This is a genomic window from Serratia sp. LACPHL-BACT-2024-00286 (assembly GCF_043109535.1).
Classification (GTDB): Bacteria; Pseudomonadota; Gammaproteobacteria; order Enterobacterales; family Enterobacteriaceae; genus Serratia; species Serratia sarumanii.
The window spans coordinates 1-54122 of record NZ_JBICNA010000003.1; the positions used below are offsets into that span (position 1 = coordinate 1).

Consider the following 54122-nt stretch of genomic DNA (forward strand, 5'->3'; position numbering starts at 1 on the left):
AGGATTGTAATCACTCACCTGCTCGGCATAGCCTTTTTTGATCAGCTCGCGCCCGTGAAGCTCCTGCGTTTCGAACAACTCGCCGTCATTCACCACCCGGCTACCGAACAAGATCGGTACAAGTGCTTTAACTTTCATGGGTATCTCCTTGAAAGCGGCCCTAAGGCCGCTATGCGTTGCGGATAATTAACCGCCGGTTGGTGGGGTTGGCACGGTGAAGGCACCGGTAACAAACGCTTCAGGTCGTTTGACCGCCAGCGCCACACGCTCTTCGCAACGAATCGAGATCATGTTCTTCTCGAAGTCGTCGGCGTTCTCGGTACTGATCACCACGTTTGCCTCTTCACGGTCAAAGAGCTGTGCACCCGCGCTGAAGGCACCGGTCAGGAATTTACCCAGGAACGCCGCTGACTCCGTCGCGACAACAGGCAAGCCCCAGAGAGTCGGGCCGGTTAGCGCGGCTGGATTGGCGAGGATATAGCGGCCCAGCGAGTCCTTGATCAGCTCAATCTTGGCCCAGTCGATGAAGTGCAACACATGGCCGGTGGCAGGGAAACGTGCCAGTTGTGCCTGCAACATTGCTAAGCGCAGATCGTCAATGCCGTTTTGCATAGCGACTTCAAACGCCGCCTTATACTTCGACGCCTGCGGCATGATGCCTTCCAGGTGTGCGCCAGTGCCGTCACCGAACAGAATTTCCTGCTCTTCGACATACTTCAGGCCGTAACGCATTTCTGCATCAACGGTCGATTGCAGCTGCGAAAAGTCATCCAAAATCTGCTTGGAGGCTTTGAACAGATGCGCCAACGTGCGAACCGGCGTGATTTTTTCAGCAAACTGGATATCGCTGTACGGCTTAGGCGTGTTTTCAGGCACGGCAGCAGCCTTGTTGGTGAAGCCGGTTTGTTGCACCCAATAAATCGTGTTGGAGCCGGTGGTGCCTGGTGCGATCAGGTCACGAATAAACAGGCGTTGTTTCGGCGCGGTATCAATACCCGGCAGGCGTTGCGGGGCCACGATCTGCCCAGGAACATCGGTAGAGATCAGCGTCGCGTTAACCGGAATGCTCAGCCGCTGAGAGGCCTGAATACCGGAGGCAAAGTCTTTCAGCGCTTCTGCCGAAATCACCTGCTGCCCGACCGATTGAACCACTTCAGCCGCGCGGTTCAATGGCATTTGTGCCACGTGCTGCTCCAGATCCCCCAGCGCGGCCTTCAGCGTTTTCTCTGCTGCCTTCATGGCGTTCAGTTCGGTCGCCATTTTATCTACGGCGTCCTTAGTCTCTGCGGACAACTCGCCTGATTTTTTCGCCTCTTTCAGGGCGTCCTCGGCCTTGGCGTTAAATTTGCTGGTTGCATCTTCGATAGATGCGGTGACTTTTTTCAGAATCTCGTTAACTTCAGACATAATTTCTCCAAATAATTAGCACGCCGCGCACAGCCCGCTTAACGCGGCGTTCAGCTTGGCAAGGATTTCAGGGGATGGTTCGGTAGCGCTCGGCGTACCTGTCGGATCGGTAACAGCGCTCGGCGTGCTACCTGTTAAGGCTTTCAACAGTTTTCGGCGTTCTGACCGAGGGGTATTAGCCTTGGCCAGTATGGAATCCAGCTTGCGCAATGCTGCCGCCGGTGAGTCCTCATCACTGCTTACCGCATCGGATGACAACAGACTATCGGCCAGCCCTTTCTCGATGGCATCACTGCCGCCGATGTAGCTTTCGCCGTCCATCAACTGCTTGACGGTGTCGCTATCGAGACCGGAGCGGGCAGAGTAAATATCCGCCATTGCGTTATCGAAAGGTTCGAGGTACTCCACCATTGCAGCAAAGTCATGGCGATTACCGATCGCCACTACCCAGCAGTTATGGATCATCAGGAAAGCACCGCGGCCAATTTGAATCTCGTCACCGGCCATCGCAATGATTGAGGCTGCGCTTGCAGCCAGCCCCAACACTTTTACGGTTACTTTGCCCTGGTACTCTCGCAGCAGGTTGTAAATCGCCAGCCCCTCAAACATGTCCCCGCCCGGCGAGTTAATGTTTACGGTAACGTCAGCGCCATTCATTGAGCGCAGCGCACCGGCGATCCGTTTCGCTGTAACGCCTTCTCCCCAGTAATCCTGGCCGATAACGTCGAACACCGAGATAGAATTGTCGTCAGAGGCAGCGGCCTTTAGACCGCCATTCCATCTTTCTAGCGCCGAAGGCAGCGGCTCACAGGTAACGCCCGCGCAGGGACGCCCCGCCGGTGCGACCGGAAGTCGTTTTTTTGTCATGGGGGAATGCTCCTACGCCGCTTTTTTCAGCGGTGACTGGTCTTCAGGAATATCGGGGAAAAGATAATTGTGCAGCCGGGTGATAGTGACAGCCTGAGCGCCGAGGTTGTTCTGTTTCAAGTCCTCAAGCGGGGTCAGGTTAAGCTGCACGGTATAGATTTCACCGCCTGGAATTGGCGGCAGGTTTTCAAGTCGGCGAACATCGTTGCGACTCATCCAGCCATTCTGCAGAGCGGTGGTGTAGTACGCCGCGCGGCCAACACTGTCGGCACGCAACAAACCTTCCACCGAGAACTCTGCAAAGTAATCTTCATCGCTATCGAGCAGGCAACGTGAGATTTCTTGCTCGATGTTCACCAACAGTGGGCGTAGCGTGTTGGTCAGGAAAATCAGGTTCATCCCTTCAACACTCGATGCCCAGCTACTTTGCTTCGTCACATGCCCCACCATGAAAGGCGGCACCCGGAACCAGCGACAGATTTCCTCAATGCTAAATGCTCGGCTCTCCAGCATCTGCGCATCTTCAGGATTCATCGTGACATTCTGGTACGATAAATCCCCCTCCAGAACCATCATTTTACCGGCGTTTTTTGAACCGGCGAATGCAGCTAAGTATTGGCGCAGACGCTCTCGCTGCTCTTTATTCAGCGCAACTTTCGAACTGATGTATCCTGACGTTTGCAGACCGTTTTCAAAGATTTTTGCTGCCGACTCATCAACAGCCATCGCCGCCCCAAACACGTCACGGCCCGAACTCAGCGGCATCATGCCGCAGACACCATCCAGACCAAAGCCGCGAATGTGCATCATCCGGTCTACCGGTATCACACGCTTTTTGCCGTCCTCGGTGTAGGTGTACTGCAACTGCCCGGTATCCAGACGTTTAACCACCATGTTTTGAGGCAACAGCGGATTAAGCGCCACCAGCTTTCTGCCAATCATTTTTTTCTCAATGAAGGCATTTCCTCGCAAACAGATGCTGGCCACCACCATCAACATGAATCGGGACGGCGTCATTTCGAGGTTCGGACGGCGGCACAACACCTGGTATGCCGGGTGATCCTGCGCCAGCTTACGAGAACCATCCGCCTCACGACGATATACTTTCATTGGTAAAGTGGAAACCGATTCGCTGAGTAACCGAATGCACGCCCATACAGCAGAGAGCTGCATAGCCTTGTCGGCAGTGACCACCTTGCCGCTGCTGCTGGTGCCGAACCATTCTTGCCAGAATGTCCCGGTAGTGAGACTGATAGGAACACCCAGCCAATTTAAAAGGGCGCTTTTAACGCGCCCAGGTTGCTTGTTTTTGCCCATCAGATACCTACCATGATCGGATCATCGAAAAAGCCATCAATATCGCCGTCATCCTCAACAACGCCGTCAGCAGCACCGACGGCCATCGCCAGCCCTACTACGCCATCTATGCGGCCATTACTGCGCCGTTTGCTGAATACCCGGTTACCGCTTTTATCTTCTTCAATAACCGCGTTGGCCGCGTTCCAGCGCAGACAAGGATTAAACAGGATTGTGATTTCTTTCTCGGTGATGAGTTGCTCGAGCAGCTCGATTGAATGCGGCATCCACAAGCCCGACTCCGCCGATTTGCCGAAGCCTTGCCCATGAGGAACCAACGGAACGGTCACCCCTTCATCCAGCAATTCAGGCTCGAGATAATCCATGTGATAACGGTCGAAAGCGATCGACCGAATATCAAAGAGTGCCGCCAGCTCGGCGATTCGTTTAGAAACGAAGCCGTAATCGATAGCGCTGCCCTTTGGCGCGTGCAGGTACTTTTCACGCACCCAGGAATCATACGGAACGCGGTCATTTCTGGCCCTGTCGTGCAGCGTGTCGCGCGGCGTCCAAAACTCCACCAGCGCCGTCTTAATGCGCGGGAAATATAGCCCCAGCGCTGTCAGGTCGCGCTTGCCGGACAAGTCCAGACCGCCAAAACACTCTTCCCCTTTAAGGCTCTCGATATCGAAGGTTTTTTCACATGCCATCCAGATATCGCCACCGATCCACGGGTTTTCAGCATCTACCCATTCACAGAAGTTAAGGCGTCTGACCAGGCTTTCTTTCGAAGGCATGCCCCGCGCATCTTCCACCTGCTCGCGTAAATATTCAGGTTGGAACGTATGCCCCATTGAGGGGTTGGCTTTTGCCCAGCAGGACTCATCCTTGAAAGGATCGTCACCCTCATCCAAAGAGCAGATGAACGCAAAGAAGGCATCGTTAACTTTCTGACCGGCGGCGAGTTGTTTGCCGTACTGGTGGTACTCGTAGCAAACGCTGGTTTTATCGTGACCGCTGTTTGTGATCATGAAGATTAGCGCTTGCCTGCGGCCTTTTGTCCCGGCGCGCATCATCTCAACCACTTTGTTATCTTTGTGCTCATGCACCTCATCAATGAGGCAACAGTGAGGACGCGGCCCTGATTGCCCATCATCAGAACTGATCGGACGGAAGAAAGAACCCGTTTGCAAAAATGCCAGGTTCCATTCTTTACCGGCGCCGCCGGAGGGATCGATACGTTGGGCCAGCGCCGGAGACTGATTCACCATCGCCACCGCATCGCGAAACAAGATCATCGCCTGGTCTTTTTTCGTGGCTGCTGCATAAACTTCAGCACGCGGTTCTTTGTCCGCTACGAGGCAGTAGAGGCCAATCCCCGCGGATAATGGCGACTTGCCGGAACCTTTGCCTGATTCGATATATGCCGTTCTGAATCGACGCGTGCCGTTTGCTTTTTTCCAGCCAAACAGTGAACCAACAACAAATGCCTGCCATCCAAGAAGGACGAAAGGCGCACCTTCATGTTCGCCGCCGTTCAACTTCAGCACCTTGGCAAAGAAGTCAACCACGCGGCCAACAGCATCAACATCCCAATACAGCCCCCGGCTTTCACCTTCGGCTAAATCATTAAGGTGACGTTTGCAGGCGTTTCGGATATCAGGCCCGGCAATAATTCGCCCTTCGGTAACGTCCATCGCATATTGCGTGGCTGGATCAGGTGCCGAAGAATTCGGCGAGCGGGTCTTCTTCTTTCTCTCCACCATTTACTTTCACCTTTGATCTGGCGGCAGGCGTCAGACCAAACTCCACCAAATAACTTTTGAATCGGCGATCGGCGTCTGCCAGCATGGCAACCGCTGGGTTAGCCTTAATCAAAAAGCCCCCCTCCGTTTGGACTGTATAAGTTCGCCCCTCGTCGGCGATCGTGTTGCGCAGTTGCAATATGTCGGCGTAAATATCGCAGAGCCGCTCAAGCGCAAAAGTATCGGCAACGGTCAGAACGCCCATGCCGTCCAGCAGCACAGTCATTTTTCCCCAGGCCGTTTTCCCCCAGTCCGTCAGGTGCGAAGGTGGGCTGGGAATTTCTCTCGCCGGTTGCGGCTCTTTATCATTAAGTTTACGTTTGCCCGGATTGCCGGTGACCACCTTGAGGTGGGACGGTTTCGGGCGTCGTCCTGCCATCGGAACCTCCCAGAAAAAAACTTTTCATTTCGCGGTTGTGCGCACAAATGACTAGCGGCGGTCTTTAAGGGCGAGAGGGGTGAACTCTTACCCCGCCCCTCCCCCCGCCGGATGATAATCGTTATCATTTAAATACAAATGATTTCATTTGCAACTAAATCACATTCAAATAGGAATCAATATCATTTATTCCAGTGCGACGTAGGGTCAAGCGGCAGGCCGTCGGGCGAGCACCCTATTACCTTGCCGGTCTTCTCCATACGTTGCTTTGTGGAGTCGTGGTGTGGCTTACATAAGCCCTGCCAGTTCTTGCGGCTCCAGAAAAGGTGCTGAGCCTTCTTCATTTCCTCGGGCGTCTTCGCTTCTTTCATGCGGTGCGGCACGATGTGATCCACCACCGTTGCTGGTTCGATGCGCCCCATCTGCTGACACATGGCACACAGAGGATTCTCCCGCAGGAACACAAGCCGTTCGGCTTGCCACTTGCTGCCGTAGGGTTTCTTGTTACTCATGTTCATTCCCCAGATAAAAGGCCACCAGCCCGCTGAAGCTGGTTGATTGATTTCGGTGTAGTTCATCACGCAGAAGCCTCAAAAAGCTGCTCTGTGATGAAATTCCCATATATCTATTTCCACTATTGTTTTATTAATTAATAACCCCATATCCTATGGGCCAAGTACATTTAAAATCACACAAAAGGACATGATATGACCCCCACAGAAAAACTAACCTTGCTCATGATGTGCGACCTATTTGATCATTTAGAGGTGAATGGAGAGATTGATTCTTCCATAGTTCGTGAAGCTGTGATTAGTGGCAATGTCTGGGCTATTGAACGCAAATACCCCATGCTGTTGTCTGCAGAGGATGTATCAAAAGACGTTCAGAAAAGAGTTGATGCAGCATTATCTGCATATCGCAACTTAAGCAATTCACTTCGTAAACTTACATCTGACGAATCAAACGAGCTAAAAAACAAGCACAATATTAAAACTCATGAACACGCGATTCAGTTCCCAGGTTACGATGGTAACAATGAATCGGAATATTTAAGCGTGACCTCAATGCTTGGTACGCTAGGCTTATACGCTGAACAACAAGAGATCGATAAGAACTCGCATGAGGAAAATGCGGGCAAATACCTCAAGTTGACTTCTGCTCTTGAAGTTCTAAAAAAAGCCGGGCATGACGTAAATAAATTGGATAAGAGTCACCTGGATGAAATATTGTCCCTGTGCCCAACTTTTTATGAATAATATTAATAATAACTTTTAGTTAAAAAATTATTAATAACACTACAGGTGGCATTCACTGGATGCCACCTGTAATGCCGATGGTGTTAGCAATCTGCGTCAGGTCGGGCCACTGCACGGCAGGCCCACATGCAGGCTTCCTGCATCTTGGTGCGGGCGATAGCCAGACAGCGCATTGCCTCCATGCGACTGTCATTCTCCGGGGAGCCAGCCTCTACCGTCTCCAGCGAGAGATGTGTGCGTTCGAGATCGAGTTGCTCGCAAAAATTACGACTGATGTCTTTCAAGTCATTCATCTGCGAGATATCGTCGGCGGCCAACTTGCGGTATCCCTTCACGGTACTGCCATCTTGCGGTTTAGCTTCGCTCATATAGAACTTCCTGCTGGTTCGTTGGATATAATCCCGGCGATGTAGTTGAACACCACGCGAGAATTCAGTGCGTTAATTCTGTCAAAGGCACTAAATTAATGCCTTTTGCAGAATTTTATAAATTAGGCCAACTGCAGAACGCCGTGCTCTTCCGACTCCGAGTAGGCGATCAGGCCGCTGTACTCCGGCACGTGCTTACCATCATCCGCCTCGAACGCATCAATAAGTCCATGCGTAATGGTGTATGACGGCTGACCGTCTTCAGCTGCAAACCGGGCCAGCTCTTTGATTTGCTCTTGAGTCAGCACAATCTTGCTGACCTCCATCTCTTCCATGCGGCGGCGCTTCTCTTCGAGATAGCGCTTGCGGCGCTCGTAAAACTGCTTGCTCATTGCTCTCTCCCGGCGCTCTGCGCCCACTTGATTAACGCCTCCATGCGTGAGGCGCACACCTTCATTTCGCCTTGTTTGGCGTGCAGCGCTGTCACTGCATCACCGAACGTCGTGCCGGTGAACGGCGCGTCATCGCACTGTTGCAGCAGCACCGCTGGCGGCAGGACGTAAATCATCTGCGTGCTCTGCGGCTTTGGCCTGTCCGCGCAGGATGTTGAGAGCAGCACTAGGCAGAGGCTTGTTGCTACAGCCGCTCGCGTCCAGAGCCTCGCGCAACGCTTTGTTTTCTGCATCAGCCTTTCCCCTCAGTTTCCGCTCTTTTTCCAACTGCACGGCGCTCGCTTGCCTGTCAGCGTCGGAAGCCTGTTTCATCGCCACCAGCGCCGCGTCTTTGGTGTCCAGCTTTTCCACCAACGCGCCGTTATCCCTTTTGGACTTATCCAGGTCATCGCGCAGAGAAAGCGTGTAGAGCACCAGCACTGCGGCCAGAAGCGCCACCAGCAGAGGCCACGCCTTGATAATTACGTCCCACCGCCAGCTCATGATAGGAACATCCGACGTTCTGCCGCTCGCCGCGTGACAAGACCATCCAGCCGCTTGCCACCAGCATTAACCCATCGTCCGAATTCGTCAGCAGCCCCTTGCGTATCCCCGTTGTTCAACTTCCGAAGCAGCGTGGATGTACTCAGTGAACGAAGGCCGAGGTTGTAGGCAAAGCTCACCAGCGCGTCGAACTGCCCCTGAGTGATGCGCACCTTCACGAGCTGATTAACACCCTGCTCATACTGCACAACGCCGCATTTCAACAACCGGTCGGCAGTGGCCTGATCGATCTTCATGCCGGGCGCAATCTTTTTACCGTCTACCGCTTGCGTCCAGCCGTAGCCGATAGTCCAGACGCCTACAGAGTCTTGATACGCTTCCAGCTCCAAGCCCTCGAACCGTTTGATCAGCTCAATGCCGTTTTTACTTATATTCATTGCTATCGCCTGCTTTGTTGAGGAAACGACGCTCCAGCGCCTTAATCAACGATGCACCCGACCATCCCGCCATGCCTGCTACACCGCCCATAACTTCAGATGGCCATTCATAATGCAGAGCGATCAAAACCATCGTTAAGCCTGCGAAGATGGAGACGAAAAGCTGCAGTAATAGCGTTCGCCAGCTGAACACCTCGCCGTTCAGTACCTTGAATGAGTAGCTCGCAATGGCACCCAGCAGGGTCATGCCGAACGCAATCAGCATTGATAGGATGTTGGGTTCATTCTTCCAGGGCATCTTCATATCCTCCCCCTGTCGGGGCATTCCCCGATCATCGGGTGGTAGAAACAAAAAACCCCAGCAGATGCCGGGGTCGCTCAGTCGTCCGGGAATATCTCCCGTTGTGTTTGTTCGAACCGTTCAGACTCCAGCTCTACACCCAGACCGATACGGCCTAGCTTGATAGCTGCCTTGATAGTTGAGCCAGAACCCATGAAGAAATCGGCCACCACGTCACCGGGGCGGCTACTGGCGTTGATGATGTGTTCCATCATTACGGCGGGCTTTTCGCAGGGGTGCTTGCCAGGGTAGAAGGCAACCGGCGGATAGTGCCAAACGTCAGTGTAGGGAACTGCTGCTGTTACCGTGAAGGGACGGCGGAGCGATCGGTATTCCTGGCACAATTCCAAATATTCGCGGTTAAGCGTCCGGTATTCCCGCACCAGCTCATGATGGGGCCGATTCAATCCACCAGCCTGCTGCCGCTCTTTTGCGATGCGGTCAAATAACGCCTGAAGCGCCTGATACTGCTTTTCGCTTGGCAATTGCCATTGGCTCTCTGAGAACCAGTGGCTGCACATCTGCGTTTTTGTTGCCGCGTTGATTTCCTTCGCTGACACGCCGAGGGATTGCCGGGCCGTTCTGAAATAATCAATCAGCGGCTTAAAGACGTTTTGCTTCAGCTCTCCACACTTCGCGGCGAATCCGTCTACCTTCGGTTGTAGAGGCCCGGCATAGTGACCGGCGAAAATGATCCGCTCAGTCGATGGGAAAAAAGCCCGTAGCCCTTCTTTGTGCTGTCGCTTCCAAGCCCCTGAAGGTTTAGCCCACACGATATGGCTCAGTACGTCGAAACGTTGACGCACCAGCAGCTCAGTATCGGACGCCAACCGGCTACCGCAGAACATGTAAAGGCTACCGTTCGGTTTCAGCACCCGCCAGAATTCCACCAGCAACGCATCAAGCCAGGCGAGATACTCGGCCTCGTTCTTCCACTGGTTATCCCAATCGCAAGATTTAACCCGGAAGTAAGGCGGGTCGGTTGCAATCAGGTCTACGGAGTTGTCCGGCAGGGTTTTGATAAACGCTGTTGTGTCAGCGTTGATAAGACGTGTTTCTGAAATCATAAGCGCCCTTAGTTGATACGCTCGTCCTGCTGTTCGCAGCACGGGCAAAGGTTCGCTTGTGACCATTGACATGAGCACCTGGCGGACGGGGTGTTACCTCACCCTCTCCGCCGCCCACTTCACAAACATTAATCTGGAAATAAAAAAGCCCCGGAGGTTATCCGAGGCTTTGAAGTCGTCATCCGATAAGCTTTAAATCTGCTTTTCGGTGAGTCTTTTGGTCTTGGTAGAAGTTTTCATGTGGCCCTACGCTCAAGAGGTAAAGCTCAAGTTTGTCTTCTATCCAAGTGTAACCCAGAAGGGTTAGACGGTTATTCATCTGAAATTTATGGACTCGAAGAAATGACAAATCACCTTTCTTCTGTTCGCCGATTTCAGGGTTTGCAATTATTGCGTCGATTGCATCTTCAACGATTTCTTGCAACTTTTCAGGGAGTTTATCCAGAGCCTTTTCGAAACGGCGCGTCTGATAAACATCAACCTCTTTTTCGTTCTGTCCTTCTGACATAGCGGGTTACCTTGTGGTTCTTGACTTCGCTTTGTGCAAGCAAGGCTTCGCTAATGAAGCTGAATGGCAAGTCAGGGTTATCTTCGGCTATGCGGCCAATTCTCGCCCAGTGCTCAATCTGCTTCGGAATGCTTCGACTAGAAGCATCAGCATAAACCTTAACATCACTGACAAAATCGTCGTCGAGTCGGATGCTGGTTGCCATTGGTGCCTCTCACTAGATAGGGGTTGTATGTCGGTATCGCCATTATAATGCGACAAAATGTCGCGTAACGCAACCCTATGCAGCAAAAAAACATCCGCTATTGTCAGAACGACAAAAACCCGCTCGTAGGCGGGTCATTTTGTTGCATCGCTTGATGGTACAGCTTCGCGAAAGCATACCTGTATTATGCAGTTTCTTTGGCTATTTTCAAGTTATTTTTGCACTTTTCTTCATTTTCGATGCAGATAGCCGCACGAACGGCGACGAACACCGCAGAATTGAATATCTCAATGCACCAGCGCACCCGGTCATCAACCTGATCGCGGGTCAGCCAGGGCGCGTAATGATTTTGCATATAGCGCCCCAGCACCGAGACCGTATTGTTCCGGCCCGTGTAGAACAGCTTGCCGATGATGTAGACCGGGTTATCGTGCTTCATCGACGCCAGCACCGCTTTTTCCATGAAGTCACATTCCTCGCCAGCGTCAGCAGCCACCAGCATCGACTCAAGCGATCGGTGCGGCCAAAGAATTGTGGTCGCCTTCTTCAACTGCTCCTCCCCGCGATACCCAAGTTTGCGCAAGTCGCCCAGCACCTTCACAATTCGCGCCGCGCTTTCGTCATCCCACTGCTCAGGCATGATTTGCCCCCATACACCGCTGCCGCCGCTGCACTTCAACTTCCCATCGGTGTTACCGCCGTACATATCGCCCCAGGCGTTCAGCAGCGAAGTGATCCACAGTGTTTGCAGTCGGGTCAGGCTCTGGTACTTACCCAGGTATTTCTTGCGAGGAACACCGGCAACAGTCGCCCATGCGTTGTGTTTAATTTCTCGTTTCTGTTTTGGGGTCATCATGCTGCCTTCTCCTGCTTCAATGCTTTGCGTTTGGCTTTATACGTGTCGCGGATGCGCTCATAGTCACTGCGGCCCAGCTTGCCGACTTTCGGTGGTGGCCCCATTAACTGGTCAAAACGTGCCTGCCCGATTTTTGCTATCAGGTTAGGGCGGTACTCGCTCAGGTTCGCGGATTTGAAGTTGTTACAGACCGAGCACTGCTTGTGGCAGTTATCTTCATCAAAGCGCAGCTCCGGATGACTCCCGACGGTGCGGTAATGCCCGGCGTGGTATTGGCCGGTGTGGTAGCGTCCACAGCTGATGCATGGCTCGTCGGCGTCGCGCTCGCGGATGTAGGCGTTAAATTCGGTCTGCGCCTGGTTGATGAAGTAGCGCAGCGGCTTAACGGCCAGTTTGCGAATTTTCAGCTTGTCCTTGCGTTCCCTTTCCGCCTGGCGATTACGTGCGTCACGCTGGTATGCGATAGCGCAGAGCGGGCCACAGACCTTTTGCAGGTACTTCACCGGCGTGAACGTTTCACCGCATTGGGCGCACTTTTTCGCCTTGTACTGCTTCGGCTTAGTTGGTTTTTTCATTGTTTTCCTCGCGGTGGAATACCCACTCGTAGACCTCTGAGCCGTTAAGCAGCAGATCGTTAAAGTCGCCGGATTTCGGCCAGCGCACTGAGACTTGTTGCAGATCGTTCTTTGCCAGCAGATTGGCGCGGGCGCACTCAAACGCCGCAGCGTGGCCGGATGCGTTCTTGTCTGCGTCGGCAAAGATGATCAGGCGTTGCACTCCACGCGGTACGCGGAACTTCTTCATGAAGGTGGTGTTCAGCGTCGCCCAGGTGTTGCATTGCGTGATTTGATGGCAGGACAGCGCGGTTTCGATTCCCTCAGCGATGCCCAGCGTGGTGGACGGCGGGAACATACGGATAGCGACCGAGCTGGCATGCTCCAGATAGCTGTCCTCTTGCAGCTTCATCATTTTTTTCGGCGCGCCAGCTACGGTGGCTTTCTTATCGCCGTCAAGGAGGGTGCGGTGCAGATAGCACAGCTCGCCTTTGTCGTCGGTTGCCAGCGCATAGATGGATTGGTATTCGCCACCCGCTGCGCGCTGCCGGTCGCAGTAGCGCACGTTGTCTTGTGGCAGACTGGTGATGCCGCGCAGCTTCAGGTAACGGTCTGCGCCGGTGCCTTTCAGGCTGGTCAGCGAAGCAAACTTGCAGCTCACGCGCTGGCGTTGCGAGGCTATGCCAGATGAAGGGCCACCAGCTTGATAACCCTCTTCCGGCGAATAGACGCGGCCCAGCAGCTTATCGACCTCTGCGGCCAGCGTTTTAAAATCCTTGCCAGTTGAACCGGTCAGGAGCGCCCAGCCGTCACCTGCGCCGCATGCGCAAATGTAGGAGCCGGTGCCGTTCTTGTCGTCGCAACGATATTTGCCTTTCCGTCCACACAGCGGGCATTCCCCCTTAAAGTGACGCTTACCGGTTACCGGGGGTAGGCCGTAAAACTCGAATATTCTCGGCCAATGGCCGATAGCTGCCTGTCTGGTATTCATGCGGCTTTCCCTTCGTTTTGCTTAGATTTTGCGTAGGCGATCTGCGTTGATTTGATGAAATTGCTCACCACTGGTGTGATGGCCATCGGTGCGTGATACAGCCCTTGCGGCCATACCCCGAATTTTTTGCGGTAGACATGCGAGCACCAGCCGTCACTTACCGGTTTGCCCTGGGCGGCGCGCATGCGTTGGTAGTAGATGATTTGACTCCACCAGGCTTGTTTCACTTCTTTGGTGACAACCTCCTTGGCTTGCTTCACTTTTTTTAGGCCACGTGATTTGTCGGTTTCTACGTCCTCGCCAGCGATCGGCTTGAAGCCGCATTTCGGACAGATGTAGACGCCGACCGGCTTAACGTAGTGGCATTGGGTGCATTCTTTCGGCAGGCGCTCAGGCTGGTCAGTCTTAACCACGCGTGCGGGCGTTTTCTCCATCCCGTCAGAACTGGCGGGCAGGTAGTCATATTCGATATCGTCGGGATAACCGAGCTTATGCACGGTGCCTGTGTGATCGAAGATGAGGCAGTGATCTTTACCAGGCGCAGGTCGCAGGCCACGGCCAAGAATCTGAATCCAACGCATTTCCGATTTGGTCGGACGCGCGAAGATGATGCAGCGGACATCGCTATCAAAACCGGCCACCAGCACGCCGACGTTGATGATTATCTTCGTGATGCCCTGCTCAAACCGGCGGATCGTCATCTGGCGGTCTTCGTGTGGCGTCGCCGCCGTCATCACTTCAACAGTCACACCCGCTTTGCTAAATTCAACGGTCACGTAATTTGCGTGGGCCACATTGACGCAAAAACAGATCGTCGGGCGGTCTTCCCCGTTCTCCAGCCAGTTCTTAACGATGTCGCCCACTAGCGTGGGGTCGCTCATTACCTCTGCCGATTGCGTTTCGTTGTAGTCGCGGCCATAGCCTGCCTGCTCTGACGTCTTAACGTCGCTCAGGTCTGGGTGCGATGGGGCATAAAATTCGTATTTGCTCAGCGCGCCGATAGCGATCAGCTCTTTCATCGTCGTCGGCTTGATCAGCTTCTGGTAATACGTCCCCAGCCAGGCCGAAAACGGAGTACCGGACAACCCGATCACTTTCACGCCTTTAGCGGTCAGCTCGTCGATGAATTCCAGCATTTTTTTGCGCTTCAGGTGTGCTTCGTCGATGATCAGCAGATCGATGTTGTCGGGGAAGTCGCGGCGGATAAGCGTGTCGGCTGATGCGATTTGAATAAGGCGGCTTGGGTCATAGGCTGGATGGTCGCGCCAGATGTAGCCGATTTCCTCAGCTGGCAACCCGTACTCAATAAAACGCGTTGCGGTTTGGTCGAGCAGTACGGTATACGGGGCCACAAACATTATGCGCATGTTGCGGCTGATGAACCCGCTGGCGATCAGCGCCGCAATTGCGGTTTTGCCGAACCCGACCGGGGCGTACATCATGAACGAGGCGTATTGCTTCCACGCCGCGCGCAGCATGTTCAGTGCAACTATCTGTTTTTCGCGTGGCTGGATTGTAAGCGTCATCGTTATCTCCTCGTTTAATCGTCTAGCCGTCTAAATGTCCGTTTGGCGTTTTTAAACACTCGATCCCTTAAAGATCTTCTCTCTGGTAAAGCCCGTTCCTTCCCCCACACCCCAACCCGATCACCCCCCTTTCCCCCCTCTTACCCTTCCCCTCTCCCCCGTTTAAAAAAACACCGGCTAAAAAATTCATGCCGCTACCCTGCTTTGCCCCACCAGCGGTGGCGCGGTTGTCATGCCCTGGCCTGCCCGTGAATACCGCTCGACGTACAGCCGCAGGCGCGTATTAGCCGCTTTGCGGCCTGCGTTCTCCTGCCGGTAAGAAACCTCCTCGGCGTCAAACGCTGTGCGGTAAGCCTCCTCGTAGGCGTGCGCAATCTTCCCGCGCTGCCCGTGCGGTAACTTACCGAGCTGGTCTTGAATCCATGCGGCATCCTCGCGGCAATACACCGCAGGCATGGCGGTTCGAACAAACGATGCAGGCTGCATACGCTTACCCTCCGGTTGTGAAATACAGCAGTCCCTATGACATAGGAGCGCGCCACTTCGCTGTGTTGTGGGTTGGGGTGACTTCCGCCGGGCAGAACACGCTATAGAGCAACAGGATGTGCTCCTGGAATGTCGCGATCAGGCGGTAGGAATTGGCGTCCAGCGCGTTACGCTCGTCGGCGTCTATCTCGCCGTCTTCGGTAAATTTGCGGACAAGTTCGGAGTGCTTGCCGATGTACTCAATCGCTTCCATCAGCTTGGCGTTGATGTCGTCTCGATCGATGTCTTCAACTTCGGGCAGAGGCACATTCACGCTGCGAGACTGGCGGGATACAGCGTCGGCAAAGTGGGTATTGCCACCAGCCCGCTGTAAAACCATGAACCAGCCGATCGGGAAAATTTGGTTGCTGTTTGGGCGAAGACGGTTAAACAACGCGTCTTCCGTAACCCCCAGCCACTGTGCAGCCTCAGCGTAGCCACCAGGCAGACCAGTGATGATTTTGCGGGCGACACTGACCACCCATTCAGGCTGTTTTTCTGCCTGCCAGTCCGGCGCTTTTTGCTGTGACACAGTTGTAATCCTCGAGCTGTGGTTACTAAGGCTTTAAAATTGCGTGATACTTTCCCCATCAAATTGATGGGCTTGTTTCACGGTGGTTTGTTGGCGGGAAAACATCATCCAACCCAACAGGCTCGCCAAGCTTGTTAAAAATCGCCACGAAACTGCGGCAAGTTTGTATATCCATGCTCCGTCGTCCGGCCTCGTAATGGCCTATTGCACCCGGCGTGCATCCAGCAAGTTGAGCCAGCTCTGACTGCGTAATTCCCAGGCGCTTGCGAATCACTTGTATGTTGTTCATGGTGCCTCCTATTTCGACAAAGTATACATATCGTATTTATTGATCGCAAGTGAAGTATACAAATTGTCTCTCGATAGTGGCTATACAAACCGTATAATTCAGGAATGAATATGAAATGGTATGAAGCAGCCAAGGCCAAAATGAAGGAATCGCGCATTGGCCAAGAGCAACTCGCAGAGCACCTTGGGGTTACCAAAGGTGCCGTCAGTCACTGGCTAAACGGCAGAAGGGAGCCGGGGATAGAAATCATCGCCAACATAATGAATTTTATTGGTTTGAAAGATTTTGTTGTTAACCCTGGCAATTCTCAGCCAGCTTCGCACCACACCGAAACCTCAAACGTTAAATTTGCTGGGCCTTATAAAAAAGGCAGGGAGTATCCGCTGATCAGTTGGGTTCAAGCAGGAGCTTGGGCTGAGGCAATGGAGCCGTATACCGTCGATGAGATCGATGAATGGTTCGAGTCTGATGCAAAAGTTTTCGGTAAGGCGTTCTGGCTACGTGTCGATGGCGACTCTATGACAGCGCCAACAGGGATCAGTATCCCTGAAGGGACATTAGTCCTAATAGATACGGGTCGTGAGGCCGTCAATGGTAGCCTTGTTATAGCCAAGATGGTTGACGCCAATGAAGCCACATTCAAAAAACTCATCATCGACGGCGGGCAAAAATACCTTAAAGGTCTGAACCCTGCATGGCCGATGAAAGAGATCAACGGCAACTGCAAGATTATCGGAGTTGCAATCCAAACCATGATGCGTTTGGTTTAATCAACGCCCGGCACAATGCTGGGCTTTCTCTTAATTCCTGATTCCCTCCCTCAAAGAAACCCCTCTTCCTCCCTCTAGGGCGAATTCTGCACAAATAATTTTTCAATAAAAATCACTACGATACGTATACATCTGCATTTTGTGTATACATTTCGTATTGCAAGATAAAAATACAATTCGTATACTCCCCCTATCAACCCGGAACGCCACCAGCAAAACACCGCCGCAAACGTTACGGGAACGGCAGGAAGCCACACAGGCAACACGCCACGGGGTGAGCGATGCAATCACTCCCCGGCCCCGAGAGGGATCGACCGGTAACGTTCTTTAGGGAAGAAGTGGATTTACCCTGCCGCTGCCAGTGTGGGGCGGTAGGCATAAAACCACTACAGCAGAGGGTTACACGATGAACGCAGCACAACGCCGCAAGGCATATCGCAAACATCCAAAAGCCGGTGAAACCGTGATTCTTCGCGGCATCCCCCGCCTGGTACTGGGGCCATGCACATTCAATAGCTACACCGGTGAAGAGCGCGCCAAGCCGTCAGTAAGCCGTGTTCGCGTGCAAATGAGCGGCGGTTCAACGGCAGCGCCTCTGGTTCGCAAATTAACCTACTAAAACGGCGGGGGTTACACGATGCAACTCGAACAAAACGCGAATTGGCAGACTAAAGCACGCGGCGACAATGACAGCGAATATCAGATTTACCTTGCCTGCGCTGACGACGGTAAAGGAAATGAATTCATGACCGGAAAGCCGCTGAAAACCTATGACGAGTGGCTGGCCAGCTAACACCCACCGCGCCCTACGGGGCGCAATAGCAGGACTTTCTATGCGCAAAATTGTTTTGACTAACCGCATTCGCCGCCGAGCACGCCGGGAATTGCGCTCACAGCGTCGCCGAGCATTCAAAGCTTATGGCCATTGCAATAAAGCCAGCCTGCTGAATAGCTACGCCCGCTGGTATTTCTAACTCTATCGCGCCATTCGTGGCGCAACAGCAGGACTCGCCATGCAGATCATCTTAACAAAGCGTGAGCGCCGTAAAGCACGTCGGGAATTCCGATCCTTCCGCCGCGTTGCTATCCGAAAATTCGGTAATTGCGATGTTACCAGCTACCTGAACCGCCTGGCGCGCTGGTACTTCTGAAATAAATAGCCCCGGCTGCAGACGCCAATCTTTGCCGGGGCATGACCAGTAGAACGGAGATTCAACATGATCAACCACAATGCTAACACAATCGTTGTAGACGGTATGCGCGTTGTCCCATCCGTGCAGGCCGTTCGCCTCACCTTCTTTGCACGTCTGCGCAAAATCCTCTGCCAGAAAGGCCACCCGCTCTAAATCTTTGCTGTGTGTAGTCTTTGGCGGCCGCCGAGCTTCAACCAACCCAAAGGAGGATGAAGATAATGTTCGTAGGCGAGCCGCCCTTTTTCATAGAGAGAAGAATTCAGGCATCCATTTAACCGTGGAGGGCGTCACCCGGCCCGAGTTCTTCTCTGTATGTGACGAGGAGAAATAGTATGTCTGAAAGCAAATGTACTCCCTTTAGCCAGCAGCTGGCTTATATCAACAAAGGCACCTTAGACCAGGAGCTTACCGAAGCTCTGGCCGAGGTTATTAAAATGGTTCGCGAAACCGGCAAGAAAGGCGCTGTTACTTTGACGCTGAATTGCCAGATGTTGAACAGCCGCGACGAAAACACGATGAAAATCACCCCGAACGTCAAGAAATCCATTCCTGAACTGGATCGGGCTGACACAATTATGTTCTCAACCGCCGATGGCGATTTAATGCGTGATGATCCATCTCAAGTGCAAATGGATTTGCGTGTTATTGACACCTCGCCATCTGTTGCGCCGATTAAGTTGACGCAAAACGGCTAACCAATAATTAAACCTACTTATCCAGAAGGAAATAAAATGGAAATCACCAACAATAACGAGTCTGTAAAGCATATTGCCGAGTTGGCAGTAGCAAACAGCTTAATTAAAACCGATGTTCCCTATGCTGTTGTGCCTCGCGGCTACTCTTTGGAGTCGCTGGAAAACTTCATGGTCGATGAACAGCAGGTAAAACAGCATGTAGTCGTTATCTCGCCATCCTCGTTCATCGGGTATGTCTCTCGCTTCAAAGATGAGCGCAGTGTTATTTTTGCCGACACTGAAAACACCCGTTTCCGTGCATTTATTGACTACCACCTGGACAGTAAAACGCCCTTCAAAAACACTCATTATGTAACGTATGACTGCCCGCTTTCTGATGAATGGAAGGCATTCAGTAAATGCGATGCTGAAAAAATGGATCAGGTAACGTTTGCAGAGTTCATCGAGCAGTACATTAAATGTATTGCCCCTGCATCTGACTCTAACCCTACCTCTGGCACTGCCCTTCTGGAAATGGTGCTGGCATTCCAGGAAACGCGCACGTCTGAGTTTAAAGCAGTTACCCGTTTGACCGACGGCACATATCAGATGGCTTTCAGCAACGAAAAAACCGGCGGTGGCAACACGAAACTGCCTGAGAAGATTTCGCTGGCAATCTCACCGTTCCATAACGGCACCCCATATCAAATTGATGCTCGTATTCGCTACCGTCTCCGCGAAGGCAAGCTGATTCTTTGGTATGAACTGATTGACCCGAAAAAAATCATTGAGCATGCCTACAACGAAATCATGGTCGACCTGCAAAACCAACTGCCGGACGTGCCTGTATTTGAAGGCCGCATTTAACCATCAGTAATGTGCAGTCTTATGCGCCACCGTGTGTGGCGCATAGTGAAGCATTTTCACCCCCTCAGAATGGAAGATAATTATGGCAACTTTAAGTCAGCGTTATTCTGCAAAAGAAAGCATCGGTTCAGATATCACTACCCGCAAAACGTTTCTGGTTCCACTCAGTGAAATTTATGCTGAAGATGGCTATAACGTTCGCGAATTAAATCAGGCGCACGTTGAAGAGTTTAGGGATGCGTTTATTGCGGGGGAATATATACCACCGCTGGCAGTTGAAGTGACTGAGCAAGGCGTGAAGGTTATCGACGGTCACCACCGCTTCCACGGTGCGCTGTTGGCAAGTGAAGCCGGGCATGAGGTGGCGCGTCTTGAGTGTAAGGACTTTGTAGGTACTGAGGCCGATAAAATCGCCTTCATGGTCACCAGTTCGCAAGGTCTGGCACTTACCCCTATCGAACGTGGCGCGGCCTATCAACGGCTGGTAAATCAGGGCTGGACTAACGCGGAGATCGCAAAGAAAGTTAAACGCTCCGAGTCCGATATCCTCCAGCACCTGCAATTGCAGGAATGCAGCCCCTACATCAAGAGCCTGGTGCGCGCTGGTTCAATTAACTATGCCCTGGCTATTCAAATTAACCGCGAGCATGGCGTATATGCCGACCGTGAAGCCGCGCGGTTGATGAAAAAGGCCGAAGAGTCCGGCAAGAAAAAAATCACTAAGAGCGTCGCCCAGCCGCAATTCAACGCTACCCGCGCCCGCCGACTCTGTGAACTGCTCTATGATGCTGCGCCAATGGTTCGTGAAGAGGGTGACGTTCTACTGCTCCTTCCTGGAACCCGAGAAGAAATCAACACCATTCTCAACGAATACCGTCAGCAACACCCCCAGGTTGCGAGTGGTGAAGATCAATGAGCATCAACCTGAATAATGCGCCTTTGTGGATTACTGCGAAGGCGCTGGAAAAATTAAAACAGTTCCGTGCCGGTCGATTATTCCCCAAAAGAACCTATGGCAAAAAATACCTGACCTTTCGTGTAAATAAACGCTGGCGTTTAATTTCAAAAGACGACGGCCATAATTGGCTGTTACTTACCCACAATGATTACAACTGCGTAATAGATAAATAATCTTTTCAGGGGTGCCACATGTTCGGCCTATTTCTTCTCGTCTGCTACACCCATCAGCCTTGTGACTACGTCCCGCAGGGCTGGGTATATCCAGACCGTTCAAATTGTCTTGCTGATATCCACCAGCAAAAGTTACCACCTCAGTATGAATGCCTACCGGTAGATGGCGTGATCCCGGCTCGGCACCTGGGAGAAAAGGAATGAAAGAAAAAAATGTACTGGAACGCTTCAAGTGCGACACCCGTAATCACTCAATGTCCGTTGACAACGATAACGGTGTGTTTAGACACCTTCATTTTTCACGAGGTGGCAGCAGCTGTTATCACTTCACCCTAACCACCTGGCCCGGCCATCTGTGCATTAGCGGTGATATGGGAACCTATGTTTTCCGCCGACTCTATAACATGTTCGATTTCTTCCGCATGGATAAGTACGACTTCATTCGGAACGAAGGAGAGCTGTCGATCAACCCAGGTTACTGGTCTGAAAAGTTGCAGCATGGCGGACGTGGTTACTGCCGTGAAGTTTATACCGAGTGGTCGCCAGAAGCTTTCGAGGCTCGCGCGCAGGAATATCTTGATGACTGGCTTGAGTGTGCGGCTGACGATTTTGACGATGAAGAGGCTTTTGAAGAAGCCAAAGAGGAAGCTGTAGAGGCGATTGAAGAACTAAAGCTGGCATCCGGTTATGAGTATGAAGCAGTAACCGCGGTGCATGACTTTAGCTGCAAGCACATCGACCTGACGGACTTCTTCGAAGCGAGTTGCCGTGAAGCCAGCAATGGCTACATCTGGTGCCTTTACGCAATCGTGTGGGGTATTCAGCAGTATGACATAAGCAAACTTGCAGGCTCAGCCATTGACAAATTCTTCGTGTACACCCTGGATAAATATTGATGAACCACTTAATGCTTGACCTTGAAACTCTGGGTAAGAAGCCCAGCGCCCCTATCTTGACTATCGGTGCTGTGCTTTTTGATCCGCGCACCGGCGAGCTTGGTGAGCAGTTCTACACCGCCGTAGACCTCCAAAGCACTATGGCCGGTAAGGCGACACCAGACGCCGATACGATTATTTGGTGGATGAAGCAAAGCAGCGAAGCCCGCGCAGCTATCTGCGTTGACGGTGCCCCGTCGTTGCTGTCTGCGTTGTATGACCTGAATAAGTTTATCCGGGCCAATGTCGCCAATCCTCGTAGCCTGCGCGTGTGGGGGAACGGAGCTGTATTCGATAACGTGATCCTGCGTGAGTCTTACCAGCGTGAATGCGTTCCGTTGCCGTGGGAGTGGTACAACGACAGGGACGTGCGCACTATCGTTGAGCTTGGCCGCGTAGTTGGCTTTGATCCCAAGCGTGATATGCCGTTTGACGGCGAGCGCCACAACGCATTAGCCGATGCTATCCATCAGGCGAAGTATGTTTCCGCAATTTATCAGCGCCTATTCTCAGCAGCAGAATAATCCACCAGCATTCCCGAGGTAACTATGCAAGATATCAACCTGATCCCTGAAAAGGAGGTCATGGCGAAGCTTGGCATTTCGTCACGATCGACCATGTACACCTACCAGAACAAACACTGTTTCCCTAAGCCTGTTCGCACTCACCCAAAAGCATATTTAGAGAGTGCGGTTAATCAGTGGATATTGAATGGCGGCATCAACCAGAAAGTTTCTTAACATGCCAGAAAAGCTTATCGGCATGTATCTCATACCCTTCCTTTTGCCCTTCTATCCAGTCGTGTTTGTTGTAGACGGCCATCACCCCACCCAGCTCATGCCCCAGCATTCTTTCCGTAATGTGTGGGGCTACCCCTTCCTCTGAAAGGCGTGTCACCAACGTCCGCCGGAAATCGTGCGCACGCCAATACCCTATATCCAAACCTTCCCGAATGCGTTTTATGTAACGATTGGCCGCAGAGATCGTTAGAGGTTCCGTGATCAGATTCCCTGGGAAAAGAACCTTGTCATACGTCAGCATTGCCTTTTCCAGCAACGGCTCAATTTGCTTGAAGATCGGACGCCGGATTTCCTTTCCTGTTTTGCTGTGCTCTTTTGGTACAGTCCAGAGCATTTCCCTCAGATCAAACTCATGCCGTTCAGATAACCTCAACTCGGACAGCCGCGCTCCCCAGAGCATGAGCATTTGGTGCAAAAGCTTATTTGAAGTGGACGCCCTGCTGCGCTCTATGGCGATCCAAATTTCTGCCAGCTCAAAGTAAGTTAGAATTCTATCCCCGGTTTCAGAACGGCTCCCTACGTCACGAGGCTCAACCTTCATTACTGAGCAATCGGGTATAAAATGCCGACGGATACACCACCCCATCGCTGATCTCAACTGGACAAGTAGTTGCCGCGCCCGCCTGCTGTTTTCCCTTTCCTCTTGAGTAAACAAATCAACCCATTGCTTAATGGTAATCTCTGCTACTGGACGCCCTTCAAAAGCATCACTTAAACGTTTAATGACAGTCGATTTATACAGCTCTCTACTGTTCTCACGAAGCGAGACATCAACGTAGTTTTCCTTCCAATAATTCAAACAGTCCTTCACCGTTGCCGTGTTGCCGATATCTCCGCTTTTATCAAAATATTGGCGCGGGTCTATCCCTCGGTCATAGAGGGTGCGCAACTCTGATGTGATTGCACGAGCCTCTTTCAAAGCGACGGCAGGATACCTGCCAATCCCTAAACGTTGGGCTTTGCCATACCACCGGTATCGAAACTGAAAGTTGATCACCCCTTTGGGCGAAATGCGGGCGCTAAGCCCATCGGCATCGGACACTTCAGGACTTCCCGAATATGGTTTACCATGTAGTGAGCGCAGTTTTGTATCGCTGAGAGCCATAATAATTTTTTGTACGCAGTTGATTTAAGGTTATGTACCAAACCTGTACACAATAGCACATGGACGAAGGCAAACAAGTGAATACAGTCTTATGCAAGAATGGACAAACAAGGCAGTTAACGCGCTAAAAAATACTTTTAAATCGGTACGTTAAACAACATACGCGGACAAACCCCGACAGTGAAAGACAACGATAGACAGAACACCTTTTACATTCACGATTACGAAACCTTCGGCAAAAGCCCGTCGCTGGACCGCCCGGCGCAGTTTGCCGGCGTGCGCACCGATATGGATTTCAACATTATCGAAGAGCCGCTGGTCATCTACTGCGCCCCGGCCGACGACTACCTGCCGGAACCCGAGGCGGTGATGATCACCGGCATCACGCCGCAGGTGGCGCGCGCCAAAGGCGTTAACGAAGCCGAATTCACCCGCCAAATCCACCAGGCCTTCAGCGTGGCCGGCACCTGCATTCTCGGTTACAACAACATCCGTTTCGATGACGAAGTGAGCCGCAATATCTTCTATCGCAACTTCTACGATCCCTATGCCTACAGCTGGCAAAACGGCAACTCGCGCTGGGATCTGCTGGATGTGATGCGCGCCTGCTACGCCCTGCGCCCGGACGGCATCGTCTGGCCGGAAAACGAAGACGGCTTCCCCAGCTTCCGCCTGGAGCATCTCACGCGCGCCAACGGCGTCGAGCACACGCAGGCTCACGACGCAATGTCGGACGTTTACGCCACCATCGCCATGGCCAAGCTGGTCAAGCAGGCGCAGCCGCGGCTGTTCGATTTCCTGTTGCAGCACCGCAACAAGCACAAGCTGAACGCCCTGATCGACGTCGCCGAAATGACGCCGCTGGTGCACGTCTCCGGCATGTTTGGCGCGGCGCGCGGCAACACCAGCTGGGTGTCGCCGTTGGCCTGGCACCCGGACAACAAAAACGCGGTGATCATGTGCGATCTCGCCGGCGACATGACGCCGCTGTTGACGCTGAGCGCCGAGCAGCTGCGTGAACGGCTGTACACCCGCCGCGACGACCTGGCGCCGGATCAGGCGCCGGTGCCGATCAAGCTGGTGCACATCAACAAATGCCCGGTGCTGGCGCCGGCCAAAACCCTGCTGCCGGAGAACGCCGAGCGGCTGGGCATCGATCGCCAGGCCTGCTTGCAAAACCTACAGCTGCTGAAACAGCACCCGGAAGTGCGTGAGAAAGTGGTGGCGCTGTTCGCCGAAGCCGAGCCGTTCAAAGGCTCCGACGACGTCGACGCCCGGCTGTATGACGGCTTCTTCAGCGACGCCGACAAGGCGGCGATGAGGATTATCCAGCAGACCAAGCCGCAGAACCTGCCGGCGCTGGATCTGGCCTTCAGCGACGGCCGCATGAAAGAGCTGCTGTTCCGCTTCCGCGCGCGCAACTACCCGAATACGCTGGACGATGCCGAACAGCGCCGCTGGCTGCAGCACCGCCAGGAAGCGCTGAGCGCGGAGCGCGTGCAGAGTTACCTGCTGCAGCTCGAATCGCTGTATAACCTGCACGAAGGCGACAAAGAGAAAACCGCCCTGTTGAAAGCGCTGTTCGATTACGGCAAAGAGTTGGTGGGGTAAACCCGCAGCAAGCAAAAAAGGAAAAGGCCGCGAATGCGGCCTTTTTTGTGGCTGAGGAGACGGCTCGCGCTTAGGCGGCGTCTTCGCTCGCTTGCGGCACCGGCAGACGGAAGCTGCGGGTGACGAAGGCCAGGTAGATCAGACCGATGGCCGCCCAGACCAGGCCCAGCGTCATCGAGCTGGCTTCCAGGTTGATCCACAGCGCGCCGACGGTCAATGCGCCCAGCACCGGCAGGATCAGGTAGTTGAACGTGTCTTTCACAGTGCGGTTCATCTTGTCGCGAATATAGAACTGCGAGATCACCGACAGGTTGACGAAGGTGAAGGCCACCAGAGCACCGAAGTTGATCAGCGCGGTCGCGGTCACCAGGTCAAACGACACGGCGGACAGCGCGATGGCGCCAACCAGCAGCACGTTCAGCGCCGGGGTACGCCACTTCGGATGTACATAGCCGAAGAAACGAGTCGGGAACACGCCGTCGCGGCCCATCACGTACATCAGACGCGAAACGCCCGCGTGCGCCGCCATGCCTGACGCCAATACCGTCACGCAGGAGAACACCAGGATCACCGACTGGAAGAATTTGCCCGCCACGTACAGCATGATTTCAGGCTGCGACGCGTCAGGATCCTTGAAGCGCGAGATGTCCGGGAAGTACAGCTGCACGAAGTAAGACACCACGATAAAGATGATGCCGCCGATCAGCGCCGTCAGGAAGATGGCTTTCGGGATCACTTTTTCCGCGTCTTTGGTCTCTTCAGACAGCGAGCTGATGCCGTCGAAGCCCAGGAACGAGAAGCACAGGATGGTCGCGCCGGTAATCATCGGCACCACGTGCGCGTTATCGGACCAGAATGGGCGGCTGCTGACCAGCGTACCGGCGCCTTCGCCGTGGTAAACGCCGTTGATCACCAGGCCGAGGAACACGATCATGATCGCCACCTGCACCACCACGATGATGGAGTTCAGGTTAGCCACCAGCTTGATGCCGCGCAGGTTGAAAATCGTCATCAAGCCGACCAGCACCGCCACGAAAATCCAGGACGGAACGCCTGGGAAGATCGCTTCCAGGTAAATCTTGGCCAGCAAAATGTTGATCATCGGCATGAACAGGTAGTCCAGCAGCGATGACCAGCCCACCATAAAGCCGACGTGCGGGCTGATGGCTTTCTGGGCGTAAGTGTAGGCGGAACCGGCGGAAGGAAACTTCTTCACCAGTTTGCCGTAGCTCAGGGCGGTAAACAGGATCGCCAGCAGAGCGAAGGCGTACGCGGTCGCGACGTGACCATCGGTCAGGCCGGATACGATGCCGAAGGTATCGAAGATGGTCATTGGCTGCAGATAAGCCAGGCCCATCATCACTACCGGAACCAAAGTCAGGGTTTTACGCAGCTGAGTGCGCTGAGCCGGAGCGGCGTTGAGGGTGTTATCGGACATTGTTCAGCCCCCCCTTACCTTGAGCCTTGCGGATGGCGGACACGCCAAGACTTAAGGTTGCGGGGAAACTTCGCAACGAGCGACTTAATTCTAAAAGAAGGGGATTGTAAGCTGGATAACGGGTCGAGGTAACCTCGGCTGCTCCATAGTCGCTGCGGCCACAGCGGAAACCGGCGGGCACCGGTGCTAAAGTGAAAAATTGCCCCATCTTTCTAATCCTCATGAGTCACGACCATAAAGTTTTGTTTGATCGTGCACGAAACTATTTATCTATCCGGATCGGTGTCCGGCCTCGCTTGGTGTATGAAACGCTACGTTGGTAAAACTTAATGCAAAAAAAATAACCGACGCGTTAAAACGTCGGCTATCTGCATTTGAGATATTTTGCACCAGAATGCCTCCGGATGACAAGATCCGGAAGCCCTTAAATACAAATTCTTTTTGTCGATCGAGCGGAAAACCGGCCCGGCAGGCGAATTAATCCACTACCGGCAGGCCGGTCGGCCGCACATACCTCTTACTTTATACGCCCATTCAGGCATTTTTCAACATCCAGTCAATCTCGGTTTCCGTCACCCGCCGCTCGAACTGCAGCAGTTCGTCGGTCTTGCAGGCGTGATAAACCTGGGTGAAACGCTCGCCCAGATAGTGGGTCAGCGCGTGCTGATGCTCAAACTCGTACAGCGCGTCGCTCTGGCGGATCGGCAGCGGCAGCCCCTCCTGCTCCAGCCCGTTGCCGGTCACCGGCTCAGGCAGCGGCAGCGCGTTGTCCAGCCCGTACAGCATGCCGGCCAGGATCGCCGCCATCACCAGATATGGATTGGCGTCGGCGCCGGCCACGCGATACTCCACCCGATGGTTCTCCGCTTCGCCGCAGGGAATGCGCAGCGCCACGGTGCGGTTGTTGTGGCCCCAGGCGGCCTGGATCGGCACATACATCCCAGGCTGGAAACGCCGGTAGGCGTTGACGTTCGGCGCCAGCAGCGCCATCGACGCCGGCATCAGGGTGATCATCCCGGCCAGCGCCTGTTTCAGCAGTGGCGAATCCTCGCCTTCGTCGTCGGCGAACAGGTTGTTGCCCGCGCCGTCCTGCATGCTGACATGCACGTGCATGCCGCTGCCGGCATGATCCTCGTAGGGCTTGGCCATAAAGGTGGCGTGCATGTCGTGGTTCTCGGCCACCAGCCGCACCAGCCGTTTCAGCGCCAGCGCGTGGTCGCAGGCCAGCAAAATATCGTCGGTATGACGCAGGTTGACCTCGAACTGCCCCGGCGACGCCTCCGCCACCGCGCCGTCCGCCGGCAGCCCCTGCAGCTTCGCCAGCGCGTCTATGTCGTTCAGCACCTCGGCGAAATGGTTCAGGTTATCGACGGAGTACACCTGGCTTTGGGTGTTGCGCTCCTGGGTGCCGGGCGCGCACGGCGGCTGCAGATCGCCCTCCGCGTCGCGCTGCCGATCGATGAGATAAAACTCCAGCTCTACCGCTGCCACCGGGAACAAGCCGCGCTGTCGCAGCGCCTGCCACACGCGGTTCAACACATTGCGGGGTTCAACGTCAAAGGGAGTGCCATCTTCATCCAGCATGGTCAGCAGCACCTGGCCGATATGCTGCGGATCGGCGGCCGACGGCGTCAGCGAGCCGGGCACCGGCAGGCAAATGCGGTCCGGCTCGCCGAGCTCTTGCCCAAGGCCGGTCTCCTCCACCACGTTGCCGAGGATGTCCATGGCGAACACCGACGCGGGGAAGTAGCTGCCTTTTTCCAGTTTTTTCAACCCTGAGACGGGTATGCGTTTGCCGCGGAAGGAACCATTGAGATCGGTGAGAAGGATATCGACATACTGCGTGGCGGGATGGCGTTCCAAATAATGAGCAACCTCATTTTGGAACGCGCTACTTCGCCTCTCTTCATGATGCTGTGCAAAATGTTCAACTGCTGCGCTATTGGTTTGCATACGTCACCCGCCATTATGCTCTTAAGGCGCGTTGGCGCCCGTCCGCCGTTCGATTCAACACATGATTGGATTTCTCGCCAGGCTGCGCCGCTGCCGGGCGCTCAAAATAACATCCACACCATGAAACATAGTCTTAACAGAATAGGTTTGCAAATGTTACAATCCTGTTTGATTATTCGCCGCCGGCTGCTAAATTGATAAAATATTGACCGAAAAGGCCTTGCCGCCATTTTTACGTCAACTATTTCGTCCAACGCACCGAGAGTGAACATGGGCAATATATTTTCCAAACCTGCCCTAACTACCGATATCATGCAACATCGTTATCGCCCAGACAGGCGCCCGATAGCGATATTCATGTCTGCCTGTCGCCCCTACCAGAAGGAAGTACCGCTATGAGCGAAGCCAGCTTGGCACCGGGCAAACGCCTGTCGCAGATCCGTCAGCAATTGGGTTTGTCGCAGCGCCGGGTCGCCGAACTGTCCGGGTTAACCCACAGTGCGATCAGCACCATCGAACAGGACAAGGTCAGCCCGGCCATCAGCACGCTGCAAAAGCTGCTGAAGGTGTATGGCCTGTCGCTGTCTGAATTCTTTGCCGAACCGGAAGCCGTCGACGAGCCGCGCGTGGTGATCGACGCCGAGGATCTAATTGAGATCGGCAGCCAGGGGGTGTCGATGAGGCTGGTGCACAACGGCAGCCCGACGCGTAACCTGGCGATGATGCTGGAAACCTACCAGCCCGGCACCACCACCGGTGAAAAGATCAAGCACCAGGGCGAAGAGATCGGCACCCTGCTGGAGGGCGAGATCGTGCTGACCATCAACGGCCAGAGCTACTGCCTGACCGCCGGCCAGAGTTACGCCATCAACACCGGCATTCCGCACAGCTTCAGCAATACCTCGGCGCGCATCTGCCGCATCGTCAGCGCACACACCCCCACCACCTTCTGAGCGCTTCTCGCACCGGCGCAGCCTGACGCGGGTTGCGCCCCTACCCGCCAACGCGTTTTTCACCGCCGTTATGCCATTTTGTTGGTTGCCAACGGCGCAATCTGTGTTACAACAGAGCAAATCAGCCATCTAAACATCTAAACGGCCTTAATACCCTATGTCAACCGCACCGCCTTCGCGCCTCGAGATGCGCAATATTTCGATCGCCTTCGCCGGTTTCAACGCACTGCAGGACGTGGACTTCACGCTGCAGGGCGGTTCAATCCACGCGCTGGTCGGCGCCAACGGCGCGGGCAAGTCGACGCTGATGGCGATCCTCTCCGGCGCCCACGATCATTATCGCGGCGAGATCCTGATCGACGGCCAGGCGGTGGCGATCCACTCCCCGCTGCAGGCGCGCCGCCACGGTATTCACGTGGTGCAGCAAGAGGTCGACGTCGCGCTGATCCCCACGCTGTCGGTGGCGGAAAACATCATGTTGGACTGGCTGAACGAACCGGGCCACTGGCTGAATTGGGCGGAGCTGCACCGCCGCGCCGCGCAGCTGCTGCAGCAATGGGCGCTGCCGCTCAACCCTCGCAGGCGGCTGGCGGACTGCACGCTGGCGGAAAAACAGCAGGTGCTGCTGGCGCGCGCGCTGTCGCACCGCTGCCGTTTTCTGGTGCTCGACGAACCGACCGCCCCGCTCGATCGCGCCGAGAGCGAGCGCCTGTTTAACGTGGTTCGCCACCTGCAATCCGAAGGTATCGGCATCGTATTTATTTCCCACCGCATCCACGAACTGAGCGACATTTGCGATCGGCTGACGGTGCTGCGCGACGGCCGGCGCGTCAGCGAGGACGCCATGCGCGGGCTGAGCGGCGAACAGATCGTCGAGAAGATGCTCGGCCATCGGCTGGACGATATTTTCCCGCCGCCGCGCCCGCCGCACGCCGAGCGAACGCTGCTGCAGGTGCAAGGCTTGCGCGATCGCCACAAGCTGCGCGACGTTTCGCTGCGGCTGCATGAGGGCGAAATTCTCGGCATCGCCGGGCTGGCGGGAGCTGGCAAAACCGAGCTGTGCAAAGCGCTGTTCGGCGCCAGCGCCGTGCAGCTCGAACGCGGCGAACTGCGCGGGCAGCCCTGGGCACCGCGCGCGCCGCACCTCTCGGTCGAACAAGGATTGGCGCTGGTGCCGGAGGAACGCCGCAAAGAAGGCATTTTCATCGATGAGGCGATCCCGATGAACCTGAGCGTCAGCGCCGACGACAGCTTCTCGCGCTGGAGCCTGTTCAGCCGACGACAAGAGCTGCGCTGGGCGCGCGAGATCATGCAGCGCCTGAACATTCGCGCCTCCGGCCCGCAACAGCGGCTGGCGCGCCTGTCCGGCGGCAATCAACAAAAAGTGGCGATCGGCAAATGGCTGCGCGGCGACGCCGAGGTGCTGATCTTCGATGAGCCGACCAAGGGCGTGGACATCAAGGCCAAGCAGGAGCTGTTCAGCCTGATCGACGGCCTGGCGCGCGCCAGCAAGGGCGTGATTTACGCCTCCGGCGAGTTCGCCGAGCTGGTTGGCCTGTGCGATCGCATCTGCGTGCTGTGGGACGGCCGCATCGTGGCGGAGTTGAACGCCGCCGACATCGACGAAGAAACCTTATTGCTCTATTCCACCGGAGGAACCCCTGCGTGAGTAAAGAATTAGCCCTGCGGCCTGCGCTGCCCTGGCGCCAACAGCTGTTCGATTTCCTCTACAAATGGGGCATGCTGCTGACCGTGGCGGCGCTGATCGCCCTGTTCGGCCTGGCGTCGGACAACTTCCTCGATGCCAACAACATCATCAATATCCTGCGTTCGATCGCCATCGTGACGGTGATCGCCATCGGCGTCTCTATCTCGCTGTCGGTCGGCGGTTTCGATCTGTCGGTCGGCTCGACCGCCTCGCTGGCCAACGCGCTGGTGATTTCGCTGTTCGTCTGGCACGGGTTCGGCACCACCGGCGCCATCGTGGTAACGCTGCTGCTGTGCACGCTGGTCGGCCTGTTCAACGCCCTACTGATCGTGGTGTTTAGAATTCCCGATATGCTGGCGACGCTGGCCAGCCTGTTCGTGATCCAGGGCGTGGCGATGACCTACAGCTACGGCGGATCCATCACCCAAAACATGGTGCTGCCGAATGGCGACATGGCGGAAGGCCTGATCCCGGAGGTGTTTTCCGCCCTCGGCCAGGTGCCGGTGATCGTGCTGATCATGCTGGCGGTCACCGTGGCGGTGCAGCTGTTCCTGTCGTTGACCAAGCATGGCCGCCGCATGTATGCCATCGGCGGCAACCCCGAGGCGGCGCGCCTTTCGGGCATCCGCACCGTGCGTTACAGGGTTGCCGCTTATGTCATTTCCTCTTGGCTGGCGGCGCTTGGCGGCATCTTGCTGGCGTCACGTATCGGCTCTTCGCAGGTCAACGCCGGCGGCGGCTATCTGATGGACGCGGTGGCGGCGGCCTATATCGGCTTCTCGCTGGCCGGGGCCGGCAAACCTAATGCGCTCGGCACGCTGATCGGCGCGGTGATCCTCGGCGTGCTGCAAAACGGGCTGGTGATGCTGTCGGTGCCCTACTACGCCATGGACATTATCAAAGGCCTGGTGCTGGCGCTGGCGCTGGCCATCACCTACATCCAAAAACGCTGATCCTCCCCGGCGCACGCCCGCTGCGCCGCTTTTCCCTTTAATTCATCCGGTTAACCTTTCCCGCCAGCAAAACCAGCATACAAATGATATGGATTATCATTAGCGTTTACATTCAGAAAAAAATCCTTACAATAGCCTCACGCAACGTTGACGAAGCTAAGCATTTCTCAGCGAAAGACGAACAATTTCATTAGAAATTCAATTGGTTAATTACTTTCACTTCAATCCAGGAAAGGTTTACCTCATGGAAACGCCACGTTACAGCAAGCTCGCCGCTCTGGTGATCGCCTCACTCAGCGCCACCGCCGCGCTGGCCGCGCCGCAGGACGACACCCAGGACACCATGGTCGTCACCGCCTCCGGCTTCCAGCAAAAAATTCAGGACTCCGCCGCTTCCATCTCGGTGATCCCGCGCCAGCAGATCGAAGACAAGGCCTATCGCGACGTGACCGACGCGCTGAAAGACGTGCCGGGCGTGGTGATCACCGGCGGCGCCAGCAGCAGTGACATCAGCATCCGCGGCATGTCCTCCAAGTACACCCTGATCCTGGTGGACGGCAAGCGTGTCGACACCCGCGGCACCCGCCCGAACAGCGACAACGCCGGCATCGAACAGGGCTGGCTGCCGCCGATGGAAGCCATCGAGCGCATCGAAGTGGTGCGCGGGCCGATGTCTTCGCTGTACGGTTCCGACGCCATGGGCGGCGTGATCAACGTCATCACTCGCAAGACCTCCCGCACCGAGTGGAAGGGCTCGCTGCACGGCGACGCCACCATTCAGGAAAACCGCGATTCCGGCGATCTGTTCCAGACCAACGCCTACGCCTCCGGCCCGCTGGTTGAAGGGCTGCTCGGCCTGCGGGTCAACGGCCTGCTGTCGCGCCGCGCGGAAGATAAAATCGTCAACGGTTACAACGAACAGCGCATGCGCAGCGGCACCGCGGTGTTCACCCTGACGCCGGACGAGAAAAACGAATTCGACTTCGAAATCGGCCGTTCGCTGCAAGATCGCAACAGCACGCCGGGCAAATCGGTGGTGGCGGAGCGCTGCAGCAGAGGCAAATGCTCGCCGACGTCCCGCAGCGAAAGCCTGTATACGCGCACCAACTACTCGCTGACCCACAACGGCTATTATGACTTCGGCAACTCCACCAGCTACGTGCAGCGCGAAGAAACCGGTAACCCGGGCCGTAACATGAAGGCCTACAACACCATCTTCAACACCCAGAACCAGTTCGAGCTGGGTTCCCACATGCTGAACCTCGGCGGCCAATACCGCTATGAAAAACTGGGCGACGGCGGCAACCAGCTTGAGTCGGCTCAAGGTCTCAGCAAGCTGACGCGCTGGAGCTGGGCATTGTTCGCTGAAGACGAATGGGCGCTGACCAACGACTTCAGCCTGACCAGCGGCATCCGCATGGATCAGGATGAAAACTTCGGCAGCCACTGGACCCCGCGCATGTACGGCGTCTGGCACCTGACCGAACAGTGGACGCTGAAAGGCGGCGTCTCCGCCGGTTACAAATCGCCGGATCTGCGCCAATCCTCCCCTAACTGGGGGCAGGTCACCGGCGGCGGCGTGCGTAAAGGCATCATCGTCGGTAACCCGGATTTGCAGCCAGAGAAGAGCCTGAGCGAAGAAATCGGCCTGATGTGGGATAGCCTGAAAGGCGTTAACGCCGGCGTGACGGTCTTCAACACCGACTTTAAAGACAAAATCACCGAAGTGCGCCGCTGCGAAGACACGCCGGATTGCACCATCGGCGGCACGTCCTACGACTTTATCAGCGATCGCGTCAACGTCGACAAAGCCAATATGCGCGGCGTAGAAGCCACCTTCGGCTGGCAGATCAACAAAGACTGGAAGTGGAACACCAACTACACCTACACCGCTTCCGAACAGAAGAGCGGCGAGTTCCAGGGCAAGGCGCTCAACCAGATGCCGAAGCACATGCTGAACACCGTGCTGGACTGGCGCGCCACGCAGGACCTCAGCCTGTGGTCGCGCGTTAACTTCCGCAGCCGCACCTCTGACTACCTGAGCCGCACCTCGATGGCCAAGAGCACGCCGTCCTACACCTTCGTCGATGCGGGCCTGAGCTACCAGGCGGCGAAAAACCTGCAGCTGACCGGCGGGGTCTACAACATCCTCGACAAGACCGTGGATTACGATCACTACAACACCACGCTGGACGGCCGCCGTTACACCGTCGGCATGACCTATAACTTCTGATGCCCCCGGGCGCGCGCTGCGCGCCCTTTTCATTCCATCACCGTGAGGAAGCCCCATGAGATTACGCCGCTCCCCCCTGATGATCGCCCTGCTGGCAACGATGGCGCTGGCGGGTTGCCACAGCAAAACCGACGCGCCGGTGGCTCCGGCCACCGTCAACGTCCAGCACCTGAACGGCAGCACCGAAGTGAAAAAGCACCCGCAGCGCATCGTGGTGCTGGATTACGCCTCGTTGGAAACGCTGCAGCTGTTGGGCGTCGAGCCGCTGGCGCTGCCCGGCAACCGCAAGAACTTGCCGGATAGCCTGAAGCGCTATCAGGACGACAAATACCTCAATGCCGGCACCCTGTTCGAGCCGGATATGGCCGTGCTGCGCGCCGCCAAGCCGGATCTGATCCTGATCGCCGGCCGGGCGTCCAAAGCCTATGACGAGCTGAACGCGCTGGCGCCGACGCTGAACATGTCCGTCGATCCGCAGGATCAGCTGGGCAGCCTGAAACAGCGCACGCTGCAGCTGGGCGAGCTGTTCGATAAGCAGCAACAGGCGCAGGCGGCGGTCGATAAGCTGGATGCGCAGATCGCGGCGGTCAAACCGCAGGCCGCTCAGGCCGGGCGCGGGCTGGTGGTGCTGTTCTCCGGCGGCAAGATCAGCGCCTACGCCCCCAAGAGCCGTTTCAGCTTCGTCTATGACGCCCTCGGCTTCTCGTCTGCGCTGCAGTCCGACGAAAAAGACGTGCGCGGCAACAAGCTGACGCCTGAGCAGGTGGCCAAACTGAATCCGGACTGGCTGTTCGTCATCGACAGAGACGCCGCGACCGGGCGGCCGAACGCGGTGGCGCCGCAGAAGATCCTCACCGGCACCGCGCTGAAGAAAACCACGGCGGTGAAAAAAGGCCAGGTGGTTTACCTGCCGGCGGCCGAGGTGTATCTGTCCGGCGGCATCGTCACCGCCCAGCACGTCGTCGAACGCGTGAGCGAGGCGCTGAACCACGCAGCACGATAAAGAAAGCCCGGCGATGCCGGGCTTTTTCTTGGATTAAATCGTCGGCTGGTTCACCAGACCGTCTATCAGCACCTGCGGCGTGCCCTGCGAACAGCGCTCGATACGCCCGCGCACGCCGTAGACCCGCGCCAGGCTCTGCGGCGTAATCACCTGATCCGGCGCGCCGTCGGCGATCAGATCGCCATCCTGCAGCATCAGCACGTGGTCGCCGTGGCGCAGCGCGATGTTGATGTCGTGCACCACCACCACCGTCACGATGTTGCGCTTGCGGGTTTCCCGGCGCACCAAATCCATCACGTGGAATTGATAGTTGAGATCGAGCGCGCTCAGCGGTTCATCCAGCAGCAGCAGCGAGGGCTGACGGATCAGCGACTGCGCCAACCCCACCAGCTGTTTCTGGCCGCCGGACAGCTGATCGAGATAGCTCAGCGCCAGGTGGGCGATACCCAATTGCTCCAGCAAAGCCATCACTTCCGCTTCGCTGCCGGCGTTGCTGCGGCCGCCCGAGGCGCGCTGCGCCACGATGATCGACTCCAGCACGTGCAGATGCACCCCGGCGGGCAGCGACTGCGGCAAATACACCACTTTCTCCGCCCGACGGGCGAACGGCATCTGCATCAGATCGCCGTCGTCCAGCCACAGCTTGCCCTGCGCCGGGTTCAGCCCGGCCAGCGAGCGCAGCAGCGTCGATTTGCCGCTGCCGTTCGGCCCCAGCAGCACGGTGATTTGCCCGCGCGGCAGCATCGGCACCGAGAGATCGTCGATCACCTGGCGCTTCGGGTAGCCCGCCGAGAAGTGTTCTATTCGCAGGCCCTGGCTCATACGTTCCCCCGGTGGCGCAGAATAATGCTCAGGAAGAACGGCACCCCGACCAGCGACGTGACGATGCCCACCGGAATGATCACCCCGGGCACCAAATTTTTCGACGCCACCGAGGCCATCGACAGCACCAGCGCGCCAATCAGCGCGCTGGCCGGCAGATAGAAACGGTGATCTTCGCCGAAGATCATGCGGGCGATGTGCGGCGCCACCAGGCCGATAAAGCCGATCGGCCCGACGAACGCCACCGCCAGCGCCGAAAGGATGCTGATGCGCAGCAGCGTGGTCAGCCGCAGACGGCGCACGTCGATGCCGAAGCTCACCGCCCGGTCTTCACCCAGGCGCAGCGCGGTCAGTTTCCACGAGCTCATCATCGACAGCGGCAGCAGCACGGCGAATACGCCGAACAGGATGCCCAGCTTGTCCCACGAGGCGCGCGCCAGGCTGCCCATGGTCCAGAACACCAGCCCCTGCAGCGTGTCCTCGCTGGCGATGAACTGCATCATCGACACCAGCGCGTTGAAGGTAAACACCAGCGCGATGCCGAACAGCACCACGCCGGAGGTGGCGACCCGCGTCCAGCGCGTGATGCCGTCGAGCATCAGCGCGGCGAACAGCGCGAAGATAAAGGCGTTGGCGGAGATGAACCACTGATCGGGAATGCCCGGAATGCCGATGCCGAGCACGATCGCCAGCGCGGCGCCAAAGGCCGCGGCGGAAGACACGCCGAGGGTAAAGGGGCTGGCCAGCGGGTTATTCAGGATGGTCTGCATTTCCGCCCCGGCCAGGCCGAGCGCAAACCCCACTACCACCGCCATCAGCGCGTAAGGCAGGCGGATGTCCCAGACGATCACCCGCGTGCCGGCATCGGCCGCCGCGGGGTCAAGCAGCGTTTGCCATAAGGACGACAGCGACAGCCCGGACGGCCCCATGGTGAAATCCAGCAGCAGCGACCCCAGGATCGCCAGTGCCAACACGCCCATCATCAACAGGCGATGGCGAAGAATATGCTGATAACGCCCCATCACGCCGGCGTTGGGTTGCCCCTTGGCGTCAGTCATGGGATCGGTGGATACGCTCATTCGTTAAGATACCTGTTACAACCATCATGACAGCGGCGCGAAAGCGTCCGCCGTAAACCGGAAAGCGCGCGGCGACAGCCTGCGCGCAGCCGTCAACAATAAAGCAAACGATAATACTTATCAATCATATCAATAGGTGAAAACGGCGTTATCGAAATGTAATAAATTGTTTTTCCACGCCATTCTTCAATCCATCGCGTTTACCCCCGCTGCGGCCAGCAGGTTCATTATTCTGAAAGTTATTCCTGATCCGACCAGACTCTGACAAATAACGAAAAAACCACATAGAATCCAAAATCACAGCACCGAGCGTGCAAAAAACTTCAGGCCGCCGCAAGAGCGGCCTTATTGACGAGGCTGTAATGAGAAGTCCATCTCCGGCGGTAACGCCCAAACGCCCGGCGCTGCTGAACTGGCTGTTGCACAGCCCGCTGCACGCCGATGACGAGCCGTTTAAACGCCAGCTGCGGCTCACGCTGACGCCCTCTCCTCTCACTCCCTGGCTGAATGCCGTGGGGCCGGCGGCGCTGTTGGTGGGGTACGCCTGGCTGAACCAGCGGCTGGTCGGTATCGTTCTGCTGCTGCTGTTGCTGCTGCTGACCGCCGGGCGCGCCTGGCTGGCGCAGAGGCGCCAACCCGCCTGGCCGGACGCCATGCTGGTGACGGTGTTGCTGTGGATGCTGCTGGTCGGCGCCAGCGCCGCGCTGGCGATGCTGTCGGGCCGCTTTGTGCTGATCCTGTTCGCCGGTCTGACGATCACCGCTCTGGCCTGCTGGCTGATGCAGCGCCATGCCGCCGCGCCGCGTTTCGCGCTGCTTGAGGTGATCGCGCTGACGCTGCCCTACCTGCTGGCGGCGCCGCTGTCGCGCGTGCAAAACCTGTTCGTCCTGGCGGATCTCACGCCGCTGTGGCTGGTGCTGGCCCATGGCATGATCGCGCGCTACCACCGCCAGCGGGTACAGCACGTCACGCTGGCGTGGGAGAAGCAGCAGGCGTCCCACCGCGATCGCCTGACCGGCTTCCTCAACCGCGCGGGCGGCGAGGCGGTGATGCGCAACATCTGCCGCCCCGCAACGACACAGCCAATCTCTCACCTGTTCATTCTTGAATTCGGCCCGCTGGCGGCGCTTTACCAAAGCCACGGCGTGCAGATCGGCGACGACGTGCTGCGCACCGTCGGCGAGCGCCTCAAGACGCTGATCCGCCCCAGCGACTACGTCTGCCGCTACACCGGCGGCCTGTTTTTGATACTGGTGCACGATCTGCCCTACGGCGCGGAAAGCGAGTTCCTGGCGCGCATTGTGCCGCCGCTGGAAGCGCCCTACGATTTTGGCGCGTTCGGCGAGGTGAACATGCAGCTCAACGCCGGCATTTTGGCGCTGACGCAGGATTATGCGACGGTGGAAGATTTGATGAGTTCGGCGCAGCAGGCGCTGGCGGAAGCCAAAGGCGGGAAAAAGTAAAACCACACGCGGCGGGAGCTCCCGCCGCGTGTCACTCACCGAAGATTACTTCACGTCCATCGTCGGGAATTCCATTTCGCTGTACTTCACGACGCGGGTGCCGCGCGACAGCTTGTAACCGAACCAAATCAGCAGGAACAGCGGAATGCCGATGTAGGTGGCGGTCACGCCGTACCAGTCGATCTTGTCTTGCAGGAAGGCCTGGTAGTTCTGGCCCAGGGTAATGATCAGGCACAGCACGAAGGCGAAGATCGGCCCCAGCGGGAAGAACCCGGAACGGTATGGCAAGTCGTTCAGATCGCGCCCCTGCAGCATGTAACCGCGACGGAAACGGTAGTGGCTGATGGCGATGCCCAACCAGGCGATGAAACCGGTCATGCCCGAGGTATTCAGCAGCCACAGGTAAACCGACTGGTTGCCGAACATCGAGGTCAGGAAGCACAGCCCGGCCACCACGCAGGTCGCATACAGCGCGTTGCGCGGCACGCCGCCTTTCGACAGCTTGGCGAAGATGCGCGGCGCCTTGCCTTCCGACGCCAGGGTGTACAGCATGCGGGTAGAGGCGTACATGCCCGAGTTACCGGCGGACAGCACCGCCGTCAGGATCACCGCGTTCATCACCGCCGCCGCCGACAGCAGGCCGGCATGCTGGAACACCAGGGTGAACGGGCTGACGCTGATGTCTTTCACGTCATTGCGCAGCAGGCTCGGATCGGTGTACGGAATGATCAGGCTGATGATCAGAATGGCGAAGATATAGAACAGCAGAATACGCCAGAACACCTGACGCACCGCGCGCGGGATGTTTTTACCCGGGTTCTCCGATTCGCCGGCCGCGATGCCGATGAGCTCGGTGCCCTGGAACGAGAAGCCGACGATCATCGCCACGCCAATCATCGCCGAGAAGCCGCCGGCGAACGGCGCGTCCCCTATCGTCCAGTTCTGCCAGCCGGCGTGCTCGCCGCCTTTCAGAATGCCGACGATCATCAGCACGCCGACGGCGATGAAGATAATCACGGTGCTGACCTTGATCAGCGCGAACCAGTATTCCGCCTCGCCGAACCCTTTCACCGAAATGTAGTTCAGCAGGAACATCAGGCCGAGGAACAGCGCGCTCCAGATCCAGCCGGGGGTGTCCGGGAACCAGTAGCTCATCACCAATTGCGAAGCCACCAGGTCAACGGCGATGGTCACCGCCCAGTTGTACCAGTAGTTCCAGCCCAGCGCGAAGCCGAAGCCTTCTTCCACGTATTTGGCGCCGTAGGTGGAGAATGAACCGGAAACCGGCATAAAGGCCGCCAGTTCGCCCAGGCTGGTCATCAGGAAGTACACCATCAAACCGATCAGAGCGTAAGACAACAGCGCCCCGCCGGGGCCTGCCTGAGAAACCGTGGCGCCCGAGGCGACAAACAGGCCGGTGCCGATGGAGCCGCCGATGGCGATCATGGTCAAATGCCGGGCTTTCAGCTCGCGGCGCAATCCGGGTGCTTGCTGCCCCGATGTTTTTATATCCTGCTGAGCCATTCGTACCCTATCTGCTCTTTGAAAAAATGAGGGCGGATTGTAACAAATACCCGCCGGTGAACTAGCAACATTGCACTGATATAAGATAGCTTCATAATTCAGAGGCAATTATTAGCCGCGACCCTTATGGCCTTACTTACTCTCATTAATGTGAGCGCGCGCAGGTTTTTATGCTTTCTTCGGCCTGCGCGGCAGCAGAGGGCGTGACGCGCTGTCGATTACAGCGCGCAATAGCTGAGAAAACGCTGCAAGGCGTTGGAAATGTGCTTTTGCCGATGGCGGATTAGGTACAGGGTGCGCCGCAGCGGCGGCAGCGGCACCGGCAGTTCCACCAGCGCGCCGCTGGCCAACTGTTCCGCCACCACCCGCCGCGACAGGCAGCTGATGCCGATGCCGTGCCGCACCGCGTGCTTGATCGCCTCCGAGTTGCCGAGCTCCATCACCAGCTGGAAATGCGGCAGGTGCGCCAACAGCAGATGATCCAGCACCTCACGGGTGCCCGAACCGCGCTCGCGCAGGATCCAAGGGGCATTGGCCAGCGCCTCCAGCGTTGGCGGCTGACGGGTCAGCGGGTTGTCCGGCGCGGCGAACACCACCAGCTCGTCCTCCAGCCACGGCTGCGTCACCAGCTCCGGCATATGGCAAGGCCCTTCGATCAACCCCAGATCGACGCGGAAATCCGCCACCGCCACGATCACGTCCTGGCTGTTGCCGACGTTCAGCTCCAGCGGCGTGGCCGGAAAGTCCCGGCGGTAACGGGCGATCATCTCCGGCAGCATGTAGTTGCCGATGGTGCTGCTGGCGGCGATGCGCAACGCCCCGCCGTCATGGCGAAACAGTTGCTCGATCTCCCCCGCCTGCTCCAGCAGCGCCAGCGCCTTGGGATACAGCAACCGGCCGTGCTCGTTGATCACCAGCCGTTTGCCGACGCGATCGAACAGCTGCACGCCCAGCTGCCCCTCCAGATCCGCCAGCGCCGCGCTGACCGCCGACTGCGACAGCGCCAGCACCACCGAGGCCTGAGTGGTCGAACCGCTTTTCAGCACTTCGGTGAAGACTTCCAGTTGACGCAACGTGATATGCATAGCCGTCCCGGTAATGAAAAAGGGTTCTGCCAGAGAACCGCAAAATGATGTCAACATGCTGTGGGGAGCCCGGCGAGGCCACCCCGTTTACGGCCAATTCGGCGCGCTACTTGCCCAAGGCGACCAGCTGCGCCGCCGCAGCCAGCGCCGCCTCGCGCGGCGTGCCGGCTTCGTCCCGCTGTATCAATTGCAGCATCGCCACGAGATGGTCGCGGTCGATCGCCTTGTTTTCTTCAATCAACCGCCGCACCGCGCGGCCCACTTCCCGGTCTATCTGCTCTCTGCGTTGATCGTCGGTATCCATCGCCTGCTCCTGTTCAGTTGGAAAGTTGACGGCGGTTCGCCGCTCCTCCTCACCCTAGCCGCAATGCGGCTGTATGCCAATGCCTGACGCCATACCACTTATTCAGATAGGTTATAAATATATAATCAATTTCTCTTTTATTCAGCCCAAACGTACTCTTGGCAGCAAGAAACAGACTGAAGGACTGACTTTTATGGCGACTGATACCACTCATACTTACCCCGAGCGACGCTTTCCGCTGTTCGGCCTGCCGCGGCTGGTGCCGGGGCTGGCGCTGACCGGTGCGCTCACCGGGCTGGCCGTCTGGGCCGGCGACATTCCCTGGGTGGCGGAGCTGGGCCTGGGGGCGCTGACGCTGGCGATCCTGTTCGGCATTCTGGTGGGCAACACGCTGTATCCCCGCTGGCAAACCGTTTGTCACGGCGGCGTACAGCTGGCCAAACAACGCCTGCTGCGTCTGGGCATTATCCTGTACGGCTTCCGCCTGACCTTTCAGCAGATCGCCGACGTAGGCGCCAGCGGCATCATCATCGATGCGTTGACCCTGACCACCACCTTCCTGCTGGCCTGCTGGCTCGGCAAGAAAGTGTTCGGCATCGACAGCCAGACCGCGATGCTGATCGGCGCCGGCAGCAGCATTTGCGGTGCGGCGGCGGTGATGGCCACCGAGCCGGTGCTGAAGGCCGACTCCAGCAAAGTGGCGGTGGCGGTCTCGACCGTGGTGGTGTTCGGCACCCTGGCGATCTTCGCCTACCCGTGGCTGTATCAGCTGAACGAACACTTCCAGTGGCTGCCGTTCAGCCAGGAAACCTTCGGCATCTATGCCGGCTCCACCATCCACGAAGTGGCTCAGGTGGTTGCGGCCGGGCACGCCATCGGGCCTGACGCCGAAAATGCGGCGGTGATCGCCAAGATGATCCGCGTGATGATGCTGGCGCCGTTCCTGCTGCTGCTGTCGGGCTACATCAGCCGCGGCGGCGCAGGCAAGGCGGAAAAATCCGCGATTACCATTCCGTGGTTCGCCGTGCTGTTTATCGCCGTCGCCGGGCTGAACTCCTTCAACCTGCTGCCGGCCATGCTGGTGCAGCACCTGATCACCGCCGACACCTGGATGCTGGCGATGGCGATGGCGGCGCTGGGATTGACCACCCACATCAGCGCCGTGCGCCAGGCCGGGATGAAACCGATTCTGTTGGCCACGCTGCTGTTCGTCTGGCTGCTGGTCGGCGGCGGCGCGATAAACCAACTGGTGCAACACTGGCTCTAATCACTCCCTTCTGCCCCTTCTGCGGCTCGCTTCGGCGGGCCGCATTTATTCCGCCCGCCATCAATGCCATAATGTCACCGATAACACAGGAGAATGAAGATGAAGTTTGTCGGTGCACATGTCAGCGCGTCAGGCGGCGTGGATCAGGCGGTTATCCGCGCGCACGAATTGGAGGCGACCGCGTTCGCCCTGTTCACCAAAAATCAGCGTCAATGGAAGGCCGCGCCGCTGGCCGCCGACGTGATCGATAAGTTCAAGAGCGCCTGCGCCCAGTACGGCTTCGGGCCGGGGCAGATCCTGCCGCACGACAGCTACCTGATCAACCTGGGCCACCCGGTGGCCGACGCGTTGGAAAAATCGCGCGAGGCGTTCATCGACGAGCTGCAGCGCTGCGAACAGCTGGGGCTGACGCTGCTGAACTTCCACCCCGGCAGCCACCTGCTGCAAATCGATGAAGACAAGTGCCTGGCGCGCATCGCCGAATCGATCAACATCGCGCTGGATAAAACCGCCGGCGTGACGGCCGTGATCGAAAACACCGCCGGCCAGGGCAGCAACCTGGGCTTCAAATTCGAGCACCTGGCGGCGATCATCGACGGCGTGGAAGACAAAAGCCGCGTCGGCGTTTGCATCGACACCTGTCACGCCTTCGCCGCCGGGTACGATCTGCGCACCGAAGAAGACTGCGAACACACCTTCAAACAGCTCGGCGACATCGTCGGCTTCAACTATCTGCGCGGCATGCACCTGAACGACGCCAAGAGCGAGTTCAACAGCCGCGTCGACCGCCACCATAGCCTGGGGGAAGGCAACATCGGCAAAACGGTGTTCAGCTACATCATGCGCGATCCGCGCTTCGACAATATCCCGCTGATTCTGGAAACGGTAAACCCGGATATCTGGGCGGAAGAGATCGCCTGGCTGAAAGCGCAGCAGTAACGCGGCGCCAAAACGACAAAACCGGAGCCTGGGCTCCGGTTTTTTTATGGCTGGACGCCGTTACGCCACGCTGGCCGCCGGCACTTCAGCACGTTTCAGCAGGGCGTAAGCCACGCCCGCCAGCAGCGTACCGGCGGCGATCGCCACCAGGTACAGCAACACCGGCGAAATCGCGCCCGGGATCAGCAGCACGAACAGCCCGCCGTGCGGTGCCATCAGCTTGGCGCCGAACGCCATCGACAGCGCGCCGGTCAGCGCCCCGCCGGCAATGCAGCACGGCAGCACGCGCATCGGGTCGCGGGCGGCGAACGGAATCGCCCCTTCGGTGATGAAGCACAGCCCCAGCACCAGCGCTGCCTTGCCGCCTTCCTGTTCGGATTTCGGGAACTTGCGGCGCGCCAGCAGCGTCGCCAGCCCCATCGCCAGCGGCGGCACCATGCCCGCCGCCATGATCGCCGCCATCGGCGCATACACCGAGGAGCTGAGCAGCGCCACGCCGAAGGCGTAGGCCGCTTTGTTCACCGGGCCGCCCATGTCGGTACACATCATGCCGCCGAGGATCGCCCCCAGCAGCACGGCGTTGGCGGTGCCCAACGATTGCAGCCAATGAGTCAGGCCTTCCATGATTTTCGCCACCGGCGTGCCGACCACGTAAATCATGATAAGACCGGTGATCAGACTGGCCACCAGCGGAATGATCAAGATGGGCTTCAGCGCTTCCATACTCTGCGGCAGGCGCAGCTTGCTGCTGATCGCCTTGGCGACGTAACCCGCCAGGAAACCGGCGATGATGCCGCCGAGGAACCCGGCGCCGGTGCTCACCGCCAGCATGCCGCCGATCAGGCCCGGCGTCAGGCCAGGGCGATCCGCGATGGAGAAGGCGATGAAACCGGCCAATACCGGCACCATCAGCGCAAAGGCGGAGCCGCCGCCGATCTGCATCAGCGCCGCCGCCAACGTGTCTTTGACTTCAAACGCCTTAATGCCGAACACGAACGACAGCGCGATGCACAGGCCACCGGCCACCACCATCGGCAGCATGTAGGACACGCCGGTCAGCAGGTGACGATACGGGCCGTTGCCCTCTTTCTTTTTACCCGCCGGCGCCGCGCTACCGCGCTGCTGCGGCTGGAACACCTCAGCCTCGGCCAGCGCCTTGTCCAGTTCCTGGGCAGTTTTCTTCAGCGCCAGGCCGGTGGAAGTGCGGTACATCGGCTTACCGGCGAATTTATCCAGGTCCACCTCAATATCCGCCGCGACGATCACCAGATCCGCCGCCGCCACCTCTTCCGGGGTGATGGCGTTGCCGGCGCCGACGGAGCCGCGCGTTTCCACCTTCACCCACCAGCCGCGTTTATTCGCTTCGCTTTCAATGGCTTCGGCCGCCATAAAGGTATGCGCTACGCCGGTTGGGCAGGCGGTAATCGCCACGATGCGTTTTTGCCCGGCGGCTTTCACCGGCGCCGCCTGCGGCGCCTGATAGGTTTCAGCTTCGGCCTTGGCGCGCGCCAGAAAAGCGTCCGGTTCACGCACCGCCTGTTCTACATCGCCCACATACACCAATTTGCCGTTCAGCCCGGCGTCAGCCGGGGCCGACTGCCCCGCCACCGCCACCAGTTCGGCGTCCTGCAGCGACTCGACCAGCGTCAGGCCGGTTTTGGCCGCGGCGGCCTCCAGCATGCGTTTCGCCAGGTGGCCACGGGCCTGCCCCAGCGAACTGTCTACCATCAGCAGCGTTTTCATTCTGCCTCCTGCTATTGATTGAAAGGTTTCAGATCGACGCGCGCCATCATCGCGGCCAACTGGGGACGATCGGTCACGCCGACGTTGCTCTGGCTGACCGCCAGCGCCGCTACCGCCGTGGCCAGACGCAAGGTGTGTTCGCTGGATTCGCGCATCAGCAGGCCGTAAATCAGGCCGCCGACCATCGAATCACCGGCGCCCACGGTGCTGACCACCTCACAGGACGGCGGTTTGGCGATCCAGGCACCGGAGGCGTTAACCCACAGCGCGCCTTCCGCGCCGAGGGAGATCACCACGTGGGCGATGCCCTGCTCGCGCAGCGCATGCGCGGCCTCGACCACGTCCGCCAGCGCCGGCAGCGGGCGGCCGGCCCAGATCTCCAGCTCGCGGCGGTTCGGCTTCACCAGCCACGGCGAGGCCTTCAACCCGGCGACCAGCGCTTCTCGGCTGCTGTCGAAAATGATGCACGGACACTTGGCGCGCAGCTGGGTCATCCAGTCGGTAAAGGCATCGGGATCGACGCCGGCCGGCAGGCTGCCGCTCACCGCCACCATGTCGAACTGGCCCAGCCAGCTCAGCGAGTCGCTGACGAAGCGATCCCAGTCCTGCGGCGTCACTTCAAAACCGGAGAAATTGAAATCGGTGACTTCGCCGTCTTTTTCCGTCAGCTTGACGTTGATGCGGGTGCGGCCCGGCACCACCTGGAAGCGGTTGGCGATCCCCAGATCGCTGAACAGCAGCTGGAAACCGTCCTGATTGTCTTTGCCCAGGAAGCCGCCGACGGTGACGTCGATGCCCAAATCCTTCAACACCTTGGCGACGTTGATGCCCTTACCGGCGGCGTGCAGGCCGGCGGTTTTTACCCGGTTGACTTCCCCGCGTTCGATCTGCGGGCAAAACCCCACCAGATCGTACGCCGGGTTCAGGGTGATCGTTGCTACTCTTCTGCTCATGCTGCGCCCTCGCCCAGTCCTTCATTAATCGCTTCGCCGATCGCCTTCAGCGCGGCTTCAGCATCTTCTCCATTGGCGGTAAAGCGCAGGTGATGCCCTTTTTTCACGCCCAGCGCCACCACCTTCATCAGGCTGCGCCCGTTGGCCGGCTTGCCGCTGCCGTCCAGGTTGGTAACGGTGATGTCACTGTTGAAACTTTTGATCACGTTGACCAGCGCCGTGCCCGGCCGTGCGTGCAGGCCGTGCTCGTTGCGGATCACGAACTCGGCGCTCAGTACGCTGCTCTCCTCGGCCACTTCGCTGGTCAGCAGCGCCAGCACCCCGGCGGCATCCGCCTTCAGCAGGCGTTCAGCTTTGTTGGCCAGCAGCAGGTCGCTGAGGTAGTTGAGCACCGCCAGCGGCTGCGCGTCGGCGACCGACACCGTCAGCAGCAGCGCCACCGGCTCGCCGTCTTCCACGAAAGCCTGCGCCGGGCGGCTGACGGTGGCCGCGCTGGCCAGGTTGCCTTCAACGCTGTCGCTCAGCCAGATGCCCTGCCCCAGGTTCAGCGGCTTGCGGGTAATGGCATCGCTGACGAACTGCGCGTTGACCGCGCCGGCCTTTTGCAGCCGGCCGGCGTTCAGCGCCTGCAGCGTCATCAGGCTGTCGGCCGCGACGTCGAGCGCAATCAGCGAAACGTCGAACTGGAATTCGGCGCTCTGCTGCTCGCCCATCAGCAGGCCGCGCAGCTCTTCCGCGGAGGTGGTTTTCGCCAGCCGCTCCGCCACGCCGTCATCGCTCAGCACGTGAGTAAGCTGGCGCAGCAGCGCCAAATGCTCGTCGGAGCGGGCGGCGATGCCGATCGCCACATAGGCGGTCTGGCCTTCGCCCCAGGCGATGCCCTGCGGGAACTGGAACACCTGCACGCCGGTTTTCAGCACCAGATCGCGGGTATCGGTGGTGCCGTGCGGAATGGCGATGCCGTTGCCCAGATAGGTGGACGTCTGCAGTTCGCGCTGCAGCATGCCGTCCACGTAACCGGCGCTGACGCAGCCGGCTTCGGTCAGGGCGGCGGCCACCTGGCGGATGGCCTCCTGCTTATCGGCGGCAGCGGCGCCCAGATGAATGTCTTGCGGTGACAACTGGAACATGATTCTCCTCTCCTGCTGAATTGAATCGTTTCAGCTTCATTGAGAAAAAGGAGCGTTACCCGCTCGCCACAAGCGGACGGATAACGCTGAAACGTTTCAAGGAGTGTGTGAGCAGCGCAAGGCGAAAGCAAGCTTTCTCCCTTTTGCCATTGCAGATTTTTGAGCTTACGCACACTTTCGCCGGCGCATTGGTCAGCGCCGGGGCAAAATGACATACTGTGCTGAAACTTTGCTGACGGAGAAAAGCATGAACGTAGTGACCGGCGTCGGGGTGATCATCGTCAACCCGCAGGGCGAGATTTTGTTGGGCAAGCGCTGCGGTTCCCACGCGCCCTTTTGGTCGATCCCCGGTGGGCATCTGGAGGCCGGTGAAACCTTCGAGCAGTGCGCCCGGCGCGAAATCGCCGAAGAGACCGGGCTGCTCATCGATCCGCCGCGCTTCGTGGGCGTCAGCAACAATCTGCAAACCTGGCGCGCCGAAGGCAAACACACGGTGTCTGTCTGCCTGCAGGTGGATCACCCCGGCGGCAGCGCCGAGTTGAAAGAACCCGAAAAGTGCGCCGAGTGGCGCTGGTGCGCGCCCGACGCCCTGCCGGAACCGCATTTCGAAGCCAGCCGCACCGCCATCCGGCTATGGCTGAGCGGCCAGCCCTATTTGCCCACGGCCTGAGCCATCGCGAACGCGTCCTGCGTTCGCTTCCCCTGCCGCTCGACCCCTTCGCTATATACACCAGAATATAACGCTATTTTTTGCGATATATGCCCTTTTTTTGACTACGGATAACCCTATGGGGTTAACCCTCTTCTATATTACCCCTGCAATCGACGTGGCATTCTGACCTCCGGTCGGCGGCCTTTTGGCAAGATTTTATTTTAAATTCATAATTATAAGCGGGTTTACCATGAGCAAAAAACTGACTGGCTTTGAAAAAAAGCGCCGGTGGGGATGGCTATGGCTTTTGCTGCTGGGGATTATCCTCGGCGCGGCGCTGTTGGCCGGGACCGCCACCGTATTCCATAAAACCAGCGATACCGCCTTCTGCGTTTCCTGCCACACCATGCAACAGCCGCTGGCCGAATATCAGGGCAGCGTTCACTTCCAGAACACCAAGGGCATCCGCGCCGAGTGCGCCGACTGCCACGTGCCGCACCAGCCGATCGATTACCTGTGGACCAAAATCCGCGCGGTGAAAGACATTTACGGCGAAATGGTCGGCACCATCGATACGCCGGAAAAATACGAAGCGCACAAGCTGGCGATGGCGCAGTCGGTCTGGAAAACGCTGAAAGAGAACGACTCGGCCACCTGCCGCTCCTGCCACAGCTACGACGCCATGGACATCACCGCCCAGCGCCCTGAGGCGCGCCTGCAGCACCCGGTGGCGATCAAACAGGGCGAGACCTGCATCGATTGCCATAAGGGCGTGGCCCACATCCTGCCGGACATGAGCGGCGAAACCCAGGCCGGCGCCGCCGAGCTGGCGAAGGCCGCGGCGCTGACCGCACCGGACGCCACCACCCTCTACACCATCGCCACCGAACCGTTCTTCCTCAGCGCAGACGACAGCCATAACGCCGGCAACCTGATGCCTTCCACCGAAGTGCAGGTGGTGAAACAGGATGGCGACAAGGTGCTGGCCACCGTGAGCGGCTGGCAGCAGGACGGCGTCAGCGAAGTGTTCTACGCCGCGCAGGGCAAACGCATCCTCAGCGTGCTGCTGGGTGAAGACGCGCGGCAACAGCTGAAGACCGCCTCCACCCAGACCGATGCGGAAACCGGCCTGGTCTGGCATCAGGTTTCTCTGCAGGTGTGGCTGCCGCGTAAACAGTTGATTGACGATCAGCAAAAAATCTGGCGCTACGCCGCGGACATGATGTCGGCCAACTGCACCGGCTGCCACGGGCTGACCGCGCTCGATCGCTTCAACGCCAACCAATGGATTGGCGTCATCAAAGGCATGGCGCCGCGCACCTCGCTGACGCAGGAACAGCTGCGCGTGCTGACGCAATACGTACAAAAACACGCCAGCGACATGCCACCTGCCGCACCGGCCAAGCTTTAAGGGAGAAGCGCAATGAGCAACCAACAACCGTTAACCATGAGCCGCCGCCGCTTCCTGACCGGAGCCGCCGCTCTGGCCGCCGCCCCTCTGCTGGCGGGCTTATGGCCCAAAGCGGCGCTGGCGCAGGCCATCAGCGAAGCGCTGCCGCAGTTCATCGCCTTGCGTCAGGCGCAGAAAGGCATTCTGACCGGCGCCCACTGGGGCGCGTTCGAGGCCATCGTGCAAGACGGCAAGATGGTGGGCGTGCAGCCGGTGCAGGACGATCCGTACCCCAATGAGCTGATCGCCATGGCGCCTTATCAGGTGCACGCCGAGAACCGCATCAAATACCCGATGGTGCGTAAAAGCTGGCTGGAGGGCGGCCCCGGCAGCCGCACCGAGCTGCGCGGCCGCGACGAGTGGGTGCGCGTCAGCTGGGACAAAGCGACCGAGCTGGTGTGCAATGAAATCACTCGCCTGCAAAAAGATCACGGGCCGCAGTCGATCTACGCCGGTTCCTACGGCTGGAAAAGCGTCGGCATGCTGCACAACAGCCGCACGCTGCTGCAACGCCTGATGAACCTGACCGGCGGTTTCCTCGGCTACGCCGGCGACTACTCCACCGGCGCGGCGCAGGTGATCATGTCGCACGTGGTCGGTTCGATGGAGGTCTACGAACAGCAGACCGCCTGGCCGAACGTAATTGAGAACAGCGAGCTGGTGATCCTGTGGGGCTGCAACCCGATGGTCACGCTGAAAAACAGCTGGAACGTGCCGGATCACGTCGGCCAGACCGGCTTCGAGGCGCTGAAGAAGAAAGGCACCCGGGTGATCAGCATCGATCCGGTGCACAGCGACAGCGCCAAGTTCGTCAATGCGCAGTGGATCGCCCCGCGCCCTTATACCGACGGCGCCATGCTGATCGGCATCGCCCACACGCTGCTGACCGAGAAGCTGCATAACCCGGACTTCCTGAAAACCTACACCGTCGGCTTCGACAAGTTCCAGGCCTACCTGCTGGGCGAGAGCGACGGCGTGGCGAAAACCGCCGAATGGGCGGCCGACATCAGCGGCGTCGATGCCGACACACTGCGCCAACTGGCGCGCGAGATGGCGAAACACCGCACCATGATCATGGGCGGCTGGGGCATTCAGCGCCAGCACCACGGCGAACAGCAGCACTGGCTGCTGGTGACGGTGGCGGCGATGCTCGGCCAGATCGGCCTGCCGGGCGGCGGCTTCGGCTTCAGCTACCACTATTCCTCCGGCGGCAGCCCGACCGCCAAGGGCGGCATCATCGCCGGCATCTCCGCCGGCAACGCGCCGAAGAACTCGCCGGCGCCGATCCCGGTGGCGCGCATCGCCGAATGCCTGAGCAACCCGGGCAAAACCATCGACTTCAACGGCGCCAAGGTCACCTACCCCGAGGTGAAAATGGTATATGTGGCGGGCGGCAACACCTTCCACCAGCATCAGGACACCAATAACCTGGTCAAAGCCTGGCAGCGGCCAGACACCATCGTGGTCAACGAGCCTTACTGGACCGCCACCGCCAAGCATGCCGACATCGTGCTGCCGGCCACCACCAGCTACGAGCGCAACGATCTGGAAATGGGCGGCGACTATTCGCAGCTCTACGTGTTCCCGATGCATCAATGCGTGCCGCCGCAGCACGAGTCGCGCAGCGACTTCGACATTTTCTCGGCGATGGCGGCCAGGCTGGGCGTGCAGGAGGCCTTTACCGAGGGCAAGGATGAAACCCAGTGGCTGAAAGGCATGTACGACGACATGAAGAACCAGGCGCGCGCCGCCCGGGTGGCGCTGCCGCCGTTCGACATGTTCTGGCAATCCAACAACTACGTGCGCTTCCCGGTGCCGGAGGCCAACAAGCAGTGGGTGCGCTTTGCCGATTATCGCGACAACCCGCTGCTGAACCCGCTGGGCACGCCGTCGGGCAAGATCGAGATCTACTCCGACGCCATCGCCAAAATGCATTACGAGGATTGCCCCGGCATCCCGACCTGGATGCCGCCGCACGAGTGGTATCGCGGGCCGGAAGCGGCCAAGTATCCGCTGTCGCTCAATACCGCGCACCCGACCAACCGGCTGCACTCTCAGCTCGACAACACGCCGCTGCGCGAGAAATACGCGGTAGCGGATCGTGAAGCTATCCTGATCCACCCGCAGGACGCGCAGCCGCGCGGCATCAGCGGCGGCGATCTGGTGCGGGCGTTCAACGATCGCGGCCAGATCCTGGTGGGCGCGGTGGTCAGCGAGGACGTGCGGCCGGGCGTGGTGCGCATCAGCGAAGGCGCCTGGTTCGATCCGGCCGATCCGGCGCAGCCCGGCTCGCTGTGCAAGAACGGCAACGTCAACTGCCTGACCTTCGACATCGGCTCTTCCAGCCTGGCGCAGGGCAACTGCGGGCAGATGGCGCAGCTGCAGATCGAGAAGTATCGGGGGCCGGTATTGAAAAATACCGCGCACGCGGTGCCGCAAGGCGCCTGATCCCGCGATAACCCGCGATAAACTGGGGTGCGCAACGCGCCCCTTTTTTCTCGTCGCCGCGCGACATATCCGCTTACCCTTCGCCGCAAGGGAGCGGTTTGCGTTTCATTTCAACGGGCGTATGATGCGCGCGACCTCCCTTTTTCGACGAATTATCAACCGCCATGCCGACTTCATCCGCAGTAACGCGACGCGCGCCCGATCTCACTTCGCTGGCCTTTTTGGCGGTGGCGTTTCTGACCGGCATCGCCGGCGCGTTGCAAACCCCGACGCTGAGCCTGTTTCTGGAAACCGAGGTCAAGGTACGGCCGGCGCTGGTCGGGCTGTTCTTTACCGGCAGCGCGGTGATCGGCATTCTGGTCAGCCAGTTTCTCGCCGGCCGTTCGGATAAACAAGGCGACCGCAAATCACTGATCTTCCTCTGCTGCATGCTGGGTGCGCTGGGGTTCACGCTGTTCGCCTGGAGCCGCAACTATTACCTGCTGCTGCTCGTCGGCGTGCTGCTCACCAGCTTCGGCTCCACCGCCAATCCGCAGATGTTTGCGCTGGCGCGCGAGCATGCCGATCGCACCGGACGCGAGGCGGTGATGTTCACCTCCATCATGCGCGCCCAGGTTTCCCTTGCCTGGGTCATTGGCCCGCCGATCGCCTTCGCGCTGGCGCTGGGCTTCGGCTTTAAGGTCATGTATCTGGCGGGCGCGGCGGCCTTTGTGCTGTGCGGCCTGCTGGTGTGGAAGCGGCTGCCTTCGATGCCGAAAACCGCGGCGACGAACGCGCCCCTGGCCGCACCGCGGCAGCATCGCCGCGATTCGCTGCTGCTGTTCGTCGCCTGCACCCTGATGTGGACCGCCAACAGCATGTACCTGATCAACATGCCGCTGTATGTGGTGCACGAGCTGCGGCTGCCGGAGCGGCTGGCCGGGATATTGATGGGTGCCGCCGCCGGGCTGGAGATCCCAATCATGCTGATCGCCGGCATGGTGGCGAAACGCTGCGGCAAGCGTTGTTTGATGCGCGGGGCGGTGGTCGCCGGCGTGCTGTTCTATTGCGGCCTGCTGTTTATCACCGGCAGTTGGCCGCTGATTGCCCTGCAGCTGCTGAATGCGGCGTTTATCGGCGTGCTGGCGGGCATCGGCATGCTCTACTTTCAGGATTTGATGCCCGGTCAGGCCGGCACGGCCACCACGCTATTCACCAACACCATTCGGGTAGGCTGGGTCATCGCCGGCGCCATCGCCGGTGCAGTGGCGGAAATCTGGAATTACCATGCGGTGTTTTACGCCGCGCTGGCGATGGCGGCAGGCGCGACGCTGTGTCTGTGGACGTTGAGGGAAGCTTAAGGCGCGGTGTCCGCTTCCAGCCTGGCGAGATAAATCAGCGCCTGATCGCGGTGATCGTGGCACATGTCGCGGCTCGGCTGCAGGCTGCCGCACACCTTCGGCCGCAGCGGCGAATGAAACAGGCCACAGCGCAGCCGTTCATCCAGATGAATGCAGCGGGTATTGGCGGGCTTGCCGTTCGGCATGCCGGGGATCGGGCTGGATATTGACGGCGCGATACAGCAGGCGCCGCAGTCGCTGCGACAGTCCATCAGCGCTACTCCTGGTGGGCTGGGGAAAAGAAGCGCGACAATAGCAGCCGCGCGCGGCGGCCGCCAGCAGAATCCCTGCGCCCCGGCGATCTTTACACTCATCGCCCTGCGCCGGCCGGCTGCATCCTATGGCGAAAAAACGCCCAACAAACCTTGATTTAAAGACAAAAACGCGTGAAACGTGCAATTACTACGCTTTACA

At 57.9% G+C, this 54122-nt stretch carries 61 protein-coding genes; 26 read left to right on the forward strand and 35 right to left on the reverse strand.

Annotated elements, in window-relative coordinates; all coding sequences use genetic code 11:
- Positions 1 to 186 precede the first annotated feature (186 nt).
- The 6 genes from ACF8MC_RS09700 to ACF8MC_RS09725 form a co-directional block, all read right to left on the reverse strand.
- Positions 187 to 1407 (reverse strand): phage major capsid protein, encoded by a 1221-nt coding sequence (locus ACF8MC_RS09700; RefSeq protein ID WP_314236420.1) that lies wholly within the window; start codon positions 1405 to 1407, stop codon positions 187 to 189.
- A gap of 15 nt (positions 1408 to 1422) precedes the next feature.
- Positions 1423 to 2274, reverse strand: coding sequence for a head maturation protease, ClpP-related (locus ACF8MC_RS09705; protein WP_033655091.1), 852 nt, complete (start codon positions 2272 to 2274; stop codon positions 1423 to 1425).
- Positions 2275 to 2286: 12 nt separating this feature from the next.
- Positions 2287 to 3591 carry a phage portal protein gene (locus ACF8MC_RS09710; RefSeq protein ID WP_049301604.1) on the reverse strand — a complete coding sequence of 435 codons (1305 nt, stop codon included), beginning with the start codon at positions 3589 to 3591 and terminating at the stop codon, positions 2287 to 2289.
- Complete coding sequence (locus ACF8MC_RS09715) at positions 3591 to 5336, reverse strand: terminase large subunit (RefSeq protein ID WP_106046320.1); 1746 nt, start codon at positions 5334 to 5336, stop codon at positions 3591 to 3593. Before ACF8MC_RS09715 ends, ACF8MC_RS09710 begins: the two co-directional genes overlap by 1 nt.
- Positions 5287 to 5754, reverse strand: coding sequence for a phage terminase small subunit P27 family (locus ACF8MC_RS09720; RefSeq protein WP_047574388.1), 468 nt, complete (start codon positions 5752 to 5754; stop codon positions 5287 to 5289). Before ACF8MC_RS09720 ends, ACF8MC_RS09715 begins: the two co-directional genes overlap by 50 nt.
- A gap of 182 nt (positions 5755 to 5936) precedes the next feature.
- Positions 5937 to 6272 carry an HNH endonuclease gene (locus ACF8MC_RS09725; protein WP_164034082.1) on the reverse strand — a complete coding sequence of 112 codons (336 nt, stop codon included), beginning with the start codon at positions 6270 to 6272 and terminating at the stop codon, positions 5937 to 5939.
- A gap of 189 nt (positions 6273 to 6461) precedes the next feature.
- Between ACF8MC_RS09725 and ACF8MC_RS09730 the strand changes: the two genes are divergently transcribed.
- Positions 6462 to 7010: a YfbU family protein gene (locus ACF8MC_RS09730; protein ID WP_147824157.1), complete on the forward strand. Its 549-nt coding sequence runs from the start codon at positions 6462 to 6464 to the stop codon at positions 7008 to 7010.
- A gap of 83 nt (positions 7011 to 7093) precedes the next feature.
- Here the strand turns inward: ACF8MC_RS09730 and ACF8MC_RS09735 are convergent, their stop codons facing one another.
- The 16 genes from ACF8MC_RS09735 to ACF8MC_RS09810 form a co-directional block, all read right to left on the reverse strand.
- Positions 7094 to 7378 carry a hypothetical protein gene (locus tag ACF8MC_RS09735; protein WP_164034072.1) on the reverse strand — a complete coding sequence of 95 codons (285 nt, stop codon included), beginning with the start codon at positions 7376 to 7378 and terminating at the stop codon, positions 7094 to 7096.
- 122 nt (positions 7379 to 7500) lie between these two features.
- Positions 7501 to 7704, reverse strand: a complete 204-nt coding sequence (locus ACF8MC_RS09740; RefSeq protein WP_110621455.1) for a hypothetical protein — start codon at positions 7702 to 7704, stop codon at positions 7501 to 7503.
- 62 nt (positions 7705 to 7766) lie between these two features.
- The gene (locus ACF8MC_RS09745; RefSeq protein ID WP_074181246.1) at positions 7767 to 7946 is read right to left on the reverse strand and encodes a hypothetical protein; all 180 of its coding nucleotides are present in this window, start codon (positions 7944 to 7946) and stop codon (positions 7767 to 7769) included.
- On the reverse strand, positions 7900 to 8313 hold the full coding sequence (locus ACF8MC_RS09750) for a hypothetical protein (protein ID WP_164034074.1): 414 nt from the start codon (positions 8311 to 8313) through the stop codon (positions 7900 to 7902). The genes ACF8MC_RS09745 and ACF8MC_RS09750 overlap by 47 nt, the downstream gene beginning before the upstream one ends.
- Positions 8310 to 8750, reverse strand: coding sequence for a lysozyme (locus ACF8MC_RS09755; RefSeq protein ID WP_164034075.1), 441 nt, complete (start codon positions 8748 to 8750; stop codon positions 8310 to 8312). Before ACF8MC_RS09755 ends, ACF8MC_RS09750 begins: the two co-directional genes overlap by 4 nt.
- Positions 8737 to 9054 (reverse strand): phage holin family protein, encoded by a 318-nt coding sequence (locus tag ACF8MC_RS09760; protein WP_070913786.1) that lies wholly within the window; start codon positions 9052 to 9054, stop codon positions 8737 to 8739. The genes ACF8MC_RS09755 and ACF8MC_RS09760 overlap by 14 nt, the downstream gene beginning before the upstream one ends.
- A 74-nt stretch (positions 9055 to 9128) precedes the next feature.
- Complete coding sequence (locus tag ACF8MC_RS09765) at positions 9129 to 10157, reverse strand: site-specific DNA-methyltransferase (protein WP_164034084.1); 1029 nt, start codon at positions 10155 to 10157, stop codon at positions 9129 to 9131.
- A gap of 178 nt (positions 10158 to 10335) precedes the next feature.
- On the reverse strand, positions 10336 to 10665 hold the full coding sequence (locus tag ACF8MC_RS09770) for a type II toxin-antitoxin system RelE/ParE family toxin (RefSeq protein ID WP_047574366.1): 330 nt from the start codon (positions 10663 to 10665) through the stop codon (positions 10336 to 10338).
- Positions 10634 to 10870: a ParD-like family protein gene (locus ACF8MC_RS09775; RefSeq protein WP_072022517.1), complete on the reverse strand. Its 237-nt coding sequence runs from the start codon at positions 10868 to 10870 to the stop codon at positions 10634 to 10636. The genes ACF8MC_RS09770 and ACF8MC_RS09775 overlap by 32 nt, the downstream gene beginning before the upstream one ends.
- A 184-nt stretch (positions 10871 to 11054) precedes the next feature.
- The gene (locus tag ACF8MC_RS09780; RefSeq protein ID WP_164034077.1) at positions 11055 to 11726 is read right to left on the reverse strand and encodes a hypothetical protein; all 672 of its coding nucleotides are present in this window, start codon (positions 11724 to 11726) and stop codon (positions 11055 to 11057) included.
- Entirely contained in the window at positions 11723 to 12301 is a 579-nt protein-coding gene (locus ACF8MC_RS09785) for a recombination protein NinG (protein ID WP_164034079.1), read from the reverse strand. Before ACF8MC_RS09785 ends, ACF8MC_RS09780 begins: the two co-directional genes overlap by 4 nt.
- Positions 12285 to 13271, reverse strand: coding sequence for a toprim domain-containing protein (locus ACF8MC_RS09790; protein WP_108681534.1), 987 nt, complete (start codon positions 13269 to 13271; stop codon positions 12285 to 12287). The genes ACF8MC_RS09785 and ACF8MC_RS09790 overlap by 17 nt, the downstream gene beginning before the upstream one ends.
- Positions 13268 to 14797 (reverse strand): DEAD/DEAH box helicase, encoded by a 1530-nt coding sequence (locus tag ACF8MC_RS09795; protein WP_164034081.1) that lies wholly within the window; start codon positions 14795 to 14797, stop codon positions 13268 to 13270. The genes ACF8MC_RS09790 and ACF8MC_RS09795 overlap by 4 nt, the downstream gene beginning before the upstream one ends.
- 186 nt (positions 14798 to 14983) lie before the next feature.
- Positions 14984 to 15283, reverse strand: a complete 300-nt coding sequence (locus ACF8MC_RS09800; protein ID WP_060418600.1) for a hypothetical protein — start codon at positions 15281 to 15283, stop codon at positions 14984 to 14986.
- A 34-nt stretch (positions 15284 to 15317) separates the two neighbouring features.
- On the reverse strand, positions 15318 to 15854 hold the full coding sequence (locus ACF8MC_RS09805; RefSeq protein ID WP_164033978.1) for a YmfL family putative regulatory protein: 537 nt from the start codon (positions 15852 to 15854) through the stop codon (positions 15318 to 15320).
- 58 nt (positions 15855 to 15912) lie between these two features.
- Positions 15913 to 16143 carry a helix-turn-helix transcriptional regulator gene (locus ACF8MC_RS09810; RefSeq protein ID WP_072008241.1) on the reverse strand — a complete coding sequence of 77 codons (231 nt, stop codon included), beginning with the start codon at positions 16141 to 16143 and terminating at the stop codon, positions 15913 to 15915.
- Between the two features lie 104 nt (positions 16144 to 16247).
- Here ACF8MC_RS09810 and ACF8MC_RS09815 point away from each other — a divergent pair, with 104 nt between their 5' ends.
- The 3 genes from ACF8MC_RS09815 (at position 16248) to ACF8MC_RS09825 (ending at position 17706) form a co-directional block, all read left to right on the forward strand.
- Entirely contained in the window at positions 16248 to 16913 is a 666-nt protein-coding gene (locus ACF8MC_RS09815; protein ID WP_033653816.1) for a LexA family transcriptional regulator, read from the forward strand.
- A gap of 406 nt (positions 16914 to 17319) precedes the next feature.
- Complete coding sequence (locus tag ACF8MC_RS09820; RefSeq protein WP_164033979.1) at positions 17320 to 17532, forward strand: hypothetical protein; 213 nt, start codon at positions 17320 to 17322, stop codon at positions 17530 to 17532.
- A gap of 18 nt (positions 17533 to 17550) precedes the next feature.
- Complete coding sequence (locus ACF8MC_RS09825) at positions 17551 to 17706, forward strand: hypothetical protein (RefSeq protein ID WP_166729840.1); 156 nt, start codon at positions 17551 to 17553, stop codon at positions 17704 to 17706.
- A gap of 232 nt (positions 17707 to 17938) precedes the next feature.
- Here ACF8MC_RS09825 and ACF8MC_RS09830 read toward each other — a convergent pair whose 3' ends face one another.
- Positions 17939 to 18250, reverse strand: coding sequence for a hypothetical protein (locus ACF8MC_RS09830; RefSeq protein ID WP_164033980.1), 312 nt, complete (start codon positions 18248 to 18250; stop codon positions 17939 to 17941).
- A gap of 188 nt (positions 18251 to 18438) precedes the next feature.
- On the opposite strand from ACF8MC_RS09830, the gene ACF8MC_RS09835 reads away from it, so the two are divergent.
- From ACF8MC_RS09835 to ACF8MC_RS09870, 8 genes are all read left to right on the forward strand, one after another.
- Positions 18439 to 18801 (forward strand): hypothetical protein, encoded by a 363-nt coding sequence (locus tag ACF8MC_RS09835; RefSeq protein WP_049269881.1) that lies wholly within the window; start codon positions 18439 to 18441, stop codon positions 18799 to 18801.
- Between the two features lie 36 nt (positions 18802 to 18837).
- Positions 18838 to 19647 carry a DUF2303 family protein gene (locus ACF8MC_RS09840; RefSeq protein ID WP_164033981.1) on the forward strand — a complete coding sequence of 270 codons (810 nt, stop codon included), beginning with the start codon at positions 18838 to 18840 and terminating at the stop codon, positions 19645 to 19647.
- A gap of 82 nt (positions 19648 to 19729) precedes the next feature.
- A complete protein-coding gene (locus ACF8MC_RS09845) occupies positions 19730 to 20563 on the forward strand; it encodes a DNA-binding protein (RefSeq protein WP_060437564.1) in 834 nt (277 codons plus the stop codon).
- On the forward strand, positions 20560 to 20778 hold the full coding sequence (locus tag ACF8MC_RS09850) for a hypothetical protein (protein WP_085337737.1): 219 nt from the start codon (positions 20560 to 20562) through the stop codon (positions 20776 to 20778). The genes ACF8MC_RS09845 and ACF8MC_RS09850 overlap by 4 nt, the downstream gene beginning before the upstream one ends.
- A gap of 18 nt (positions 20779 to 20796) precedes the next feature.
- A complete protein-coding gene (locus ACF8MC_RS09855) occupies positions 20797 to 20982 on the forward strand; it encodes a DUF1482 family protein (RefSeq protein WP_164033982.1) in 186 nt (61 codons plus the stop codon).
- Positions 20979 to 21674, forward strand: coding sequence for a hypothetical protein (locus ACF8MC_RS09860; protein WP_164033983.1), 696 nt, complete (start codon positions 20979 to 20981; stop codon positions 21672 to 21674). Before ACF8MC_RS09855 ends, ACF8MC_RS09860 begins: the two co-directional genes overlap by 4 nt.
- The gene (locus ACF8MC_RS09865; RefSeq protein WP_164033984.1) at positions 21674 to 22237 is read left to right on the forward strand and encodes a 3'-5' exonuclease; all 564 of its coding nucleotides are present in this window, start codon (positions 21674 to 21676) and stop codon (positions 22235 to 22237) included. The genes ACF8MC_RS09860 and ACF8MC_RS09865 overlap by 1 nt, the downstream gene beginning before the upstream one ends.
- A 24-nt stretch (positions 22238 to 22261) precedes the next feature.
- Positions 22262 to 22453, forward strand: coding sequence for an AlpA family transcriptional regulator (locus tag ACF8MC_RS09870; RefSeq protein ID WP_072271584.1), 192 nt, complete (start codon positions 22262 to 22264; stop codon positions 22451 to 22453).
- Here ACF8MC_RS09870 and ACF8MC_RS09875 read toward each other — a convergent pair.
- Complete coding sequence (locus ACF8MC_RS09875) at positions 22434 to 23618, reverse strand: site-specific integrase (RefSeq protein ID WP_164033985.1); 1185 nt, start codon at positions 23616 to 23618, stop codon at positions 22434 to 22436. The two genes, ACF8MC_RS09870 and ACF8MC_RS09875, sit on opposite strands and share 20 nt — an antisense overlap.
- Positions 23619 to 23798: 180 nt before the next feature.
- Between ACF8MC_RS09875 and sbcB the strand changes: the two genes are divergently transcribed.
- The gene (gene sbcB, locus ACF8MC_RS09880) at positions 23799 to 25229 is read left to right on the forward strand and encodes an exodeoxyribonuclease I (protein ID WP_060435614.1); all 1431 of its coding nucleotides are present in this window, start codon (positions 23799 to 23801) and stop codon (positions 25227 to 25229) included.
- A gap of 70 nt (positions 25230 to 25299) precedes the next feature.
- On the opposite strand, the gene ACF8MC_RS09885 is transcribed toward sbcB, so the two are convergent.
- Positions 25300 to 26667 (reverse strand): APC family permease, encoded by a 1368-nt coding sequence (locus ACF8MC_RS09885; RefSeq protein ID WP_033647989.1) that lies wholly within the window; start codon positions 26665 to 26667, stop codon positions 25300 to 25302.
- A 534-nt stretch (positions 26668 to 27201) separates the two neighbouring features.
- Complete coding sequence (locus ACF8MC_RS09890) at positions 27202 to 28620, reverse strand: glutamine synthetase family protein (protein WP_048321810.1); 1419 nt, start codon at positions 28618 to 28620, stop codon at positions 27202 to 27204.
- Here ACF8MC_RS09890 and ACF8MC_RS09895 point away from each other — a divergent pair.
- From ACF8MC_RS09895 to ACF8MC_RS09920, 6 genes are all read left to right on the forward strand, one after another.
- A complete protein-coding gene (locus ACF8MC_RS09895; protein WP_162057002.1) occupies positions 28534 to 28818 on the forward strand; it encodes a hypothetical protein in 285 nt (94 codons plus the stop codon). The two genes, ACF8MC_RS09890 and ACF8MC_RS09895, sit on opposite strands and share 87 nt — an antisense overlap.
- A 197-nt stretch (positions 28819 to 29015) precedes the next feature.
- The gene (gene puuR / locus ACF8MC_RS09900; RefSeq protein WP_049195136.1) at positions 29016 to 29573 is read left to right on the forward strand and encodes an HTH-type transcriptional regulator PuuR; all 558 of its coding nucleotides are present in this window, start codon (positions 29016 to 29018) and stop codon (positions 29571 to 29573) included.
- Positions 29574 to 29730: 157 nt separating this feature from the next.
- Positions 29731 to 31242: a sugar ABC transporter ATP-binding protein gene (locus ACF8MC_RS09905; protein WP_164105231.1), complete on the forward strand. Its 1512-nt coding sequence runs from the start codon at positions 29731 to 29733 to the stop codon at positions 31240 to 31242.
- A complete protein-coding gene (locus ACF8MC_RS09910) occupies positions 31239 to 32234 on the forward strand; it encodes an ABC transporter permease (protein ID WP_033648150.1) in 996 nt (331 codons plus the stop codon). Before ACF8MC_RS09905 ends, ACF8MC_RS09910 begins: the two co-directional genes overlap by 4 nt.
- 244 nt (positions 32235 to 32478) lie before the next feature.
- Entirely contained in the window at positions 32479 to 34467 is a 1989-nt protein-coding gene (locus tag ACF8MC_RS09915) for a ligand-gated channel protein (protein ID WP_033653805.1), read from the forward strand.
- Between the two features lie 55 nt (positions 34468 to 34522).
- Positions 34523 to 35470, forward strand: coding sequence for a siderophore ABC transporter substrate-binding protein (locus tag ACF8MC_RS09920; protein ID WP_049234620.1), 948 nt, complete (start codon positions 34523 to 34525; stop codon positions 35468 to 35470).
- A 33-nt stretch (positions 35471 to 35503) separates the two neighbouring features.
- Here ACF8MC_RS09920 and ACF8MC_RS09925 read toward each other — a convergent pair whose 3' ends face one another.
- The gene (locus ACF8MC_RS09925) at positions 35504 to 36292 is read right to left on the reverse strand and encodes an ABC transporter ATP-binding protein (protein ID WP_033647994.1); all 789 of its coding nucleotides are present in this window, start codon (positions 36290 to 36292) and stop codon (positions 35504 to 35506) included.
- Positions 36289 to 37371, reverse strand: coding sequence for an iron ABC transporter permease (locus ACF8MC_RS09930; RefSeq protein WP_031300718.1), 1083 nt, complete (start codon positions 37369 to 37371; stop codon positions 36289 to 36291). The genes ACF8MC_RS09925 and ACF8MC_RS09930 overlap by 4 nt, the downstream gene beginning before the upstream one ends.
- A gap of 362 nt (positions 37372 to 37733) precedes the next feature.
- Here ACF8MC_RS09930 and ACF8MC_RS09935 point away from each other — a divergent pair, with 362 nt between their 5' ends.
- A complete protein-coding gene (locus tag ACF8MC_RS09935; RefSeq protein WP_164105230.1) occupies positions 37734 to 38834 on the forward strand; it encodes a diguanylate cyclase domain-containing protein in 1101 nt (366 codons plus the stop codon).
- Positions 38835 to 38879: 45 nt separating this feature from the next.
- On the opposite strand, the gene ACF8MC_RS09940 is transcribed toward ACF8MC_RS09935, so the two are convergent.
- The 3 genes from ACF8MC_RS09940 to ACF8MC_RS09950 all read right to left on the reverse strand — a co-directional run bounded on the left by ACF8MC_RS09940 (position 38880) and on the right by ACF8MC_RS09950 (position 41747).
- Positions 38880 to 40358, reverse strand: coding sequence for an amino acid permease (locus tag ACF8MC_RS09940; protein ID WP_164105229.1), 1479 nt, complete (start codon positions 40356 to 40358; stop codon positions 38880 to 38882).
- Between the two features lie 218 nt (positions 40359 to 40576).
- On the reverse strand, positions 40577 to 41443 hold the full coding sequence (gene yieE / locus ACF8MC_RS09945; protein WP_016926991.1) for a DNA-binding transcriptional regulator YeiE: 867 nt from the start codon (positions 41441 to 41443) through the stop codon (positions 40577 to 40579).
- A 106-nt stretch (positions 41444 to 41549) separates the two neighbouring features.
- Positions 41550 to 41747, reverse strand: a complete 198-nt coding sequence (locus ACF8MC_RS09950) for a hypothetical protein (protein WP_033647996.1) — start codon at positions 41745 to 41747, stop codon at positions 41550 to 41552.
- A 193-nt stretch (positions 41748 to 41940) separates the two neighbouring features.
- Between ACF8MC_RS09950 and ACF8MC_RS09955 the strand changes: the two genes are divergently transcribed.
- Both ACF8MC_RS09955 and nfo read left to right on the forward strand, forming a co-directional pair.
- Positions 41941 to 43014 (forward strand): YeiH family putative sulfate export transporter, encoded by a 1074-nt coding sequence (locus ACF8MC_RS09955; protein ID WP_164105228.1) that lies wholly within the window; start codon positions 41941 to 41943, stop codon positions 43012 to 43014.
- 99 nt (positions 43015 to 43113) lie between these two features.
- Positions 43114 to 43953 carry a deoxyribonuclease IV gene (nfo, locus tag ACF8MC_RS09960; RefSeq protein WP_033635262.1) on the forward strand — a complete coding sequence of 280 codons (840 nt, stop codon included), beginning with the start codon at positions 43114 to 43116 and terminating at the stop codon, positions 43951 to 43953.
- 60 nt (positions 43954 to 44013) lie between these two features.
- Here the strand turns inward: nfo and fruA are convergent, their stop codons facing one another.
- The 3 genes from fruA to fruB are packed head-to-tail and all read right to left on the reverse strand — an operon-like array spanning position 44014 to position 47779.
- On the reverse strand, positions 44014 to 45696 hold the full coding sequence (gene fruA, locus ACF8MC_RS09965; protein ID WP_049195140.1) for a PTS fructose transporter subunit IIBC: 1683 nt from the start codon (positions 45694 to 45696) through the stop codon (positions 44014 to 44016).
- An 11-nt stretch (positions 45697 to 45707) separates the two neighbouring features.
- A complete protein-coding gene (fruK, locus tag ACF8MC_RS09970) occupies positions 45708 to 46649 on the reverse strand; it encodes a 1-phosphofructokinase (protein ID WP_004935702.1) in 942 nt (313 codons plus the stop codon).
- A complete protein-coding gene (gene fruB, locus ACF8MC_RS09975) occupies positions 46646 to 47779 on the reverse strand; it encodes a fused PTS fructose transporter subunit IIA/HPr protein (RefSeq protein ID WP_033635264.1) in 1134 nt (377 codons plus the stop codon). Before fruB ends, fruK begins: the two co-directional genes overlap by 4 nt.
- Positions 47780 to 48026: 247 nt before the next feature.
- Here fruB and ACF8MC_RS09980 point away from each other — a divergent pair, with 247 nt between their 5' ends.
- The 4 genes from ACF8MC_RS09980 to ACF8MC_RS09995 all read left to right on the forward strand — a co-directional run bounded on the left by ACF8MC_RS09980 (position 48027) and on the right by ACF8MC_RS09995 (position 53669).
- Complete coding sequence (locus ACF8MC_RS09980) at positions 48027 to 48449, forward strand: NUDIX hydrolase (RefSeq protein ID WP_033635266.1); 423 nt, start codon at positions 48027 to 48029, stop codon at positions 48447 to 48449.
- 232 nt (positions 48450 to 48681) lie between these two features.
- Positions 48682 to 49842 carry a NapC/NirT family cytochrome c gene (locus ACF8MC_RS09985; RefSeq protein ID WP_033648001.1) on the forward strand — a complete coding sequence of 387 codons (1161 nt, stop codon included), beginning with the start codon at positions 48682 to 48684 and terminating at the stop codon, positions 49840 to 49842.
- Between the two features lie 12 nt (positions 49843 to 49854).
- A complete protein-coding gene (gene torA / locus ACF8MC_RS09990) occupies positions 49855 to 52329 on the forward strand; it encodes a trimethylamine-N-oxide reductase TorA (protein ID WP_033648002.1) in 2475 nt (824 codons plus the stop codon).
- A 164-nt stretch (positions 52330 to 52493) separates the two neighbouring features.
- Positions 52494 to 53669, forward strand: a complete 1176-nt coding sequence (locus ACF8MC_RS09995) for a sugar efflux transporter (RefSeq protein WP_033653799.1) — start codon at positions 52494 to 52496, stop codon at positions 53667 to 53669.
- On the opposite strand, the gene ACF8MC_RS10000 is transcribed toward ACF8MC_RS09995, so the two are convergent.
- Positions 53666 to 53920 carry a YkgJ family cysteine cluster protein gene (locus ACF8MC_RS10000; RefSeq protein WP_015378527.1) on the reverse strand — a complete coding sequence of 85 codons (255 nt, stop codon included), beginning with the start codon at positions 53918 to 53920 and terminating at the stop codon, positions 53666 to 53668. The genes ACF8MC_RS09995 and ACF8MC_RS10000 overlap by 4 nt on opposite strands.
- Positions 53921 to 54122: the final 202 nt, after the last annotated feature.

What these genes read in the sequence shown, in the direction of transcription:
- ACF8MC_RS09700 (WP_314236420.1), bottom strand. Translation starts at nt 1,407, where the DNA reads ATGTCTGAAGTTAACGAGATTCTGAAAAAAGTCACCGCATCTATCGAA.
- ACF8MC_RS09705 (WP_033655091.1), bottom strand. Translation starts at nt 2,274, where the DNA reads ATGACAAAAAAACGACTTCCGGTCGCACCGGCGGGGCGTCCCTGCGCG.
- ACF8MC_RS09710 (WP_049301604.1), bottom strand. Translation starts at nt 3,591, where the DNA reads ATGGGCAAAAACAAGCAACCTGGGCGCGTTAAAAGCGCCCTTTTAAAT.
- ACF8MC_RS09715 (WP_106046320.1), bottom strand. Translation starts at nt 5,336, where the DNA reads ATGGTGGAGAGAAAGAAGAAGACCCGCTCGCCGAATTCTTCGGCACCT.
- ACF8MC_RS09720 (WP_047574388.1), bottom strand. Translation starts at nt 5,754, where the DNA reads ATGGCAGGACGACGCCCGAAACCGTCCCACCTCAAGGTGGTCACCGGC.
- ACF8MC_RS09725 (WP_164034082.1), bottom strand. Translation starts at nt 6,272, where the DNA reads ATGAACATGAGTAACAAGAAACCCTACGGCAGCAAGTGGCAAGCCGAA.
- ACF8MC_RS09730 (WP_147824157.1), top strand. Translation starts at nt 6,462, where the DNA reads ATGACCCCCACAGAAAAACTAACCTTGCTCATGATGTGCGACCTATTT.
- ACF8MC_RS09735 (WP_164034072.1), bottom strand. Translation starts at nt 7,378, where the DNA reads ATGAGCGAAGCTAAACCGCAAGATGGCAGTACCGTGAAGGGATACCGC.
- ACF8MC_RS09740 (WP_110621455.1), bottom strand. Translation starts at nt 7,704, where the DNA reads ATGGAGGTCAGCAAGATTGTGCTGACTCAAGAGCAAATCAAAGAGCTG.
- ACF8MC_RS09745 (WP_074181246.1), bottom strand. Translation starts at nt 7,946, where the DNA reads ATGATTTACGTCCTGCCGCCAGCGGTGCTGCTGCAACAGTGCGATGAC.
- ACF8MC_RS09750 (WP_164034074.1), bottom strand. Translation starts at nt 8,313, where the DNA reads ATGAGCTGGCGGTGGGACGTAATTATCAAGGCGTGGCCTCTGCTGGTG.
- ACF8MC_RS09755 (WP_164034075.1), bottom strand. Translation starts at nt 8,750, where the DNA reads ATGAATATAAGTAAAAACGGCATTGAGCTGATCAAACGGTTCGAGGGC.
- ACF8MC_RS09760 (WP_070913786.1), bottom strand. Translation starts at nt 9,054, where the DNA reads ATGAAGATGCCCTGGAAGAATGAACCCAACATCCTATCAATGCTGATT.
- ACF8MC_RS09765 (WP_164034084.1), bottom strand. Translation starts at nt 10,157, where the DNA reads ATGATTTCAGAAACACGTCTTATCAACGCTGACACAACAGCGTTTATC.
- ACF8MC_RS09770 (WP_047574366.1), bottom strand. Translation starts at nt 10,665, where the DNA reads ATGTCAGAAGGACAGAACGAAAAAGAGGTTGATGTTTATCAGACGCGC.
- ACF8MC_RS09775 (WP_072022517.1), bottom strand. Translation starts at nt 10,870, where the DNA reads ATGGCAACCAGCATCCGACTCGACGACGATTTTGTCAGTGATGTTAAG.
- ACF8MC_RS09780 (WP_164034077.1), bottom strand. Translation starts at nt 11,726, where the DNA reads ATGATGACCCCAAAACAGAAACGAGAAATTAAACACAACGCATGGGCG.
- ACF8MC_RS09785 (WP_164034079.1), bottom strand. Translation starts at nt 12,301, where the DNA reads ATGAAAAAACCAACTAAGCCGAAGCAGTACAAGGCGAAAAAGTGCGCC.
- ACF8MC_RS09790 (WP_108681534.1), bottom strand. Translation starts at nt 13,271, where the DNA reads ATGAATACCAGACAGGCAGCTATCGGCCATTGGCCGAGAATATTCGAG.
- ACF8MC_RS09795 (WP_164034081.1), bottom strand. Translation starts at nt 14,797, where the DNA reads ATGACGCTTACAATCCAGCCACGCGAAAAACAGATAGTTGCACTGAAC.
- ACF8MC_RS09800 (WP_060418600.1), bottom strand. Translation starts at nt 15,283, where the DNA reads ATGCAGCCTGCATCGTTTGTTCGAACCGCCATGCCTGCGGTGTATTGC.
- ACF8MC_RS09810 (WP_072008241.1), bottom strand. Translation starts at nt 16,143, where the DNA reads ATGAACAACATACAAGTGATTCGCAAGCGCCTGGGAATTACGCAGTCA.
- ACF8MC_RS09815 (WP_033653816.1), top strand. Translation starts at nt 16,248, where the DNA reads ATGAATATGAAATGGTATGAAGCAGCCAAGGCCAAAATGAAGGAATCG.
- ACF8MC_RS09820 (WP_164033979.1), top strand. Translation starts at nt 17,320, where the DNA reads ATGAACGCAGCACAACGCCGCAAGGCATATCGCAAACATCCAAAAGCC.
- ACF8MC_RS09825 (WP_166729840.1), top strand. Translation starts at nt 17,551, where the DNA reads ATGCAACTCGAACAAAACGCGAATTGGCAGACTAAAGCACGCGGCGAC.
- ACF8MC_RS09835 (WP_049269881.1), top strand. Translation starts at nt 18,439, where the DNA reads ATGTCTGAAAGCAAATGTACTCCCTTTAGCCAGCAGCTGGCTTATATC.
- ACF8MC_RS09840 (WP_164033981.1), top strand. Translation starts at nt 18,838, where the DNA reads ATGGAAATCACCAACAATAACGAGTCTGTAAAGCATATTGCCGAGTTG.
- ACF8MC_RS09845 (WP_060437564.1), top strand. Translation starts at nt 19,730, where the DNA reads ATGGCAACTTTAAGTCAGCGTTATTCTGCAAAAGAAAGCATCGGTTCA.
- ACF8MC_RS09850 (WP_085337737.1), top strand. Translation starts at nt 20,560, where the DNA reads ATGAGCATCAACCTGAATAATGCGCCTTTGTGGATTACTGCGAAGGCG.
- ACF8MC_RS09855 (WP_164033982.1), top strand. Translation starts at nt 20,797, where the DNA reads ATGTTCGGCCTATTTCTTCTCGTCTGCTACACCCATCAGCCTTGTGAC.
- ACF8MC_RS09860 (WP_164033983.1), top strand. Translation starts at nt 20,979, where the DNA reads ATGAAAGAAAAAAATGTACTGGAACGCTTCAAGTGCGACACCCGTAAT.
- ACF8MC_RS09865 (WP_164033984.1), top strand. Translation starts at nt 21,674, where the DNA reads ATGAACCACTTAATGCTTGACCTTGAAACTCTGGGTAAGAAGCCCAGC.
- ACF8MC_RS09870 (WP_072271584.1), top strand. Translation starts at nt 22,262, where the DNA reads ATGCAAGATATCAACCTGATCCCTGAAAAGGAGGTCATGGCGAAGCTT.
- ACF8MC_RS09875 (WP_164033985.1), bottom strand. Translation starts at nt 23,618, where the DNA reads ATGGCTCTCAGCGATACAAAACTGCGCTCACTACATGGTAAACCATAT.
- ACF8MC_RS09885 (WP_033647989.1), bottom strand. Translation starts at nt 26,667, where the DNA reads ATGTCCGATAACACCCTCAACGCCGCTCCGGCTCAGCGCACTCAGCTG.
- ACF8MC_RS09895 (WP_162057002.1), top strand. Translation starts at nt 28,534, where the DNA reads ATGAGCAACCTCATTTTGGAACGCGCTACTTCGCCTCTCTTCATGATG.
- ACF8MC_RS09890 (WP_048321810.1), bottom strand. Translation starts at nt 28,620, where the DNA reads ATGCAAACCAATAGCGCAGCAGTTGAACATTTTGCACAGCATCATGAA.
- puuR (WP_049195136.1), top strand. Translation starts at nt 29,016, where the DNA reads ATGAGCGAAGCCAGCTTGGCACCGGGCAAACGCCTGTCGCAGATCCGT.
- ACF8MC_RS09905 (WP_164105231.1), top strand. Translation starts at nt 29,731, where the DNA reads ATGTCAACCGCACCGCCTTCGCGCCTCGAGATGCGCAATATTTCGATC.
- ACF8MC_RS09915 (WP_033653805.1), top strand. Translation starts at nt 32,479, where the DNA reads ATGGAAACGCCACGTTACAGCAAGCTCGCCGCTCTGGTGATCGCCTCA.
- ACF8MC_RS09920 (WP_049234620.1), top strand. Translation starts at nt 34,523, where the DNA reads ATGAGATTACGCCGCTCCCCCCTGATGATCGCCCTGCTGGCAACGATG.
- ACF8MC_RS09925 (WP_033647994.1), bottom strand. Translation starts at nt 36,292, where the DNA reads ATGAGCCAGGGCCTGCGAATAGAACACTTCTCGGCGGGCTACCCGAAG.
- ACF8MC_RS09930 (WP_031300718.1), bottom strand. Translation starts at nt 37,371, where the DNA reads ATGAGCGTATCCACCGATCCCATGACTGACGCCAAGGGGCAACCCAAC.
- ACF8MC_RS09935 (WP_164105230.1), top strand. Translation starts at nt 37,734, where the DNA reads ATGAGAAGTCCATCTCCGGCGGTAACGCCCAAACGCCCGGCGCTGCTG.
- ACF8MC_RS09940 (WP_164105229.1), bottom strand. Translation starts at nt 40,358, where the DNA reads ATGGCTCAGCAGGATATAAAAACATCGGGGCAGCAAGCACCCGGATTG.
- yieE (WP_016926991.1), bottom strand. Translation starts at nt 41,443, where the DNA reads ATGCATATCACGTTGCGTCAACTGGAAGTCTTCACCGAAGTGCTGAAA.
- ACF8MC_RS09950 (WP_033647996.1), bottom strand. Translation starts at nt 41,747, where the DNA reads ATGGATACCGACGATCAACGCAGAGAGCAGATAGACCGGGAAGTGGGC.
- ACF8MC_RS09955 (WP_164105228.1), top strand. Translation starts at nt 41,941, where the DNA reads ATGGCGACTGATACCACTCATACTTACCCCGAGCGACGCTTTCCGCTG.
- nfo (WP_033635262.1), top strand. Translation starts at nt 43,114, where the DNA reads ATGAAGTTTGTCGGTGCACATGTCAGCGCGTCAGGCGGCGTGGATCAG.
- fruA (WP_049195140.1), bottom strand. Translation starts at nt 45,696, where the DNA reads ATGAAAACGCTGCTGATGGTAGACAGTTCGCTGGGGCAGGCCCGTGGC.
- fruK (WP_004935702.1), bottom strand. Translation starts at nt 46,649, where the DNA reads ATGAGCAGAAGAGTAGCAACGATCACCCTGAACCCGGCGTACGATCTG.
- fruB (WP_033635264.1), bottom strand. Translation starts at nt 47,779, where the DNA reads ATGTTCCAGTTGTCACCGCAAGACATTCATCTGGGCGCCGCTGCCGCC.
- ACF8MC_RS09980 (WP_033635266.1), top strand. Translation starts at nt 48,027, where the DNA reads ATGAACGTAGTGACCGGCGTCGGGGTGATCATCGTCAACCCGCAGGGC.
- ACF8MC_RS09985 (WP_033648001.1), top strand. Translation starts at nt 48,682, where the DNA reads ATGAGCAAAAAACTGACTGGCTTTGAAAAAAAGCGCCGGTGGGGATGG.
- torA (WP_033648002.1), top strand. Translation starts at nt 49,855, where the DNA reads ATGAGCAACCAACAACCGTTAACCATGAGCCGCCGCCGCTTCCTGACC.
- ACF8MC_RS09995 (WP_033653799.1), top strand. Translation starts at nt 52,494, where the DNA reads ATGCCGACTTCATCCGCAGTAACGCGACGCGCGCCCGATCTCACTTCG.
- ACF8MC_RS10000 (WP_015378527.1), bottom strand. Translation starts at nt 53,920, where the DNA reads ATGGACTGTCGCAGCGACTGCGGCGCCTGCTGTATCGCGCCGTCAATA.